At 63.3% G+C, this 57,671-nt stretch carries 45 protein-coding genes and 2 pseudogenes (2 of these 47 running past the window's edge); 23 read left to right on the top strand and 24 right to left on the bottom strand.

What is annotated here, in order from left to right; translation table 11 throughout:
- A protein-coding gene (locus AC1DX6_RS17790) for a type VI secretion system Vgr family protein (protein ID WP_477315591.1) crosses the window boundary here: on the bottom strand, window positions 1-1,212 show its 5' portion. Its footprint begins 1,119 nt before the window's first position; 1,212 of the gene's 2,331 nt are visible here — the first part of the coding sequence; the start codon lies at window positions 1,210-1,212; the stop codon falls past the left edge of the window.
- A 252-nt stretch (window positions 1,213-1,464) separates the two neighbouring features.
- On the opposite strand from AC1DX6_RS17790, the gene tagH reads away from it, so the two are divergent.
- From tagH to AC1DX6_RS17750, 8 genes are all read left to right on the top strand, one after another.
- Window positions 1,465-2,505 (top strand): type VI secretion system-associated FHA domain protein TagH, encoded by a 1,041-nt coding sequence (gene tagH, locus AC1DX6_RS17785; protein ID WP_477315589.1) that lies wholly within the window; start codon window positions 1,465-1,467, stop codon window positions 2,503-2,505.
- Window positions 2,506-2,776: 271 nt separating this feature from the next.
- Window positions 2,777-4,330: a type VI secretion system protein TssL, long form gene (tssL, locus tag AC1DX6_RS17780; protein ID WP_477315587.1), complete on the top strand. Its 1,554-nt coding sequence runs from the start codon at window positions 2,777-2,779 to the stop codon at window positions 4,328-4,330.
- 22 nt (window positions 4,331-4,352) lie between these two features.
- Window positions 4,353-7,874 (top strand): type VI secretion system membrane subunit TssM, encoded by a 3,522-nt coding sequence (gene tssM / locus AC1DX6_RS17775; RefSeq protein ID WP_477315585.1) that lies wholly within the window; start codon window positions 4,353-4,355, stop codon window positions 7,872-7,874.
- Window positions 7,875-8,040: 166 nt separating this feature from the next.
- Window positions 8,041-8,805, top strand: coding sequence for a PP2C family protein-serine/threonine phosphatase (locus tag AC1DX6_RS17770; RefSeq protein ID WP_477315583.1), 765 nt, complete (start codon window positions 8,041-8,043; stop codon window positions 8,803-8,805).
- Entirely contained in the window at window positions 8,802-11,225 is a 2,424-nt protein-coding gene (locus tag AC1DX6_RS17765; protein ID WP_477315581.1) for a serine/threonine-protein kinase, read from the top strand. The genes AC1DX6_RS17770 and AC1DX6_RS17765 overlap by 4 nt, the downstream gene beginning before the upstream one ends.
- A 107-nt stretch (window positions 11,226-11,332) precedes the next feature.
- Entirely contained in the window at window positions 11,333-11,743 is a 411-nt protein-coding gene (locus AC1DX6_RS17760) for a DUF1036 domain-containing protein (RefSeq protein ID WP_477316456.1), read from the top strand.
- On the top strand, window positions 11,740-14,082 hold the full coding sequence (locus AC1DX6_RS17755; protein ID WP_477315579.1) for a M23 family metallopeptidase: 2,343 nt from the start codon (window positions 11,740-11,742) through the stop codon (window positions 14,080-14,082). Before AC1DX6_RS17760 ends, AC1DX6_RS17755 begins: the two co-directional genes overlap by 4 nt.
- 213 nt (window positions 14,083-14,295) lie before the next feature.
- The gene (locus AC1DX6_RS17750; RefSeq protein ID WP_477315577.1) at window positions 14,296-15,921 is read left to right on the top strand and encodes a caspase family protein; all 1,626 of its coding nucleotides are present in this window, start codon (window positions 14,296-14,298) and stop codon (window positions 15,919-15,921) included.
- Window positions 15,922-16,043: 122 nt separating this feature from the next.
- Here AC1DX6_RS17750 and AC1DX6_RS17745 read toward each other — a convergent pair whose 3' ends face one another.
- Entirely contained in the window at window positions 16,044-16,580 is a 537-nt protein-coding gene (locus tag AC1DX6_RS17745) for an OmpA family protein (RefSeq protein WP_477315575.1), read from the bottom strand.
- Between the two features lie 183 nt (window positions 16,581-16,763).
- Between AC1DX6_RS17745 and AC1DX6_RS17740 the strand changes: the two genes are divergently transcribed.
- On the top strand, window positions 16,764-17,318 hold the full coding sequence (locus AC1DX6_RS17740; RefSeq protein WP_477315573.1) for a DUF6931 family protein: 555 nt from the start codon (window positions 16,764-16,766) through the stop codon (window positions 17,316-17,318).
- Window positions 17,319-17,352: 34 nt separating this feature from the next.
- Here the strand turns inward: AC1DX6_RS17740 and AC1DX6_RS17735 are convergent, their stop codons facing one another.
- On the bottom strand, window positions 17,353-18,600 hold the full coding sequence (locus AC1DX6_RS17735) for a caspase family protein (RefSeq protein ID WP_477315571.1): 1,248 nt from the start codon (window positions 18,598-18,600) through the stop codon (window positions 17,353-17,355).
- A gap of 19 nt (window positions 18,601-18,619) precedes the next feature.
- On the bottom strand, window positions 18,620-19,744 hold the full coding sequence (locus AC1DX6_RS17730) for an OmpA family protein (protein ID WP_477315569.1): 1,125 nt from the start codon (window positions 19,742-19,744) through the stop codon (window positions 18,620-18,622).
- 389 nt (window positions 19,745-20,133) lie between these two features.
- Here AC1DX6_RS17730 and AC1DX6_RS17725 point away from each other — a divergent pair, with 389 nt between their 5' ends.
- The 3 genes and pseudogenes from AC1DX6_RS17725 to AC1DX6_RS17715 form a co-directional block, all read left to right on the top strand.
- The gene (locus tag AC1DX6_RS17725; RefSeq protein ID WP_477315567.1) at window positions 20,134-20,781 is read left to right on the top strand and encodes a response regulator transcription factor; all 648 of its coding nucleotides are present in this window, start codon (window positions 20,134-20,136) and stop codon (window positions 20,779-20,781) included.
- Between the two features lie 335 nt (window positions 20,782-21,116).
- Window positions 21,117-24,698 (top strand): DUF5801 repeats-in-toxin domain-containing protein, encoded by a 3,582-nt coding sequence (locus AC1DX6_RS17720; RefSeq protein ID WP_477315565.1) that lies wholly within the window; start codon window positions 21,117-21,119, stop codon window positions 24,696-24,698.
- Between the two features lie 85 nt (window positions 24,699-24,783).
- Window positions 24,784-26,490: pseudogene (locus AC1DX6_RS17715) on the top strand (type I secretion system permease/ATPase); the annotation flags it as partial.
- Here AC1DX6_RS17715 and AC1DX6_RS17710 read toward each other — a convergent pair.
- Window positions 26,484-26,594 (bottom strand): annotated as a pseudogene (locus AC1DX6_RS17710) (uroporphyrinogen decarboxylase); the annotation flags it as partial. The pseudogenes AC1DX6_RS17715 and AC1DX6_RS17710 sit on opposite strands and share 7 nt — an antisense overlap.
- Before the next feature lie 33 nt (window positions 26,595-26,627).
- Here AC1DX6_RS17710 and AC1DX6_RS17705 point away from each other — a divergent pair.
- A complete protein-coding gene (locus tag AC1DX6_RS17705) occupies window positions 26,628-27,959 on the top strand; it encodes an HlyD family type I secretion periplasmic adaptor subunit (RefSeq protein ID WP_477315563.1) in 1,332 nt (443 codons plus the stop codon).
- A gap of 54 nt (window positions 27,960-28,013) precedes the next feature.
- Here the strand turns inward: AC1DX6_RS17705 and AC1DX6_RS17700 are convergent, their stop codons facing one another.
- Window positions 28,014-28,847 carry an amidohydrolase family protein gene (locus AC1DX6_RS17700; RefSeq protein WP_477315561.1) on the bottom strand — a complete coding sequence of 278 codons (834 nt, stop codon included), beginning with the start codon at window positions 28,845-28,847 and terminating at the stop codon, window positions 28,014-28,016.
- A gap of 210 nt (window positions 28,848-29,057) precedes the next feature.
- On the opposite strand from AC1DX6_RS17700, the gene AC1DX6_RS17695 reads away from it, so the two are divergent.
- Complete coding sequence (locus tag AC1DX6_RS17695) at window positions 29,058-29,603, top strand: cupin domain-containing protein (protein ID WP_477315559.1); 546 nt, start codon at window positions 29,058-29,060, stop codon at window positions 29,601-29,603.
- Complete coding sequence (locus AC1DX6_RS17690) at window positions 29,597-30,637, top strand: glycosyltransferase family 2 protein (RefSeq protein ID WP_477315557.1); 1,041 nt, start codon at window positions 29,597-29,599, stop codon at window positions 30,635-30,637. Before AC1DX6_RS17695 ends, AC1DX6_RS17690 begins: the two co-directional genes overlap by 7 nt.
- Window positions 30,638-30,686: 49 nt before the next feature.
- Here AC1DX6_RS17690 and AC1DX6_RS17685 read toward each other — a convergent pair whose 3' ends face one another.
- The 7 genes from AC1DX6_RS17685 to AC1DX6_RS17655 all read right to left on the bottom strand — a co-directional run bounded on the left by AC1DX6_RS17685 (window position 30,687) and on the right by AC1DX6_RS17655 (window position 38,338).
- On the bottom strand, window positions 30,687-31,352 hold the full coding sequence (locus AC1DX6_RS17685) for a ThuA domain-containing protein (RefSeq protein WP_477315555.1): 666 nt from the start codon (window positions 31,350-31,352) through the stop codon (window positions 30,687-30,689).
- A gap of 10 nt (window positions 31,353-31,362) precedes the next feature.
- Window positions 31,363-32,460 (bottom strand): Gfo/Idh/MocA family protein, encoded by a 1,098-nt coding sequence (locus AC1DX6_RS17680; protein WP_477315553.1) that lies wholly within the window; start codon window positions 32,458-32,460, stop codon window positions 31,363-31,365.
- Between the two features lie 99 nt (window positions 32,461-32,559).
- Window positions 32,560-33,546, bottom strand: a complete 987-nt coding sequence (locus AC1DX6_RS17675) for an ABC transporter ATP-binding protein (protein ID WP_477315551.1) — start codon at window positions 33,544-33,546, stop codon at window positions 32,560-32,562.
- Entirely contained in the window at window positions 33,543-34,565 is a 1,023-nt protein-coding gene (locus AC1DX6_RS17670; RefSeq protein ID WP_477315549.1) for an ABC transporter ATP-binding protein, read from the bottom strand. Before AC1DX6_RS17670 ends, AC1DX6_RS17675 begins: the two co-directional genes overlap by 4 nt.
- On the bottom strand, window positions 34,555-35,529 hold the full coding sequence (locus tag AC1DX6_RS17665; RefSeq protein ID WP_477315547.1) for an ABC transporter permease: 975 nt from the start codon (window positions 35,527-35,529) through the stop codon (window positions 34,555-34,557). The genes AC1DX6_RS17670 and AC1DX6_RS17665 overlap by 11 nt, the downstream gene beginning before the upstream one ends.
- Window positions 35,529-36,557, bottom strand: coding sequence for an ABC transporter permease (locus AC1DX6_RS17660; protein ID WP_477315545.1), 1,029 nt, complete (start codon window positions 36,555-36,557; stop codon window positions 35,529-35,531). The genes AC1DX6_RS17665 and AC1DX6_RS17660 overlap by 1 nt, the downstream gene beginning before the upstream one ends.
- A 107-nt stretch (window positions 36,558-36,664) precedes the next feature.
- On the bottom strand, window positions 36,665-38,338 hold the full coding sequence (locus AC1DX6_RS17655; protein WP_477315543.1) for an ABC transporter substrate-binding protein: 1,674 nt from the start codon (window positions 38,336-38,338) through the stop codon (window positions 36,665-36,667).
- Between the two features lie 306 nt (window positions 38,339-38,644).
- Here AC1DX6_RS17655 and AC1DX6_RS17650 point away from each other — a divergent pair, with 306 nt between their 5' ends.
- Together AC1DX6_RS17650 and AC1DX6_RS17645 are read left to right on the top strand one after the other, a co-directional pair.
- On the top strand, window positions 38,645-39,370 hold the full coding sequence (locus AC1DX6_RS17650; protein WP_477315541.1) for a LuxR family transcriptional regulator: 726 nt from the start codon (window positions 38,645-38,647) through the stop codon (window positions 39,368-39,370).
- Between the two features lie 149 nt (window positions 39,371-39,519).
- Window positions 39,520-40,419, top strand: a complete 900-nt coding sequence (locus tag AC1DX6_RS17645) for a proline iminopeptidase-family hydrolase (RefSeq protein WP_477315539.1) — start codon at window positions 39,520-39,522, stop codon at window positions 40,417-40,419.
- A gap of 17 nt (window positions 40,420-40,436) precedes the next feature.
- On the opposite strand, the gene AC1DX6_RS17640 is transcribed toward AC1DX6_RS17645, so the two are convergent.
- The 4 genes from AC1DX6_RS17640 to AC1DX6_RS17625 are packed head-to-tail and all read right to left on the bottom strand — an operon-like array spanning window position 40,437 to window position 44,370.
- The gene (locus tag AC1DX6_RS17640; RefSeq protein WP_477315537.1) at window positions 40,437-41,618 is read right to left on the bottom strand and encodes a hypothetical protein; all 1,182 of its coding nucleotides are present in this window, start codon (window positions 41,616-41,618) and stop codon (window positions 40,437-40,439) included.
- Between the two features lie 32 nt (window positions 41,619-41,650).
- A complete protein-coding gene (locus tag AC1DX6_RS17635; RefSeq protein WP_477315535.1) occupies window positions 41,651-42,661 on the bottom strand; it encodes a succinylglutamate desuccinylase/aspartoacylase family protein in 1,011 nt (336 codons plus the stop codon).
- A 2-nt stretch (window positions 42,662-42,663) separates the two neighbouring features.
- Complete coding sequence (locus AC1DX6_RS17630; RefSeq protein ID WP_477315533.1) at window positions 42,664-43,008, bottom strand: RidA family protein; 345 nt, start codon at window positions 43,006-43,008, stop codon at window positions 42,664-42,666.
- Window positions 43,009-43,047: 39 nt separating this feature from the next.
- Window positions 43,048-44,370, bottom strand: a complete 1,323-nt coding sequence (locus tag AC1DX6_RS17625; protein WP_477315531.1) for an alanine racemase — start codon at window positions 44,368-44,370, stop codon at window positions 43,048-43,050.
- Window positions 44,371-44,439: 69 nt separating this feature from the next.
- Here AC1DX6_RS17625 and AC1DX6_RS17620 point away from each other — a divergent pair, with 69 nt between their 5' ends.
- Window positions 44,440-45,381: an amidohydrolase family protein gene (locus AC1DX6_RS17620; protein ID WP_477315529.1), complete on the top strand. Its 942-nt coding sequence runs from the start codon at window positions 44,440-44,442 to the stop codon at window positions 45,379-45,381.
- On the opposite strand, the gene AC1DX6_RS17615 is transcribed toward AC1DX6_RS17620, so the two are convergent.
- From AC1DX6_RS17615 to AC1DX6_RS17600, 4 genes are read right to left on the bottom strand one after another with little or no spacing between them, the layout of a single operon-like run.
- A complete protein-coding gene (locus AC1DX6_RS17615; RefSeq protein WP_477315527.1) occupies window positions 45,355-46,326 on the bottom strand; it encodes an ABC transporter permease in 972 nt (323 codons plus the stop codon). The genes AC1DX6_RS17620 and AC1DX6_RS17615 overlap by 27 nt on opposite strands.
- Complete coding sequence (locus AC1DX6_RS17610; RefSeq protein ID WP_477315525.1) at window positions 46,323-47,288, bottom strand: ABC transporter permease; 966 nt, start codon at window positions 47,286-47,288, stop codon at window positions 46,323-46,325. The genes AC1DX6_RS17615 and AC1DX6_RS17610 overlap by 4 nt, the downstream gene beginning before the upstream one ends.
- On the bottom strand, window positions 47,285-48,784 hold the full coding sequence (locus tag AC1DX6_RS17605) for a sugar ABC transporter ATP-binding protein (protein WP_477315523.1): 1,500 nt from the start codon (window positions 48,782-48,784) through the stop codon (window positions 47,285-47,287). Before AC1DX6_RS17605 ends, AC1DX6_RS17610 begins: the two co-directional genes overlap by 4 nt.
- Window positions 48,785-48,811: 27 nt before the next feature.
- Entirely contained in the window at window positions 48,812-49,864 is a 1,053-nt protein-coding gene (locus tag AC1DX6_RS17600; protein ID WP_477315521.1) for a substrate-binding domain-containing protein, read from the bottom strand.
- A gap of 240 nt (window positions 49,865-50,104) precedes the next feature.
- On the opposite strand from AC1DX6_RS17600, the gene AC1DX6_RS17595 reads away from it, so the two are divergent.
- Both AC1DX6_RS17595 and AC1DX6_RS17590 read left to right on the top strand, forming a co-directional pair.
- Window positions 50,105-50,896, top strand: a complete 792-nt coding sequence (locus AC1DX6_RS17595) for an IclR family transcriptional regulator (protein WP_477315519.1) — start codon at window positions 50,105-50,107, stop codon at window positions 50,894-50,896.
- A 220-nt stretch (window positions 50,897-51,116) separates the two neighbouring features.
- On the top strand, window positions 51,117-52,139 hold the full coding sequence (locus tag AC1DX6_RS17590) for a LacI family DNA-binding transcriptional regulator (RefSeq protein ID WP_477315517.1): 1,023 nt from the start codon (window positions 51,117-51,119) through the stop codon (window positions 52,137-52,139).
- 149 nt (window positions 52,140-52,288) lie between these two features.
- Here the strand turns inward: AC1DX6_RS17590 and AC1DX6_RS17585 are convergent, their stop codons facing one another.
- From AC1DX6_RS17585 to AC1DX6_RS17575, 3 genes are all read right to left on the bottom strand, one after another.
- Window positions 52,289-53,245, bottom strand: a complete 957-nt coding sequence (locus AC1DX6_RS17585; RefSeq protein WP_477315515.1) for an alpha/beta hydrolase — start codon at window positions 53,243-53,245, stop codon at window positions 52,289-52,291.
- Window positions 53,246-53,255: 10 nt separating this feature from the next.
- Entirely contained in the window at window positions 53,256-54,404 is a 1,149-nt protein-coding gene (locus AC1DX6_RS17580) for a Gfo/Idh/MocA family protein (protein ID WP_477315513.1), read from the bottom strand.
- 268 nt (window positions 54,405-54,672) lie between these two features.
- Complete coding sequence (locus AC1DX6_RS17575; protein WP_477315511.1) at window positions 54,673-55,434, bottom strand: DeoR/GlpR family DNA-binding transcription regulator; 762 nt, start codon at window positions 55,432-55,434, stop codon at window positions 54,673-54,675.
- A gap of 161 nt (window positions 55,435-55,595) precedes the next feature.
- On the opposite strand from AC1DX6_RS17575, the gene AC1DX6_RS17570 reads away from it, so the two are divergent.
- The 3 genes from AC1DX6_RS17570 to AC1DX6_RS17560 all read left to right on the top strand — a co-directional run.
- Window positions 55,596-56,396, top strand: coding sequence for an aldolase (locus AC1DX6_RS17570; protein ID WP_477315509.1), 801 nt, complete (start codon window positions 55,596-55,598; stop codon window positions 56,394-56,396).
- Window positions 56,397-56,399: 3 nt separating this feature from the next.
- Complete coding sequence (locus AC1DX6_RS17565; protein ID WP_477315507.1) at window positions 56,400-57,350, top strand: PfkB family carbohydrate kinase; 951 nt, start codon at window positions 56,400-56,402, stop codon at window positions 57,348-57,350.
- Window positions 57,351-57,441: 91 nt separating this feature from the next.
- Window positions 57,442-57,671: the beginning of an ABC transporter ATP-binding protein gene (locus AC1DX6_RS17560; RefSeq protein ID WP_477315505.1), read on the top strand. Its footprint extends 916 nt past the window's final position; the window shows 230 of its 1,146 coding nt (coding positions 1-230); the start codon lies at window positions 57,442-57,444; its stop codon lies off the right edge, out of view.

Below are 57,671 nucleotides of genomic sequence, written 5' to 3'. Positions count from 1 at the left end.
GCTGTTCTGGTCCTTCTTGCCCAGCCGGTCCCAATGGAACTGCACCTTCACCCGGGCATATTTGTCGGTGAATATTTCTTCGCCGGAAGGACCGACCACGGTTGCCGTCTGCGGCCCGCGCATGATCGGCCGTGGCGTGATGCGTGGTGGACGATAGGGCAGAGCGGTGGGCGCCACGCCGAGGATCACCTTGAAATTCTCGCCGTCGGTGTCGACGCCGGCCCGGTATCCCGGATCGAACAGCCTGTATTCGGCGCTGACCACCAGATATTCCTGGTTCTGGTCTTTGCGAGGAAAGCCTTCGAGTTTGAAGGTGCAGCCGGAGAACAGGCCGCGCACGGTTCCAACAGCGGCGATGCGCTTGTGCACCGCCTGAAGTTCCTCGCGCCGTATCCCTGCCAAAGTATCGCCGCGACCGACCTCCAGATGGGCGCCAGGCTGGCGGTAATTCTCGCCGGCGGCCAGCTTGTGGCTGAACGCCTGGGAGGATTTGGCCATCAAATCGGCAGCCGGCTTCTTGAAATCATAGTCGGTGTGGGCATAGGCACCCGGCCGCACCGAGCTGCCCGGAATCCATTCGGTGATGTATTCGACATCGCGGCGCGAGCCCTGCCCTTCGAAGTGATAGGGCACTTTTTCATAGCCCGGCGCCGGCTTCAGCTTGCTCATCGCATCGGCCAGGACCAGCGTGTGTTCGCCGTCGCCATGCTCGAAGAAATACAGGATGCCCTCGTGCTCGAGCAGCCGCTGCACGAAATCCAGGTCGGTCTCGTCGTACTGGACGCAATATTCGCGCGGAGGATACGATCCCTGGAGGCGCTTTTCGAACTTGGCGACGCTGTATTTGGAGAAGATCGCCTCGACGATCTCGACGACGCTCTTGTCCTGAAATATGCGGCAATCGGTGGTGTTGCCGAGGAACCATAGCCACGGCCGGACGACCGCCTCGTAGTGGGCCTGGCGATCCTCGATGCGGGTCAGGCGAAAATCCGAGATGAGGCCGCTGAACCAGCGTTTCGGATCGGATTCACCCTCGATCGAAACCGCGCCGCCCAGCATCTTCAGCGGATCGATATCCGAATTGGTGCTGACAAATCCCACCGTGTAGGCAAAACAGCGGCTGATCTCATCGCGCCCGATGAGATTGGTGAAGGTTAAAAGCTCGGCGCCAACCGGTGTCTGCACTACCGCGGCGCGTTGTTCACTCGGCATGGGTCGTGCCCCTCCTGGACGCGGCCGCTAGTGTGGCGGATTTGAAGCTCCTGTTGTGTTAACGACATCACGTTCAGGAACTTTTCGCATTCGCCATACCAGGCGATGTTGAGCCTACCACATGTTCTCCCTGCGGCCAAAGCGGACGCGCGGTGACGGAACCCTTTGATCGGTTTAAACGCGGCTGTCCCCCTGCGCGCGCAAGCTGCTAGAATGGCGCAGTACCGATCAGCGATTGCCAGGCGATTCCGGATGTTCATCAGTCTGCAGATCAACAATGTCGATGTCCTGCCCGCGGGCCTGCCGCTCGGCTACAGATCGCGTGATCGCAGCTTCGAAATCGGGCGCGAGAATTGCGACTGGAGCTTGCCCGACCCGGACAAGTTCATTTCCGGCCGGCATTGCGAGGTTCGCTACGAAGGCAACGCGTTCTGGCTGCACGACGTCTCGCGCAATGGCACCTTCGTCAATGGATCGAGCCAGCGCCTCGCCGGCCCGCACCGGCTTGTTCAAGGCGATCGGCTGCGGATCGGCCGCTACATCGTTTCCGTGTCGATCGATGCCGAGAATGCAGCGTTCAACACGGTGGGCCATGCGCGAGGCAGCCACGGCTCAACGCAACGGCACACCGGGGTCGGACAAGCTCCGGAGCGCGCCATGCCGCCGCCATCGCCAGCGCCTTTTGCTTCGGCCTCCGGCCAGGCAAACGAAGCGGATGAAATCCTGCGCAAGATCGCTACCGGGGCCGGCATCCCGCCGGAAGTGCTGCTGCATCGTCCGTCGCATGAAGTGGCCGGCGAAATCGGCTCGATCCTGCGCATCGTCGTCGACGAGCTGGTTTTGCTGCTGAAGGCGCGAGCCGCGGCAAAAGTGTTGGTCAAAAGCAGCGATCGAACGATGATCAATGCCGCCGACAACAATCCGTTGAAATTTGTGCCGGGGACTGACGAAATCCTCGACATCATGTTCGCGCGGCGCAGGGCCGGCTATCTCGATGCCAGGCACAGCATCGAGGACGCCTTCCACGACCTCAAGACCCATGAATTCGCCACCTTTGCCGCCATGCAAGCGGCGCTGTCACGGCTGCTCGACGACCTGTCGCCCGAAGCGATCGCCAAAAAACTTCCGCCATCGTCCTTTGCCTCGAAAAAGCCGCGCGCCTGGGATGCCTTTGTCGCGACATGGCGGGCAAAGGAGGAAGCCCACGAAAACGGCATGCTGGACATATTCCTGGCCTATTTCAGCGAGGCCTATGCCAAGGCCGCCAAACAGAAACAGACCGGGAAGAGCTAAGGTCGGTTTGAAGGCGCGGGCCGGATGCGGCGACAGCGCAAGCCGTCCTTCGGGCGCGCAACCGACGCTGCTTTGTCAGCCGGCGCAGAAAAACCACCTTGCCACGCGCATCCGGTTTCAATCGGCAACTTCTGAGATTACGATCACATACGACAGTTCGCCAAGCGGGTACGGTTGATTGACCTGGGGGTCTGCGGCAAATGTCATGGTACGGCGAGACAGCGTTTTGTAGCCAGCGTTGCTGCGCGTGCGCGTCGACGGAAGCTCGACGATGAGCTCAAAGGACGATCCTTTCGGCCCGGCGGGCAAAACCATCATTCGCGCGAATCCCGGCCGCAAGCAAAAAACGGCCCTCGCCCGCGACAGGCCGACGCCCGACAGCACGATACTGGCATCGGCAAAGACCCGGGATTCAACTGTTTTCGATCCCACTGCCGGCCAGCAGACACCACCGGACGGGGCAAGCGGAACGGTGATCTATCAAGGCGTGCCGTTTGTGGAAGACGCTGCCGCGCAGGCCGGCTCTGCCGCTCCCGGCCATGCCGGCCCGCCGCTTCGAGATCTAGCCGAGACGGCACGAAAAACCCCTCAGGATGCCCTCCTCAACGCCAGCGACAGCGTCGACTATGGCGCGGCAAACCCGATCATTGCTGCCGCCGCGCCGCTGCTGATGCTGCTTGGTCATCTCCGGCTGATGGCTGTCGAGAGACAGGCCGAGCCGCTGGCGGAGCGCGCCGCCGAGCTGATTGAGGAATTCGACCGCAAGATCGCAAAAACCGACATGGCCGAAGAGGATGCGCGCATCGCCAAGTTTGTGCTTTGCGAAACCGCTGACGATATCATCGCAAACCTGCCCGGCTCCAACCCCGGCGTGTGGGCGCGGCACGGCATGCTGTCGCAGTTCTTTCAGCTCAAACCGACCGGCGCGGGCTTCTTCCAGGCGCTGAACACCGTGCTGGCTGCGCCTGAAACCCACTGCGACCTGATCGAACTGATGCATGTCTGCCTGTCGCTGGGGTTCGAAGGCCAGTATCGCGGCTCGGCGCGCGAAGACGGCGGTCTCGAACGCGTCCGTCGCGACGTCCACGAGACGCTCGCCTACTTCAGGACGGGCAGTGGCGAAGAGATCTCGCCACATTGGCAAGGCCTGTCGATGACGGCAGCGCAAGCCTCGAGGCGGGTTCCGCTTTGGGCTATCGCGGCCGCGACGGCAGCCGTTTTGACGGCGGCGTTTTTCGCGCTGCGGGTTTTCATCACCAATGAAGGCGATGCGCTTGCCGGCGAATTGCTGGCCCTCAATCCGGCGACACCGATCACCATCGAACGCGCCAGCTTCGTTCCGCTCACCGAGGAGGTAAAGGTCGCGGCACCGACGATTGCCCAGGTCGATCGCATCCGCGCCGCGCTGGCCAAGGAGATCGAAACCGGCGGCGTCAGTGTCGGCACCAAGGGCGATTTCATCGTCGTGGAAATCAGCAATGTCCTGCTGTTCCAGTCCGGAAAAGCCGACGTGAAGCCCGAGTTCGAACCGGTTGCGGCTCGCATCGCGGCGGCTCTCGACACGGAGCGGGGGCCGATCAAGATCGTTGGCCACACGGACAATGTCAAACCGCGCAAGTCGAGCGAATTCAAATCGAATTTCGACCTTTCCGTCGCCCGCGCCAAGTCGGTCGAAAAGATGATGGCACCGCATTTCAGCAATCCATCGCGCACAGGCGTGGACGGCAAGGGCGAGGACGAACCGATTGCCGATAACGCAACGCCGGAGGGCCGGACCAAGAACCGTCGTGTCGATGTGATGATCCCGCGGGAGGAGACGCTGTGACCGGGATCGGCTGGAAGCGCCCATGATCTGGCTTTTGCGGATCTTCAGCACGCTCGCACTGGCCGGCTTTGCCGCCGCGGTCTGGTACGCCGGCCCGTTGATCCGCTTCGCCGGCTCGCGACCACTGGAGCCGGTCTGGCTGCGCGCGACGATCATCGGCGGCGTCGTCGTATCAGTGGTGGTCTGGTACGGGCTCCGCTTCTGGCAAAGGCGCAAGGCGCAGAAGGCGCTGGAGGCCGCCATTGCCAGCGCCAACGACGACGGCAGCGATGCAAAGGTGCTCGAGGCTGGCATGAGCGAGGCTGTCGCGACGCTCAAGCGGTCGAGCGGCAAGCGCAATTTTCTCTACGACATTCCCTGGTACATCATCATCGGCCCGCCGGGCGCCGGCAAGACCACGGCCCTGGTCAATTCCGGCCTGAAGTTTCCACTCGCCGGATCGGGCCAGGCGCAGCCGGTCGCGGGCGTCGGTGGCACGCGCAATTGCGACTGGTGGTTCACCGACGAAGCCGTGCTGATCGACACGGCCGGGCGCTATACGACGCAGGATTCCGATGTGCAGACCGACAAGAAGAGCTGGCTGGCATTTCTGTCGCTGCTCAAGAGGCATCGGGCCAGGCAGCCGATCAACGGCGTTATCCTGGCCATCAGCCTTGCCGATCTGATGGCCCCCGACGATCAGGCGCCTGATGCCCATGTCGTCGAAATCCGCAGCCGTCTGCATGAAATCCACGAGGTCCTGAAGATCCAGTTCCCCGTCTATGTGCTGTTCACCAAGGCCGACCTGGTCTCCGGCTTCATGGAGTATTTCGGCGGTTTCGATGACGCGCGCCGACGCATGGTGTGGGGCGCGACATTCCAGACCGCGGATCGCGGCTTGAACATGATCGGCGAGGCCCCGGCCGAATTCGACGCCCTGGTAAAACGCCTGACCGAGGGCATGACCGACCGCCTGCAGCAAGAGACCGATCCGGTCGCGCGCATTGCCATCTTCGGCTTTGCGGCACAGCTCGGCGCGCTCAAGGGGCGCGTCGTGCATTTCCTCAACAGCGTCTTCGAGCCGAGCCGCAAACAGCTGAATGCCACGCCACGCGGCCTGTATTTTTCGTCCGGCACCCAGGAGGGCACACCGATCGACCAGCTGCTGGGCAGCATTGGCCGCAGTTTCGGCAGCAGCGCGCAGCCGCATCTTTCCGGCACCGGCAAGAGCTTCTTTCTCCATGATTTGCTGAGCCGCGTCATTTTCGCCGAGTCGGGATGGGTTTCGTATGACAGGGCGGCCGACAGGCGGGCCGCGCTCGCCCGCTATGCCAGTCTGGCGGTGATCGCGGCGGTCGCGGCTGCCGGGCTTGGCGCTTTGGGCCTAAGCTACGCCAGCAACCGATCGCTGATCGCCGCCACCAACCAGGCTGTCAGCCAATATCGCGACACTGCCGCGCCGCTGCTCAAAAGCACGACCGTGTCCGACGCGGACCTCGAAACCATCATCGGCGCGCTGGATGCGCTGCGCAGTCTGCCGGCTGGCTACGAGAGCAAAGACCAGCCGACGCCGGCCAAGGCGACGTTCGGTCTCAGCCAGCGCGAAAGGCTGCTTTCGGCGTCGGAAACGGCCTACCGGCAGGCCCTGGAGCGCATGTTCCGCTCGCGCCTGCTGTTTCAGCTCGAACGAACGATCGACGCCAAGATGGCTGATCCGATGGCCCTCTACGAGCCGCTGAAAATCTACCTCATGCTTGGCGGCAAGGCGCCGAAAGTGGACGACGAGCTGGTCGTCACCTGGTTGAAGCGGGACTGGGAGCAGAACCGATATCCCGGAGCGAGCAACCGCGACGGGCGCGTGCAATTGGAGAAGCACCTGCGCGCCATGCTCGTCCTTGACGACGCCTATGATCCGCTGTTCGAACTGAACCGCTCGCTTGTCGAATCCGCCCAGCGCTCGCTCGGACGCATGACGCTTGCCGATCGCGCAACCGCGCTCATCCAGTCGGCGACCTACGCCGCGGCGCTGGGCGATTTTTCGGTGTCCCAGCGCGCCGGCCCGGAAGCCTCGCTGCTGTTCGAGCGCAACGATGGCAACGATCTGTCTAGCCTTCGCGTCCCCGGGCTCTACACCTATGCCGGCTTCGACTTCTATCTCGCTCAGCTCGCCAAAATTGCGCAGGCGCTTGTCGACGACCAATGGGTGGTCGGCAGCGGTGGCGAACAAGGCGGCTTCGACCAGGAATTGCTCAAGCTTGGTCCCGAGCTGCTTGATCGCTACGGCAAGGGATTTGCTTCGCAGTGGAACGAGGTTCTCGACAGATTGAAGTTCAAGGCGATGGTGGCCGACAAGCCGCAATATCTGGCGCTGTCCGCGGCCGGGTCGCCAACCTCACCGATCATGCAGCTGTTCGAAGCGATCGCCCGCGAAACGGCTTTGACCCGTGAACGCGACCCCGGCAGCGCCGAGAGCGGCGCCAAGGAGATCGCGGACCGCGCCAAGGGCCTCGCCCGCATCGGCATCGAACTTGCGGCGCGCAAATCACAGGCGCGCGCGGGTGCCGCATTCGTCAACGCACCGGGCCAGGATCCCGGTGCGAACATCGAAGCGCAGTTCCGGTCGTTCCAGGCCTTGGTGACCGGCGCTCCCGGCCAACGCCCGATCGACGCCTTGACCCAGAATTTCCGCGAAATCTATCAAAGCGTAAGACTGGCGGCCGATGTTCCGGCCCAGACGGACCAGGCCAACGCCAATCTGCAGCTGCAGATATCGACCCTTCGCGCCAACGCCTCGCGTCTGCCGAAGGCGCTCGCCAGGATGGTCAGCGCCGCGGCGGACGATTTTGAGGGCACTGCCGCTGAAACCTCGGTCGCGCATCTCAATGAGATGCTCGACGAAGCGGTCGCCCGCCCGTGTGAAGAGGCTATCGCCGGCCGCTTTCCGTTTGCCCCGGCCGCCACCGATGACGTGCCGATGGCGGATTTTGCCAGACTGTTCGCCCCAGGCGGCGTGCTGGACAGATTTTTCGCGCAGAATCTCGCCTCCCTGGTCGACATGAGCGCTCAGGATTGGGAGTGGAAACAGGACACGAAATTCGGCCGCAACCTGGCGAAATCGACCCTGAAGGACTTCCAGCTTGCGGCGCAAATCCGCGCTGCTTTCTTTCCGCTGGGCGGCCCGGTTCCGTCGATCAATTTCACCTTCACGCCGCTGTCGTTGCATGGCGATGCCGACACGGCGCGGCTCAATATCGACGGTCAGATCTTGCAAGCCACCCAGGCCGGCAACACGCCGGGCCTGGTGACCTGGCCGGGCACTTCCGGATCGGCCAGCCTGAGCCTGACGCCGGAACTTCCCGGCCGCGAGTCGGCACTCAAATTCGACGGGCCATGGGCGCTGAAACGGCTGCTGGACAAGGGGGTGAACACCGCCAATGGCGACAGTCTCGAGGCGCGTTTCGTCATTGGCGGACGCGACGTGGCTTACACGATCCAGACGGGGGCCGGCAGCAATCCACTTATGCTGCCGGCGCTGTCCGGGTTCAGCTGTCCGAAGGCTTTCTGATGGAGATCGTCTGGAAAATGAGCCGATCGACCTTGAGCAATACCATCCCGCCCGGCGCTGCAGCCGGCTTAGATTTCGATATTCTAATGGGTAAGCGTGTGGCAGACTGCCCATGCGCGCTCAACAACGCGTTGCGGAGGAGCGCTTGGAAAGCGCTGACAGGCAAGTGAACGATGCTGCCTTTGAAAGCTACGGCGTGAGCCACAAGGGCTGCGTGCGTCACCACAATGAAGACAGTTATCTGGTCGAGCCGCAAATCGGTCTCTGGGTCGTCGCCGACGGCATGGGCGGCCATGAGGCCGGAGAGGTGGCTTCGGCAAGCATCGTCGAGCATCTGGCAACGATCGGCATCGCCAGTTCGGCACCGGACCTTCGGGCGCGCTTTGAAGATCGGCTGAGCCGGGCTCATGACGAGATCCGCCAGATCTCCCGGTCTCGCGGTGTAACCATAGGCTCTACCGTCGCCGCTTTGCTGGCCATGGACGGCAGGTTTGCCTGCCTGTGGTCAGGCGACAGCCGCGTCTATCTGATCCGCAACAGCGAGATCTCGCAGATTTCGCGCGACCACACCGAGGTCCAGGAGCTTCTCGACAGTGGCATGATCAGCGAGGCCGAAGCTGAAAACTGGCCGCGCCGCAACGTCATTACGCGGGCGATCGGCGTCAGCGACGAAATCGCCATCGACTTCCAGCAAGGAGAGACCCTGGCGGGAGACGTTTTTGTGCTGGCCACCGATGGTCTGACCGCCCATGTCAGCGATGCGGAGATCGCGACGGCGGTGGTCGCGTCGGCACCGCAGGCGGCATGCGAGAGCCTCCTGGCGATGGTCCTCGACCGCGGCGGCACCGACAACGTCACCATCGTGCTGGTCAAGATCAGAGACAAAGGGAATGGTTCGGACCTGTCCAGGGCGGGAGGCCGCAGCCAATGAGCGCCGACGACAAGACGCGGCTATTGCCCAATCTGGCAGACACGACCGTCGGCACCCAGCTCAGCGGCATCTACGAACTCGACGAACGCATCGCTTCGGGTGGGATGGGCGAGGTCTATCGCGGCCACAACATCCAGACCGGCGATCACGTTGCGATCAAGATCGTGCTGCCGGAATTCGCCCGCGACCAGACGATATTGTCCCTGTTTCGCAAGGAAGCGTCGATCCTCAACCATTTGTCGCATGACGCGGTCGTGCGCTACCACGTCTTCACCATCGATACCGGGATCGGGCGGCCCTATCTGGCGATGGAATTCGTCGACGGCGAGTCCCTCTACGATGTCATGCGTCGCGGCGCGATGGCGACGGAAGACGTCCGCAAACTGTGCCACCGGCTCGCTTCGGGTTTGAGCGCCGTGCATGAGGCAGGCGCGATCCATCGCGACCTTTCGCCGGACAACATCATCCTGCCGGGCGGCCGGGTCGATCGCGCCAAGATCATCGATTTCGGCATCGCACGCTCGGCGACCATCGGTGGCGAGACGCTGATCGGCGGAAAATTCGCCGGAAAATACAACTACGTCTCGCCGGAGCAGCTCGGGCTCTATGGCGGCGATGTCGGCGAACAGTCCGATATTTACAGCCTGGGGCTGGTGCTGGCGGCCGCGCTGCGCGGCAAGCCGATCGACATGGCCGGGTCCCAGTTCGAGATCGTCGAAAAGCGGCGAACAGTGCCGGACCTGTCCGACATCGATGCCGATTTTCGGCCGATCATCGAAGCGATGCTGCAATCGGCCCCGCAGGACCGGCCCGCAAGCATGGCCGACATTGCGGCGATGACACGCGGCAACACTTCGGTGGAAACCGATCGCACGACCGCCGTGAGAGCACGTGACGAGCGAACAGGCGGAATACAGACCGGGCGCCCCGTTTCCAGCACGCCATCGACCACGCCGCCGCCTCCCGCCGTTCCGCTGTCGAGCGCTGCAATTCCTGAAGGCAGCGAGCCGCGTTTCGTTCCGCACATTCGCCCGGCACATCTGTCGCAGCCGAAGCCGGCGCCGGTTGCTCCGGCTCGGGCGATCCCGGCAAAGAAGCCTGCATCAACGGGGAAGCTGACGATTGCGGCGCTGGCGGCAATTGTCGTTGCCGTCGGCGTGGGTCTCTATGCATCCGGATTCGTGGATTTTGGGGGCGGCTCGTCCATCAACACTCCCGCCAAGACACCGCCGCTGCAACCCGACCTGTCAAAGAAGCCAGCCGCGGTGGACAAGCCGGATGCCCCGGAACCACCAGCGCAGCCGCAAGCAGAGACCCCTGCGGCACCGCCAGAACCGCAGGCCAATGCCGCCCCCGCTCAAGAGCCGGAGCCGTCGCCGCCTGTCGCAGCCCCGCCGCCGACCGCGATCGTTCCGCAGCAGAAGCCCGACACACTGAACAGCACTGAGCAGAAGCCGGCTGAGCCGGTCGACAAGGCTGTCGAGCTGCAACCACCGGCCGAGCCGGTCCCGGCGCCGCCGGCAGCCCAGCCAGACGTCGTCAAGAGCCCAGAGCCCGAGCCGCCGGCCAGCCTACCAGCCGAGCCCCAGGCGGCCGCCCCCGAACCGATTGCGCCGGCACCGACTGCGCAAACACCCGAACCCACCGCACATGCACCCGAGCCAAGCCAGCCCAATGCCGGCAATGCACAAAGCCAGCCGGCTGACGTGCCGGCGCAAAAACCGGCCGGTACGGCCGTCGTCTTGAAATTGCCCAAGCCGGAAACCCCGCCGGCGCCTCCCGTCGACGACAACGCGCAACGGGTCGCCTGGGTTCGCGACTTCAGCGGCGGCGACTGTTTTTATGCGACGGTCACGTCAGCCACCGACACGGCCGTGGCGATCGAAGGCATCGGCACGACAGTCCCGCCTTTCCAGCAAATGCTGGGCGGCTTCCAGGCAAGATTCCATGTCGAGCCCGACGTCAGTGTGCGGCTCATCGAGCCAAGCCAGTGCGAAGTCACCAACTTCCTGCGTTTCCTAGGCGCCAGTGCGGCCGACAAGCCGCAGCTTGTGCTCGACCAGACGTCGGTGCCGAACGGCTCGCCAATCAGCGGCACGCTGGTGACGCATGGCGGGCTGGTTTCCAGTGTGCTGCTGATCGACCACAAGGGCATGGCATTCAACCTCGACGACCGTGTCATCGCAGAGTCCGACAAGGCTACCTTCAGCATCCCGATCGGTCTCGGCGCCGCCGACAAGGCCGCCGGCAAGGCCGTACCGCAGCTCATCATGGTGATCACCGGCCCTGAGGAAATTCAGGCGGCATCGTTCTCGACGCCGGTGCCGGCCTGGGTGCTGCTGCCAAAAATTCTCGATGAGATCGGAACGAAGGGATCCGGATATTCCGCGACCGCCAAGTATTTTCGGCTCGGCGGGTAGCATGGACGCCGATGGAAACCCGCCGCCCGCGCTCGACATGCCCGCCCGCAGTCCCGCCCAAAAAGCTGCGTGACGCGGTTCGAGCCCTGCTTGTGCTGATGGCGCGCATGAAGCTTGCCGTGATCCTGGGCGCGGCATGGCTGGCGCTGCTGTCAACCGGCCAGGCCCACGCCGAATTCACCGTCTGCAATCAGACGCTCGACGTCGTCAACCTCGCCGTCGGCCAGAAGGTCGACAATGCCGACCAGACCGACGGCTGGTGGACCATCGGCGCCAATCAATGCGTCAACGTCATCCGCGAGGAACTGACGAACCGCTACATCTACATCTATGCGACGGACGTTTTTGGTCACGCGATCCTGAGCGGGGCGACCGACATGTGCATCGAGCGGCGACGCTTCTCGATACGCGGCATCGAAGAGTGCTGGCAGCGCGGCCATATCGCGGCGCGATTTGTCGAAGTCGATACGCTCGATCAGGCGCGGTGGACCTTTTTCCTGACCGGAAGCAGTCCGTGACGCACAGTATCGACACCAGCTTCAAGCAAAAACGGCAGGCGCGCGCCGCGCTTCGCCGGCGCAGGCTTTGGCTCGGGCTGGCCGCCGGCCTTGGCGTGATCATCCTGTGTTCGATTGCCGCCGGCTTCTACTACACCGCCGACTATTGGTCGTTCGGCGATGAGGACGAGGAACTGCACGCGGTCGAAGGATCGGACGATGTACCGGCCGACGCTTCGGTCTATGTGCCCGCCATCATCGACCTGGCAGGAGACCCGATGTGGATCACGCTGGCGCCGGAGGCTGGCGCGGCGACGAAGGGCAAAGTGGTCCCGCGCCCGGCGGAACTCGACCAGGCCGGCGTTTCGCCGCAGATCGAAATTCTGTCCGACGTGATGCTGAGCGCCAGCGAAAAATTCATGACCACGATACCGTCGACGCAGGAGGATTTCGCCTTCTTCCAGGCGCAGCGAAAGACCGCCGCCGCCCCGCCCGAACCGCCATCCGGCGATCTGCAAAACGACCTTCAGCCATCGCCCACCGCAGACGAGGAGCCAGCCGCGTCGGCCCCCCAGGCGACCGCCGACGACCCCGAAGCCGGCTGGGGTGAAACAATCGATGCCGGCGAGGCCGCCCTGCCCGCATTCCAGAAGACGCAGGTCGAAAACAACACGAGCGTCGCCACCGTCACCAACGAGTATCAACGTTTCGAGGCGACCGAAGACACGTTCGTGAAGATCCTCAACGATCGCAGCCTGGATAGCGTCGCGCTGGATGCGCATTTCTCCGCGGACGATGCCAAACTGGCTGGCGAAGCCCTGAAGGCGCTGTTCAATCGGGACAGCCTGGAGCCGGGTTATGTCGTCGCCATGCGCGGTTTCAGGCCGACCCGCGAGACGACGACGATGTCGCTGATGCAGGTTTCGATCTACGCCAAGAACGTCTTTGTCGGCACGCTGACGCGCAACGCCGCGGGGGCGTTCGTCTCCGGCGTCGACCCGTGGGTCCGCGAAGACCTGTTCAACTATTCGGGCGCCGAGGCCGAAGGCACGCACAAGAGGCAATACCGCCTGCTCGATGCCATCTACTCGACGGCTGCCCGCAACAATGTTCCGACCGGCGTGATCGGCGAAGCGATCATGTATCTGTCGAGAGGCGAGGATCTGGATGCCTTTGCCAGCGAGGACCAGCGTTTGGTGCTGATCTATTCGCAGACGCCGCGCGGCAAGGACGAGACATCGGGACGGGTGCTTTATGTCGGCGTCCAGGGCAGCGAAAAAAGTCTCGACTGTTTCGTCTTCCAGCAGAGCGACGGCCAGTTCGCTTGCGTCAGCGGCGACGACCAGGTTCGCTCGCTGACGGTCGCCAACGGCATGGTCACGCCGGTCAACGGCGTCATGACGTCGACCTTCGGCCCGCGCAAGCATCCGATCCTCGGTGTGGTTCGCATCCATAAGGGCGTCGATTGGGCAGCACCAGTGGGGACGCCGATCGCCGCCGCCTTCGATGGCGAAATCATCTTTCAGGGCGACGGCGGCGGCTACGGCAATGTGGTGAAGATCGCGCATGCCGGCGGCCGCGAGACGCGCTATGCGCATATGTCGAAATTCGCCATCGCCAGCGGTGTCGGCACCAAGGTGAAGGCCGGTGACATCATCGGCTATATCGGCACCACAGGCCTTTCGACCGGACCGCATCTGCATTTCGAACTCTATCAGAACGGCCAGGCCATCGATCCGCTGGGCACGGTGACGGTGACCGCGGTCGCAACGGACGATGTCGCCGTCGAAACGCTGACCGACCGGATCGTTCATGTCGAAAGCGGCGGCAGTGCGCGGGCCAAGAACCCGCTGTCTTCGGCGACCGGCGCCGGCCAGTTCATCTCAAAGACCTGGATCAGGATGATGAACACCTACCGTCCTGAATTGGCGCGGACACTTTCGACCGCCGACCTTTTGGCCCTGCGCTATGACGCCACGATCTCGCGCGAGATGGTGCGCAACCTGGCGCGCGAGGGCGAGGCCTATCTCAGGGCGCGCGGCCACCAGATCACAGCCGGCCGGCTCTATCTCTGCCACTTCCTCGGCATGGAAGGCGCCCATCAGGTGCTGGCGGCGCCGGGTTCGGCGCAATTGAGCGCCGTGCTCGGCTCGGCCGTCATCCAGGCCAACCCGTTCCTCACCGGCAAGACCGCCAGCTATGTCGTGGACTGGGCCGAACGGAAAATGGGTCAGAAGGTCAGGGCCACCGACGCAAGCCCGCAGACGACAACCACGGAGATCCGCCAGACGTCGCCGGAGTTCGAAAAATACAAGCAGGCTGTCACGGCTCTCATAGGCTCGATTCAGGATACGCTGTGAGCCTGTCCCGCGCGTTTCACTGGCAGACCATTTGGTCTTCCTGCTGCCAAGTGGTATTATACAAAACTTTTTTCGGGCCCTTTGTGAACCAAAACTGTGGTCGAGATCACATACGCCCAAGAGCCATTTTGGCAGAAGCGACTTGTGTCGCTGATGAAATTTAGCATGAGCAGACATCAATAGCGCGCCCCCGGATGGGTGGAGGACTGGTCGATGAAAGCGTACGTCGTCTTTCTGAGCGGATTCATCCTGTTTATCATGGCCGCGCTTGGCGCCCAGGCTGCCACGCCCGACACCAAGCGCGTCGCACTGGTCATCGGCAACAGCAAATACGTTCATGCCGTTGCCTTGCCCAATCCCGCTAATGATGCGCACCTCATCGCTTCGACGCTGCGCAACGCCGGCTTCCAGGTGATCGAGGGCGTCGACCAGGACAATGCAGGTATGCACAGCCTGATCAGCCAGTTTACCGAGCAATCCTACGACGCCGACCTCGCCGTGATCTTTTATGCCGGCCACGGCATGCAGGTCGATGGCAAGAATTTCCTGATACCGGTCGACGCCGAACTGACATCGCCCGCCTATCTCAAGACCCGCACCGTCCAGATCGACGATTTCATGGCGGCGTTGCCGCCCGAACCGGCCGTTGGCGTCATCATCCTCGACGCCTGCCGCGACAATCCGCTGGCCAGGACGCTGGCCGCCTCGCTGCCGAAAAGCCGCTCGATGGGCTCGGGGCTGGCGCCGATCGAAGCAAAATCGGACGGCGTTGGCACCGGCGGCATCCTGATTGCCTATGCAACGGATCCGGGCGCCATCGCTTTCGACGGCAACGGCGTCGACAGCCCCTACTCGACGGCGCTCGCCAGGCACCTGACCGAACCCGGCGTTGAAATCCAGAGCGCGCTGACGCGCGTGCGCGGCGAAGTGACCGAGACCACGCAAGGTCGGCAGCGGCCCTGGCACAACGCCTCGCTGGGGCGCGAGGTCTTCCTTGGAAAACCCGCCACGGAAGCGGCGCCTGCCGAAAAGCCTGTCGCCGACGCATCGATGGATACCACGACGACAGTTGCGCCCGTAGCCGCAACCAATGATCCTCCGTCCTGGGAAGTCGAGCAGCGCCTCTGGGATGAGGCTTCCAAGCGCAATTCCGTGCCGTTCTACGAAGCCTATCTCGACCAGTTCCCGAACGGCCGCTTCGCCACCGTGGCGCGGCTCAACATCGATGCGTTGAAGGACCCGAAGGCCGAAAACCGGCAGGTCGCTGCAATCGATACGGACGAGGCCAACGCCAGTTCCGGCTCTGCCGTGCGCACTTCGGTCAGTGTTTCGGACGAGGTGAAGCAAACGCCCGGCACCGAGTTGACGGAAGCTGCGATCGGTCTCGATCGCCAGGGCCGCATCGATCTGCAGTTGCGCATCGAAGCGTTGGGCAACGAACTGGGCCGCATCGACGGAAATATCGGTCCGCAGACCCGCCAGGCGATCGGTGTCTGGCAAGAGAAGAACGGCCTGCCGCAGACCACCTATCTGACGCGTGAGCAGCTGGCGTTCCTGGTGATCCAGACAGATCCGATGATGGATCAGGTCCGCGCCAGACACGCTGCCGACCAGGCCCGTGCGGCGGCGCCGAAAAAGCAGGTTGTGCAGAGGGTCCGCACACAAAAGCCGGTGGCGCAGAAGCCTCGCAAGAAACAGCTGGTTGTCCAGAAAAAGCGTAACCGTGAGACCGTGGTGCGCGAGGATGAGCCACCACCGCCGCAGGACAACAACGATTTCCTGACCAAGGCGCTGATCTTCGGCACCGGCGTGGCGGTGGGCGGCGTGCTCAAGAACTGACGGCCGGTGTTCCAGCCGCACGGCCTCGAACCGAAGAACCGATTTCGAAAACAAAGAGCCCCATCCCGATTCTAACGGGATGGGGCTCTATCTCACTGTTTGGGCACCGAAAACCGATACGGCTATTGCGCCTTTATCCGCATTTCCACCCGGCGGTTGACCGGGTCGTAGGGGTTGGGGCTGCGCGGATTCTTTTCGCCCAGGCCAATCGCGTTGATGCGGGCTGGCTCGACGCCGCTGGCTGTCAGGAAGGCTGCCACTGACTTCGCTCGTCGTTGCGACAGGCCCTCATTGTAGTTCACCGTGCCGGTGGCGTCGGTGTAGCCTTCGACGACGAAGTCGAGGCTGCTCAGCCGGCTATCCTTCAGGGCCTTGGCGAACTCGCCCAGTTCAGCGCGCGCCGTCGTGTCGAGCTCGGCCGAATCCAGCCCGAAATTGATCAGCATATCGAGGCTGGTTTTTTCGGGCGGCGTTTCCTTTGCCTTGGTCTTGCTCTTGCACTCGTCCTCGGTGCCGACGCAAATTCCACGCGACTTGCCGAGGTCGGCTGCACCGGCAAAAAACTTCACGATGTCTTCTGATTTCTGAAGCGGATCGGCGAAAGCGTGGCTCGACAAGAGCACGACCGCCAACGCAAAGGCTGAACTGCCATACCTCATAACGGTTACTCCTCTTTTGAGCATCCGGTTTCGTTGGTCCTAGACTATACCAAATTTCCAAGCCGCTGTCTGTGAACAACCTCATGGAGGCCGCAGCGGCCGCTGCTACCCAGAGCAAAGGACAGAGACTTGACCCGCGCCGCGCCGGGGGCTTGAGTGCTCGGTGAGGAAAAAATAACAGCGATGGCCAACGGGCTCCAATTCAAAACCGCGCGCGATCTGTTCGCTGCGAACGCCGCTGCCGCCCGCGACATGACGGCCGTTCCCACCGACCAGCCTTCGCTCGAATTTTGCCGCCTGCTCCTGGCGGGACGGACACCCGAAGAGGCGATCACCTTCTGCGCCTACCTTTTGCCTGACCGGGCCGCGATCTGGTGGGGCCACGAATGCCTGGGCCACCTGACCGAACTGCTCGAAGAGCAGGACCGCGCGCTGCTGGCGCTTGTCCAGGACTGGGTCGGCGATCCGCACAATCCAGGCCGCCACGCGGCAGTGGACGAAGCGGCGGCGGCACAGCAGAGGACGCCGGCGGTGTGGATTGCCCTGGCGGTAAAATGGCATCTCAATGGTTCGGAGGTGAGCCGCGCGAATGGGTCGCGGCCACTTTCCGCCGCCCATGCCGTCAATGCCGGGATCTTGACCGGATTGGCGCGGGTGGCGATCGAGGACCGTTCCTCCGTGCTGTCAGCCTTTGTCGAGATGGGTATCCAGCTGGCCGAGATCGAGGCGCTGCGCTAGAGCCGGATGCACCCAGAACGCGGCAAGATCTGTATCACTTGCAGCCGCCTTGCGCCCATCTGCCCAGCGCCACCTTGAAGCGCGTGCCCAGCGGGTGCTGCAGCCGCAACACCGAGACGTCATTGGTGACGTAGGTCTTGGCCTGGTCGCACAGCCGCTCCTCGGTCCATTGATGGCAGTTGCTGCATTGATTGTCCCAGACGGACTTTTCGAGGCCTTCGACCGGACTGAAATGCGGTTTTCCTTGGATCAGCTGGGCGATGCTCTTGCCGTCGATCGCCGGGTCGCCAAAGTTGACCGGAACGTCGAAAAGGACCGGCGCGTCCGAGCCCAGCTTGGGGATTTCCTGGCGCAGCTGTTCCAGCGCTGCCTGCGCGTTGGCGTCGGAGGCAGACGGCGTGGCCGCGCTGGCGCCATTGCTGCGCGCGGGCGAACCCGTCTCGGCCGCCGCCACGGTGGAATCGCCGACGATCAGCGGCGCATTGAGATCGACCTTGTGCAGCACGACATCGGTTGTCAGCGAGACGTTGATCCATGGCCTTTGCTTGCCGGCGGTGGCCTTGAACACGTCTGATGTAACCCGGTTCATCGCCTCGGTGATCGAAAGATTGGCGTCGCCGATATGGGCCAGCAAGGCTGCCGAGAACGGCGAATGCTCGCCCGATCCGTCATAGGCCACCTGGTTGGGGCTGGCGGCGAAGGCGACGAGCGTGCCGGCGCCACCGTTTTCGATCGGGATTTCGGCCAGGCCGCTGCTCGCCGCGCTGCCGGTCTCCTTGGCCAGCACCTCGGCGAGAGGATTGTCACGGCACGCATCGAGGAACACCAGCCGGATGCTGGTTTCACGCGACATCTGCCGCAAGATGAAATCCACCTGCACGGCCTCGAAGTCGAGCGAGGTTTCGTCCTCCAGCGCGGCATCCACGGGCAGCAGATAGTTGTTTCCGGCGACCTGCAAGCCATGGCCGGCGTAGAAGAAAAGCGCGATATCGGCGCCGCGCACCTGCTTTGCAAATTGCGCGATCTTCTCCTGCGTCTGCGATTTGGTGAGATCGAAGCCGGAGATGATCTCAAAGTCCAGGGACTTCAGGCGATCGGCCATCGCCTGCGCGTCGTTCACCGGATTGGGCAGCGCCGGCGCATTCAGGTAGTGGGCATCGCCGAGCACCAGGGCGATGCGGCGTTCGGCATTGGCTGCGCTCAAGCTCAAAACCAGCAGCAGCACGGCCAGACCGATGCCGCGCATGAGGCCGCTGCAATTGGCAATCAGATTGAAACGCACCGTTACGACAAATCCCTGTTCAGTTGACGAGCGGCGTGGCGGAAAACTCGATGCGCCGGTTCAGCGCCTTGTTCTTTGGCGTGTCGTTGGCCGCCACCGGCCGTTCCTCGCCGTAGCCGGTGGCGGCGATCTGCGTCGACGGAATGCCGGCCGCGATGATCGCGTCGGCCACCGCCTTGGCGCGCCGCTCCGAAAGGGTTTTGTTTGCCGCAGGCGAGCCGTCGGAATCGGTATGGCCCGACACTTCGACTTTCAATTTCGGGCATTTGCCGACGACGTCGACCACCTCGGCCAGCAACGGCCGGCTCTTTTCGTCGAGCCGCGCGCTTGCCGGACGGAAATAGATGGCTCCGGTGCGCGAAAGCACCGCAAACCGGTTCATGCATTCGTCTTCGCTGAAGGTCGTTTTCGCGGCATCGGTGGCAACCGGTCCAACCTCGGTTGCCGCGCCGGCTGCCGCCGCGACGGCTGGCGGCGGCGCCTGTTTTGCGCCATCAGCGGTGAAGACGAAGTCGAAGGATACCGAAGCGGTCGGCACGATGCTGCTGACATTGGCGGCCTGCTGCAACTTTTCCACGTTGGGAAGCAGGCCAAAATCCTCGACATGCACCGCGACCGGGGCGTCCGAAGCGATCGACACCATCGAGTCGGTGATCATGGTGACGACGGCAGTGGCGACAAGGTCCTTGTCGACGCCGTGCAGGTTGAGTCGAAATGGAATCTGCGCCGTCATCCGCCGCTTCGTCGCCAGATCGGCGAAGGCGGCAGGATCGACTTTCGCGGTCACTTCGGCTGTGGGGAATTTGAAGGTCTCGAAGAACAGGAACCGCATGCGGACATTGCGCAGATCAATGCCGGTGTCGACCGAGTTGAGGTCAAAGATGACCTTGGCGGCGCCGTCCGCTGTCAGCGTGCCGGAGAGGTTCCTGATCTTGTTGGTCTCGACAATGGTGTTCTTCTTCACCGATTGGTAGGTGAGCGTCGAGTTTGCCGGATCGAGCGTCCAGTTCGGTTTTGCATTCGCCACGTCCGGTGCGAGTAGCAACAGCCCGAATACAGTGGCGACCACAGCAAGGGCGCTGACGATGCGCCAGCCCTTCAAAGTCGACCTTTCCTGCCGAAAAAATCCGCCGACCTCGAACATGCATGCCCCCCGCCTTAGGACAACAGACCTCAGTTCCGGTCACGGCGGTCGAACGCAGTGACACCAGCGAGCATAGAACATATGTTTTTGCTTTACGAGTAGCGCCGCCCGCCTGCCGGGGGAGAAGATCGCTCAAAAACTTGTCATCACTGGCGGATGAAAGGTGTCTAAATTCAGAGGCACGCTACGCAATCACGAACGTCTCGGTTGGTGCCCATCGAACGCATGGCCGTACTAGGCTCGGTGATGCCTGTGCAGAGAACACCCACGGGTTTCCTTCATAGCCATGACTATATTAGCGATTCCTTGACAAATGCTCAAAGCTCTGGTTTCCTGACATTGGGGCATATTTAGTTAAGTTCGTTGCGTTTTTTACGAACGGGGTTCCCATGTCGACTTTGGTTGTCGCGGACCCGCGAGGGGTGTATCTCGCCGGTCTGGAGTGGGTTCTGCGGAAGGCCGGACACAGTGTCGTCGCAGAGTGCCATAGCGCTATTGACGTTCTCCCGAATGTGGAGCGCCTGCAACCGGATATTGTCATCATAGGCCTGGACATTGCGGACCGGCAGACGGCCAGTCTTTCTTTTCGACTGAGGGCAAGCGACAGCGCGCTGGGCATCATTTTCATCCTGCAACCAAACGGCAAGTTCGACGTCAAGGAGATACGGGAACTCGACGCCGACGGCTTGCTGTTGGACGGCGTCAGCCACGGCTGCCTCGTCGAATGCGTAAATGCAGTCGGCGCCGGTCGAAAGTGGATCGATCACAATATCCTTGAGCAGCTGGTGATGCCGAGTGCGCTGCATCACTCCGTGCACACGCTTACAGGGCGTGAGACGGAAGTCGCCGGCCTCGTCTCGCGTGGGTTGCGCAACAAGAGCATTGCCAAACAGCTGCATGTGTCCGAAGGCACCGTGAAAATGCACTTGCATCACGTCTATGAAAAGCTCCACCTGGGCAGCAGGGCGGAACTGGCCTGGGCAACTTTCGGTAAAGCTGCCGATCATCTGGGGCCAGGTCACAAAAGCGGGCTTTGATCCCAACCTTCGGCTGGCCGGCAAGGCAAGCTGACAGGATACCGGCAACAGGCCGGAACCCCACGGTATACCGATCGATCCGCCATACCAGCGCGGTTGCCCGCAAGCGCCTGACGCGGCTCGATCTATCGAAGGATGTATATCGTTCGATCAGGTAGGGGCATTCACCATAACACTATCAAACCGCGAATGGACGCGCCCTCTTCGGCGGCAGCACAATGGAGGATTGAAGGCCGCATTCAATGCGCCAGCGGATGCGCTCGGGGTAAGGGGCATCCGGCATCAAGGGGGGGAATCCCCTTTTCTTGATGTGCTCAAAAAAGGGGAGAATCTCCATGGCACTCGACATCGTGACTCAAGACATCATCGTCGACGAGACCACCGGTCTTCAGAACGATGATATTGACCCATCCGATCCGCTGTACAGCAGCGACCCCACACTGCAATATCTCCTAAGTCGCGACGGTCCGGGTGGGCTGTCTCCGGAGGTCGCCTTCCAGGCCAACTTCGTGGTGGCCTCGGCGAGTGCAGGGGAAACCATCAGCTCGGTCGTTCTCGCCAAGGACTCCTCCGGAACCCCATTTTCCACCACCGTCGGCGTGAACAGCGGCCTTAAGACGGTTGATGGCAATTATGTCTGGCTGTTCCAGGACCCAACGCATGCAAACGTCGTGATCGGCGTCATCGGTACCTCCAACCCGGCCGTCGCGCCCGCTGCGAACGGGCCGCTCGCCTTCTCGCTTGGACTGGTCAGCACCAGCGCCACCAATGCGGACCTGTACACGGTCCAGTATGTGCCGTTGTTCCATCCGATCGCGACCAACCCGGACGACCAGATCGATCTGACCGACAAGGTGTTCGCCTCGGTCTCGGGAACCTCCGTGCTCAATTTCAGCCAGCTTGGTGACGCCCCTCCTGGACACAACAATTGGTATATCCTCGACGCTGACACTGCGAGCACGCAGAAGATTCTTGTCACGGCCCACGACAATGGCGTGCAAGCCGAAGTCAACGTCAGCACGCAAGGCTTGGGTGTCTCATCTCAAGACGTGCGCTTTGGCCGTGAGCTTCAGATCGACCTGATCAACGGCGGTACCCAGAGCGCGGGTAAGACCTTTACCGCAGCCGGGCCTGTCTATGACACCCACATCGAGACCGTCTCTGGTGCGGGTTTCTCGATCTCGCAGTCCACGCCGACCAACACCAAAGCTGACATTGAGGTCCACGCCTATAACGAAGCCGGCGACGATGAGGGCGCTGCGTTCCCCGGTGATGCCATCGGTACGGCAATCAATATCACCGGAGTGACTTTCAAACTGAACGGTGTCGATACAACAGCCGCGGCCCTGGGCATCACGGTTGATTTCAGCGGCACAGGACTGATCCTGCACAATGTCGGCGAGGGCGTGACGGTCAATTTTACGACCGCAATAGGAACCTTTGACCGCTTCACCATCAAGAATATCGACACCGAGAAAGACTATTTCGATGTCAAGGAAGTGCACTTTGCCGGCAACGTAGCCAACGCCTACACCGAACAGGTCGGCTCCTTCATCAACTTCGATGATGACGGGCCCAGCATTTCGACGACCGGCACGGAGCCGACGCTGATCGTCGACGAGACGGTTTTTGCGACTGACGACACCGAGAGCTTCGCGGCCAACTTCAGCTCGGCCTTCGGCGCCGACGGCGCCGGCACGGTGACCTACGCGCTGGACTTCAAAGCCGGTGCGACTGGGCTGGTCGATACGGCAACCGGCCAGGCGGTGGTGCTCAGCCTCGAGACCGGCAAGGTCGTTGGCAGGGCAGGTGTCGGCGGCGCGATCGTGTTCACGGTCTCGACCGATGCTTCGGGCAATGTGACGCTCGACCAGCAGCGGGCGGTCGTCCATCCGACCTCCGATCCCGACGAGAGCACGACCCTAGCCGCGGACGACTTGATCCAGCTCACCGCGACCGTCACCGACAAGGACGGTGACCACCAACCGGCCACCCTCGACATCGGCCAGAACCTGATCTTCAAGGACGACGGCCCGAGTATCGAGGCAAACGGCACGGTGCCGACGGTTGTGGTCGATGAGTCCGACTTCACCGCGAACGGTGGCCCGACAGATTTCTCGAGCGTCTTCACCCCAAAAAGTGGCGGTGCCGACGGTACGGCGGCAGTCGCCATCACCTACGCACTGGCCGCGTCCGGCGCGTCAGGTCTCACCGACACCCTTACCGGTCAGTCGGTCGTTCTGTCGACAGTCGGTGGAATGGTTTACGGCAAGAACGGCGACGGCGACACGGTGTTCACGATCAGCGTGGACACCAGCGGCAACGTGACGCTTGACCAGTCACGCGCCGTGGTTCACCCGACGAATGATCCAAACGAGTCGGTGTTCATGTCGAACGCAAACCTCGTCACGCTGACGGCGATCATTACCGACCGCGACGGGGATACGGATAGCGCCTCAGTAGGCATCGGCACAGCGTTCGAGTTCAAGGACGACGGGCCGACGATCACGCAGGCGTTCGACGCCGATCCAGTTGCTCCGGGTGTCCAAAGCCCTGAGACTCTTACCAACGCGGTCGGTTCGACGGCTGGCGGACTCTTCGGATACAACATCGGCCACGATGTCTTCGCGACCTATGACGCCACGCACTCGGACTTCGTCGACAAGGACAATGTTCTGCCCGGCATCCAGCTCGAGCTCACCGGTCATATGTCTGGTCTTGTATCGGGTCAGGATACTCAGTTCATCACCAAGAGCGCGACGCTCCAGTCGGAAAGCGCCACCCAGGCGACGTTCAACTGGAGCGCCACCTACGACAGCGACCCGGACACGGCTGGCGAGCAGGCGGGGTCGGTGGGCGGTACCCTGGTCTTCAACAAGGCCACCGGCACTTATAGCCTGACCTTGAACGACGCGGCCGAGGGCTTCACCAAAGACATCCTGCACACCAGTGAACTTATATCCAAGGAGCCCACCAGTAACACGGGGCACCCGTTGATCGTGGTGGAGAAGCTCTTCGACGCGACTACCACGCCGGAAACGACCGACCGGGACTTCTTCGTGCAGTTCACCGCGAACACGGCAACCTCGGCCATCGCGTTAGGTCTTGGTGATGACGACGGCGCTCCCGTTGCCGGTGACAAGGTTTGGAACCCCGGCCAGTTCGTCACCAACAATCACGAGGACTGGGTTTCTGCAACCCAGTCCACGAACGGGGTCGCTGGTGACACCATCCAGAAGGGCGAGGCACTGACGCTACGGTTCTTCGACACCTCACCGGGTATCTTGACCGACAACGGTGCCAATCACGTCCCGACCCAGACTGCTGCCGACATGGCCATCAAGTTCGACGGTATCGGCAACGAGGACTTGATGGTCATCGTCAACCTCGTGTCTGCTACTAACCCGGCCCTCACGACGACGAAGGCGATCTACATCTCGAACGCCGACATTTTCAAGACGGGGCAGGTACCTCTCGCATACGCCGCAGACTTCCCGCTTGATAACAACGACGGCCTCGTCGTCATTGAGCGGAACGACTACAACGGTGCCGGTGAGAACTGGGTGCTCCAAGGTGTCCAGATCATGCAGTCCGGTAACGGTCTGGTCGGGGCAGGTAGTGCGCCGGCCGGTACCAACGCCGCTCTCGGCGGTGCTACAGCGATCGACCTGAATAGCGCGACCGGCGCGAACGGTGGCAGCCTGTCCGCCCCGTTGGTGGTCTGGGACAACGACGTCGCCAAGGTGAACGGGGTGGATACAGCCGTCGCCGACAACGACGTCATCAAGATCGTCGACATCGGCTTCACCTCGACGCAGACCACGACACCGGACGCGCACCTCGACTTCGGCGTCCAGTTGCACGACGCGGACGGCGACACGACCGCCATCCAGCACATTCTCGTGGACGTCGTCTGACACTTGACAAACGGGGGCAGCCAACGCTGCCCCCGTACCGCGGTCTCTTGCCCGAGATGTCATCCCGCACACCAGAGACACAATGATGAAAACCAAGCAACAGCCCACTGCCCTGCAAGTGGTGATGAAAGAGGCCAGGCGCGCCATCCGGCCGCTTGTCTGGTTCAGCGGCGGTATCAACATGCTGATGCTGACCGGGGCTCTTTATATGCTCCAGGTCTACCACCGCGTACTCGGCAGCCATAGTCTGGAGACGCTGGTGATGCTGTCGCTGATGGCGGCGGGGGCACTCGCGACAATGGCGGGGTTGGAGGTGGTGCGGGGGCGTCTTCTGGCTAAAGTCGGAGCGTGGATGAGCGCGCGGTTGGCACCGGTTCTGCTGACCGCATCGGTGGAATACGCCGCTTGTGCCCCCGGTCAGCTTAACGCGCGACCACTGCGCGACCTCGACCAAGTACGAAATTTCTTCACCAGCCCGAGCATCTTCCCGATCCTCGACGCGCCCTGGGCACCGATCTTCTTTGCCACCATTTTCCTCATGCACCCCTGGCTGGGCTGGCTGGCACTCTGCGGCGGGCTCGTGCTGTTCGCACTCGCTTTGCTGAACGAGTACATCACCCGCAAACCGTTGACGGAGGCCACAAGCGCACAGTCGCGGGCCTACGTGCAGGCTGAGGCGGCGATCCGCAACGCCGAGGTCGTGCAGGCGATGGGCATGTTGAAGCCCCTGCTGGAGGCCTGGAAGGCCCAGCAGGACGAGGCAAACAAAGGACAAGTTCTTGCCGCCAACCGGGGCGGCGTCATCACGGCCATCGCACGTTGCCACCGCCTGGCCCTCCAGATGGCCATCCTCGGCCTCGGCGCCTATCTGGTATTGCAGAACGAGGCCTCACCCGGCATCATGATCTCCGCCTCAATCCTGATGGGGCGCGCGTTGGCACCGGTCGAGCAAGCGATCGCCACGTGGAAGGCGACGGTCGGGGCACGCGCCGCTTACAAGCGTCTTACAGCGGTCGCCGGTCAATACCCAGAGGTCAAGCCGGTGCTGCCGTTGCCTCGTCCGAAAGGTAAGTTCGAGGCCGAAAACATCACGCTCGGCCGACAGGGCGGTGAGCCAATCCTGAAGGGGATCAGTTTCCAACTCAGCCCCGGCGAATCGATGGCACTGATCGGCCCAAGCGGGGCCGGCAAGACCAGCCTGGCGCGAGTACTGGCCGGCGCCTGGCGTCCATCTGGTGGTCGCGCGCTGCTCGACGGCATGAATGTCGCCGAATGGGCGGCGGAGGACCGGGGCCGGTACGTCGGCTACCTGCCGCAGGACATCGAGCTCTTCGCCGGCACAGTCTCAGATAACATCGCCCGCTTTGCGACTGTCAACCCAACGGTCTTCAAGCACGTGGTCAGGGCCGCGCAGTTGGCGGGCGTCCACGAACTGATCAAGGGACTGCCGAAAGGCTACGCCACCGAGATCGGCGAGGCGGGCGCAATTCTGTCAGGCGGGCAACGCCAGCGTATCGGGTTGGCACGGGCGCTCTACGGCGACCCCGCAATCCTTATCCTTGACGAACCCAACTCCAACCTCGACCACGAGGGCGAGGAGGCATTGATCGCCGCCCTCGGCGTGGTCAAGGCGACGAAAACAACCGTTATCCTGATTGCGCACCGACCGAACATGATGGAGAAGGTAGACAAGATATTGGTCCTCAACCGGGGCCAACAAGAGCTCTACGGTCCACGTGACTACGTCTTCAATGAACTCGCCGCGCGCATCCGCAAGGTAAATCAAATACCAGCGAGTCCGATGCCAGAAATCTCCGCCGCCGTGATCGGCGTCAGCAACGGTCCACTTCCCTCTTCGAAGCGTGCGTCGCGTCCAAGCGCATTGGGCACGACCATAGTGGCGAACCAGGCATGACGATGAGAACAGACATGAACGTCGTGCCGTTGCCACTCCCGCCACCCTCCCTGCTGGAACCGGTACCTCTGCGTCTGACCGGCGTGACGTGTACCGGCTTCGCGATCATGTTCCTGTTCTTCGGCGTGGCCGGGGGCTGGGCGGCGCTGGCGCCTCTAGACAGCGCCGCAGTGGCGCCGGGCGTTATCAAGGTCGCCGGCGACCGCAAGCTCATCCAGCACCTCGAGGGTGGCATCATCGCGGAGTTGAACGCCGCCAACGGCGATATCGTCAAGGCGGGCAAGATCCTGATCCGACTCGACGACACACAGCCAAAGGCGCAGCTCGACCTGATCCAGAACCGGATAGCAACGCGTGAGGCGCTCGCCGCGCGTCTGAGGGCTGAGCGTGACGGCAAGGCCGAGATCGAGTTCGATCCGGCGCTGCTCGTAAGCCCCGCCAGCGCAGCAAAGGACGCGGTGGCCGCACAGCGTGACGTGTTCGCGGCGAAACACCACAACTTGGCGGACGAGCGGGAGATTCTCGGCCAACGCCGTCACCAAAGCGAAGACGAGATAGCGGGACTGCAGCAGCTTATCGTCACCGAGGACAAGCAGATCGAGGCAATCGAGAGTGAAAACAAGGACCTGGAGACCCTGCTGGCGAAGGGGCTGACCACCCGCGAGCGGAACCTGTTGCTCAGGCGACAACAGCGGGAAATCGAGGGGGAGCGCGCTACCAACGTAGCGGCAATCGCTCGTGCTAGAAGCGCAATGGCCGAGATCGACATGCAAATCCTGAACCTCAACACAGTGCGGCTGAACGAGGCCGTCGAGGATTTGAGCAAGGTCGAGGCGGAGTTGTTCGACCTCGGACAGCAGGAGCGTTCCGCCAAGGACGTGCTTGCCCGTACCAATGTCGTTGCCCCGGTTGACGGCATCGTCATGGACCTGAAGGTCCATACGGCTGGCGGTGTCGTGAAACCCGGTGAAACCTTGATGACGGTCGTGCCGCTCGGACAACAACTCGTGGTCGAGGCCATGGTCAAGCCGGAGGACGTCGAGACCATCGCCCCTGGACAGCCCGCGCGCGTCAGCTTCCCCGCCTTCGCCCGCTACAACCTGCCGCCGCTCGACGGCGTCGTGGAGATCGTGTCGGCCGACCGCATGACGGAGGAGCGCAGCGGGGCGCCGTATTTCGCCGCGACAGTGCTGATCGACAACAGCGAGCTCACCAAGCTGGAAGGCCGCAAGCTGCTGCCCGGCATGTCGAGCGAGACGATGATCCGGACGGGTGCTCGCACCGTGCTTTCCTACCTCGCCGAGCCGATCACGCAGAACTTCCGCCGAGCGATGCGGGAGAAATAGCCGCAGGCCGCCCATCGGTACGCGCTACCGACGGGCGAGCGCTGTTCGATCACCTTACAAACTCCACATCCGCTTGGCATTGGCGGAGAGCAGCTTCGTCCTTTCGTCGGTGCTTGTTCCGCCAAGCAGCGCATGCGTGGTCGCGACCCAGGTCGCAAGGCCGCCGCCAAGCGTGCAGACCGGCCAGTCGCTGCCCCAGACGACGCGGTCCCAGCCGAAGCAGCCGATGGTGTGTTCGACATAGGGGCGCAGCGTCTCGACAGTCCAGGATTCGGCGGCATAGGCGACCACGCCGGAAATCTTGCCGATGACATTGGGGCGCCCCGCGATCTCAGCCATATGCTCGCGCCATGGATGCTCGCTGGCGCCTTTGATGTCGGGTACGCCGCAATGGTCGAGCACGAACTGAACATCCGGCGCGAGATCCACGAGCGCAATTGCGATCGGGATCTGATGCGGCAGGACGACGAGGTCGAAGGTCAGGCCGGTGCCGGCAAGCCGCTTGATGTTTTCGCGAAACAACGCGGCTTGCGAAAGCTCGTCCGGCATGACGTGGAGCACGCGGCGAAACCCCTTGACGAAGGGATCGGTCCGCTGGCGCTCAAGATAGGCGGCAAAGCCGGGCTCCTCCGGACGGCAGGAGGCAAACGCGCCGCGCAGCAAACTGCCTTCTTTAAGCGACTGTGCCTTCACATAGCTGGTTTCGGCCTGGATGTCGGCCGGGTCGACATCGACCTCCATGTGCAAGGCAGCCTCGATGCCGGCACGGCGGGCCTGGGTCGCGTATTCGTCGTGCGAGTGGTCGCGGTTGAGCGCCGGCACGCCGGCGAGCCAGGGATAGCGCAGTGCTGTGAGGTCGATCAGGTGCAGATGGGTGTCGACGATCATGACGCGCTTTCCTCCTTGGCGATTTCAAGCCATCGCACGGAGAAATTCTTCGTTCAAACGGGAATTCACTTCGAGCAACCAATTTCGGAAGCGGAACTGGGGGCACGGTCGCAGGCGGCCGTCCCAACAGCCCTAAGTCTTGCCGTTGAAAGATGTCCAGAGAAGCGCAAGAGTGCCCGTCGCAATTCAATCGGCTGATGGGGTGAGTCTATGGTGCAGAATATTCTCGAAAAGACGTTGGCTGGAGCGAAGAAGGATCAGGAGACGGTTCGATCCGGCGAGCCGATCGACAAGGCCCCCGACGGCGTGACGTTTCACGACATGACCGCTCACCTCGACGACCGGGGAAGCGTCACCGAAATCTACGACACCCGCTGGAATTGGCACCCCGATCCGCTGGTCTTTTGTTACATGTTTACCATTCGACCAAGAACGGTGAAGGGTTGGGCGCTGCACAAGCTACACGAAGATCGATACTTCGTTGTCGATGGCGAAATGGAGGTCGTCCTGTATGACCCAAGGCCCGAGTCGAGCACCTGCGGACAGGTATTTCGGATTGTTCTGTCTTCGGCCCGGCCTCGCTTGATGAATATTCCCAGATTCGTCTGGCATGCGGACCACAACATCGGCACGAGGGACGTTAGAGCAATCAATTTCCCTACAATGCAGTATGACCACGCCAATCCCGACAAATACCGGCTGCCGCTGGATACCGATTTGATCCCAGTCGACTTTGGCGGCCTCAAGGGATGGTAGACGCTCCGCCGCTCTTCAGCGTCCTGATGCCAACCCACAATCGTCCCGACTCTCTTGCCTATGCCATCCAGTCGGTGCTGGCGCAGACGGAGCAATCGTTCGAGCTTCTTGTCGTTGGCGATGGCGCTGGCCCCGAGACCGCGGCGGTCGTGAGCAGCTTTTCCGACCCGCGAATTCGTTGGTTCAATTTCCCCAAGGCGCCTCACTTTGGCTATGCCAATCGAAATCTGGCGCTCCGAGCGTCACGAGGGGAATTGATGGCCTTCGCCTCGGACGATGACCTGATGATGCCGGATCATCTTGCACTCATGCGCGGCCAATTCGTCGACCCGTCAGTGGCGCTTGTCTACGGCCAAGTGCTCTGGGTCTCGACCGACGGCATCTGCGGTCCCGATCTGACGAACCTGTTCTTTCCCGACGAGCAGCGCAATTTCATGGCGAGAGGAAATACCCTGGCGGCAGGAGGCGTCGCCTATCGCGCCAGCGCTCTTGCGGAGCGGACGGTGTGGCCAGAAGATGTGAACGGGGCGGGAGACTGGGAGATCTGGCGTCGTATCGTGCTCACAAAGGGCGTCGCCGCCGTGCGATACCTTCGCCTTCCCGTATGCCTGCATTTCTCCGCCAAACGGAAGAACGCCAGAGACTCCGGATTCCCAAGGCTGACAGGGTTCATCAAAGCGTGTGAGACGTCGATCTGGTATCCGGCGCCACTACGGGTCGCCATTCCGACAGGACACCTGGAACAAAAGGTCTTCTGGGACATCATGTCCGTCGATCCCGATGGCTGGACCGCGCTCATTCGGGAAGCAGCAACCGACGCCGTCAACCGGCTTGCGCTCGACCGTCTCGAAACCCTGATCACACCCGAGCCGCCGCCTGCTGCCGCTGACGACGACCAGGTGCGGGCGCTTGCGGTGGAAGTGCAGGGGCTTTCCACAGAACGAGATGCTTTGAAAATGGAACTGGAGGCGTTCAAGCGCTCGAAGAGCTGGCGTTGGACTGCCCCGTTGCGGCAACTGAGAAGGTACCTGTAGTATTGCGCGAGAGCATGGCGAAGGGCGTGCGTACTCCGTCCCCACTGCCTCAGACTGACGACTGTCCCGGCACCCGGCTGGCCCAAAGGGCGCCGCGCTCGAAGATCGTGCGCATCTGCGGCACATCGAACTCATCGGCGGTGTGGCCGAGTGCACTGTAAAAAACGCGACCCTTGCCGTAGCGCCGCTTCCAGACCACAGGCATGACGACACCATCGATGAAGTCGAGGTGTTCGCCGGTAAAAGTGGTCGTCGCCAGCACCTCGTTGGTCGGGTCGACATGCATGTAATACTGCTCCGAACGGTAGGCGAAATTGCCGATGCCCTGGACGATCGGATCGTCTGGCATGGTGATGTCGACGTGATAGTCGATGATGTTGCCGGGGTGCGCCACCCACTGGCCGCCGGTCATGAACTGGTATTCCGTCTCGTTGCGAAAGCTATCGCACATCGAGCCGTGAAAACCGGCGAGGCCGGTCCCGCCTTTGACGGCACTGGTGAGGCTTTCCAGCTGCGCCTTTTCGATCGTCGTCATGGTGATCACCGGAACGATGAGATCGAATTCAGAAAGTTGCGGATCAGCGAGTGCCGAGGTGCCCTGCTCTATCCGCACGTCGAAGCCGTGCCCGTTCAGGATCTCCTTGACGACGCCGGCGCTGCGGGCCGGGGTGTGACCTTCCCAGCCGCCCCAGAAAATCAGTGCTGTCTTGGCCATGATGTCGTTCCTATTCCAGAATGCCGAAAGGCAGGTCGGCGCGCATCGGCGCCGGCCTGCCGCAGCCATGTTTGAGGTCGATGCGCTGCCCGCTCTCCGCCGAACGGATGATCTGTTCCATGATCTCCAGGACATGCAGGGAAAGCTCAAGGCTGGCGCGGTGCTCCCTGCCCGACACGATCGCCTGCGCCATGTCGGCCAGGCCGAGGACGCGGTAGTTGCCGTCGCCATAGGCATGGATCTGATCGGCCAGCGTCCAGTCGCCCTTGCGCAGACTGGTCCTGATGTCGCCCTGGAACTGGTTCGGATCGGAGACGATCATCGAGCCCGACGTGCCGTAGAGCTCGATGTGATTGTGTTCATGCTTCCAGACGTCGAAGCTCGTGGTGATCGAAACCGCCGCCCCGTTCTCGAACGCCAGCAGGCCGGAAATGTGGGTCGGCACCTCGACATCGATGGTCTGGCCCTGGCGGGGTCCAGAGCCGATGGTGCGGGTGGCGTAGGATGACTTCGCCTGCCCGGTCACCGATTTCACCGGCCCGAGAAGATTGACCAGGCAGGTCAGGTAATAGGGACCCATGTCGAGCATCGGCCCGCCGCCGGGCTGATAGTAGAAATCCGGGTTCGGATGCCAGAGTTCGTGCCCAGCCACCTGCATGAAGGCCGAGCCGGCGACGATCGTGCCAATGGTCTCTTCGTCGACCAGCCGGCGTGCCGTCTGGTGCGAGCCGCCAAGAAAAGTATCGGGGGCACAGCCGACGCGCACGCCCTTTTCGCGCGCGGCCGCAACCAGCCGCTCCGCGTCAGCGAGCGTCGTTGCCAGCGGCTTTTCCGAATAGACATGCTTGCCTTGCGCCACAGCCTGCAGGCCGACCGGCACGTGATGCTGCGGCGTCGTCAAATTGAGAACGATCTCGACGCGCGGATCGGCAAGCAGCGCCTCGACGGTCATCGCCACCAGGCCGTAGGCCTGCGCCTTGGCTTCGGCAGCCGCCGGGTTGATGTCGGCGACGCCGACAATGTCGAGCACCGGAAATTTCGGCGATGCCTTCAGATAGGCGTCCGAAATGTTGCCACAGCCAATGATGCCGATACCAATTTTTCGCAAGGTCTTCTCCCAGCTGCGCCGCGACATTGATAGGGAAGCCAAACTGATTTGTCTCCCCTTTCCCGCCAGCGATGGCTCGGACAGGCGTTCATCCACACCCTACCCGTTCAGCGGATGATGGCAGGCAACCAGGCGCCCGTCGCCGATGCTGCGCAGCAGCGGACGCTCGCTGCGGCAAACCGAGGTGGCGGCCGGGCAACGGGTGTGGAAGCGGCAACCGGAGGGTGGGTTCATCGGGCTCGGCAGATCGCCTTTCAGCACCATACGCGCGCCCCGCGTCCGATCGACGCTTGGTATCGGCACAGCGGAACGCAGTGCCGCGGTGTAGTGGTGGGCGGGAGCTGAAAAGACCGGATCGGTCGGCCCGCTCTCGACGATCGATCCCAGATACATGACCGCCACGCGCGTCGAGATCTGCCGCACCACCGAGAGATCGTGGGCGATGAAGACATAGGTCAGGTTGAACTCCTCGCGCAGATCGGCGAGCAGGTTGACGATCTGCGCCTGGATCGACACGTCGAGCGCCGAGACCGGCTCGTCGGCCACGATCAGCCGTGGCCTGAGCGCCAGCGCGCGGGCAATGCCGATACGCTGCCGCTGGCCGCCCGAGAATTCGTGCGGATAGCGCGACGCGTGCTCGGGGGAGAGATCGACCCGGCGCAGCAGTTCGGCGACGCGGTCCGCCATTTCGGATGCCGAGAGGCGCTCATGGATGCGGAACGGATCGGCCAGGAGATCGCCGACCCGCCGGCGTGGGTTGAGCGAGGCGCTGGGATCCTGAAACACCATCTGCATCTGCCGCCGCAGCGGGCGCAGCTGCCGCTGCGACGCCTCGGAAATATCGCGGCCCTCGAATTCGAGCGAGCCCGAGGTAATGTCGGTCAGGCGCACCAGGCAGCGGCCAAGGGTGGACTTGCCGCAACCGGACTCGCCGACAATGCCAAGGGTTTCGCCCGACCAGATATCGAGTGAAATCTGATCGACCGCCTGCACCGTTCGGCGCTGCGCCGGGAAAATCGAACGGCCGACATGATAATGCTTCGACAGGTCGCCGGCGCGAAGCAGCGGGCGCAGCACGGCGCTCATGATTGCGCCTCCAGGTCTGCGACCTTGCGGGTATTGAACTTTTTGCGCTGCGCCTCCGGCAACACGCATGCGGCACGATGACGGGCTCCGCTCATCGGCGGCGGCTGGACCAGGCAGGCATCGTGGCGAAAGCTGCAGCGCGGTTCGAAGGCGCAGCCTTGCGGCAGATTGGCGAGCGACGGCGGAACGCCCGGAATGGCGGCGAGCCGGGCCGGGCGCGCGCCATCCATCGGCGGGATCGAGCCGAACAGTCCCCATGTATAGGGATGCAGCGGCGTGCGGAAGACGCTGTTCTTGCCACCCTCTTCGACGAAGCGGCCACCATACATGACCAGCACCCGGTCGGCGACTTCGGCAACGACGCCAAGATCATGCGTGACAAGGATCACCGCCGAGCCGAACTCGTCACGCAGCCGCCCGATCAGTTCGAGAATCTGCGCCTGCACGGTCACATCGAGCGCCGTGGTCGGTTCGTCGGCGACGAGCAGCGCGGGATTGCACGACAGCGCCATGGCGATCACCGCACGCTGGCGCATGCCGCCGGAAAGCTGGTGCGGATAGCCGTCGACGACGCGATCGGGATTGGCGATGCCGACCGCATCGAGCAATTGCACCGCCCTCGCCCGCGCCGCTCGCACTGAGACCTTTTCATGCGCGCGCACCTGCTCGCCGATCTGGTTGCCGATCGTATGCACCGGGGTCAGCGCCGACATCGGATCCTGGAAGATCATGGCGATCTGGCGGCCGCGAATGGCATCGAGCGCCCGCCGCCTGAGCCCGACAAGCTCCTGTCCCATGAAGCGGATCGAGCCGGAGACGACCGCCTTGGGGCTGTCGATCAGGCCCATGATGGCCAGAAGCGTCTGGCTTTTGCCGGAGCCGGATTCGCCGACGACGCCGACGATCTCACGCTGCTCGACAGTGAACGAAACACCGCCCACCGCCCGCACCAAACCCTCGTCGCTGCGGAAGGAAACGGTGAGGTTTTCGACGACCAGAAGAGGAGCATCAGCGGACATCGCGCGCCCTCGGATCGATGAAGACGAAGACGATGTCGACGACGAAGTTTGCCATCACGACGAAGAAGGCGGCGTAGATCACCGTGGCCAGGATCATAGGCAGATCAAGCGTCTGCAGCGCCTCATAGGTCAGTTTGCCGACGCCTTGCAGCCCGAAGACCACTTCGGTCAGCAGCGCGCCGCCACCGACCAGGGCGCCGAAATCGAGGCCGAACATGGTGACGAAGGCGACCAGCGAGGTCCTCAGGCCATGGTGCAGCAGCACCCGCCGCTCGCCGATGCCCTTGGCGCGGGCGGTGCGGATGAAATCCTCCTGCATCATCTCGATCAGGCTTGCCCGCAGCACCCGGCCGTAGAGGCCGACATAGAGGGTCGCCAGCGTGAACCACGGAATGATCAGTGCCTTGAACCAGCCCCAGGGATCCTCGGTCAGCGGGATGTAACCGAGCGGCGGAACCCAGGAAAACAGCCATGTATCGTGCCAGCGGCTCTGGGTCAGAAGGTTGGCGACCTCGCCCAGCCAGAACACCGGAATGGAGACACCGACCAGGCTCAGGATCATCAGCGCCCGATCGATGAAGGTGCCGCGCGTCGCGCCGGCAATCACGCCGACGATCAGCCCACCAAGCACCCACAGCACCGCGGCACCACCGACCAGCGATAGCGTGACGGGAATGGCGCTGATCACTGTGGGAACCACCTGCTGGCCGCGATTGACGAAGGAGGTGAGGTCGCGGCTAATGAAAAGCCGGTTCATCATCAGCCCGTATTGCACCGGCAAGGGCCGGTCGAGACCGAAATCGTGGCGGACCTGGATCAGGGTTTCCTGGGAGGCATTGCGGCCGGCAATGCGCGCCGAAGGATCGGCACCTGGCGTGGCAAAGAAGATCAGGAAGGCAACAATGCTGATGCCGAACATGACCAGCACCATCTGGCCGAGCCGGAAGCTGAACGCCGCGAGCATCAGACGCCCCTCGGCGAGGATTTCGGATCGAGCGCGTCGCGCACCCCGTCGCCCAGAATGTTAAGCGCCAGCACGGTGATGACGATGGCAAGCCCAGGCGCCAGCGCCACGATCGGCCTGGAATAGAGCAGGCCCTGGCCGTCCTGGATGATCGTGCCCCAGCTGGCATCCGGCGGCTGCACGCCGATCGACAGGAACGACAGCGAGGATTCGGTCATCATGTTGAGCGCCAGGATCAGCGGCACGAAGACGATGATGCGGGTCACCACATTGGGCATGATGTCGCGCAACAGGATGCGCCAGGGCGACGCGCCAAGCCCGATCGCCGCGGTGACGAATTCGGCATGCATCAAGGTCAGCACATGGCCGCGGATCGGCCGCGCCACATAGGGCACATAGACGATGCCGATGATGAACACCGGCAGCCACAGGCTGCCGGAGCGGATTTCGAACGGGCCGATCCAGATGCTCTGCGCGATCAGCACGATCGACAGCGAGATCGCGAGCAGGAAGATCGGGAAGGCCCACAGCACGTCGAGAATACGCGACAGGCCGATGTCGACAAGGCCGCCGAAGAAGCCGGAGATAACGCCGAGAAATGTCGCCAGGACGAGACACAGCACAGCCGCGGCGCCCGAGATCAGCAGCGAATCCCGTCCGCCGTAAAGCAGCCGCGCCGCAACATCACGGCCCTGGTTGTCGGCACCGAGCAGATAGGGGCCCATGCGCCAGGTTGGGCCTATCGGCGTCATGCCGAGGCCGAGCCCTTCGGTGGAGGGCTGCAACACCGGCTGGCTCACGCCATCGATGACGATCTCGCCGTTGAGATTGGTGACGAACGGATCGGTGTGGGAGACGTATTGCGCATAAAGCGGCGCCGCCAGCGAGGCGATGACGATGACGACAAGCACGGCGAAGGCGGCTGTCGCCGAACGATCGTCTTTCAGCTTGCGCCAGGCCGTGCGCCAGGGGCCCTGCGGGGCGCGGCGGACCGGAATGGCGGGCTGGTCCGCTATGACATTGACCATGAACAGGATTGCCTAAGAAAAATCTCGACCGGAAAGATGCGCCGAACCGGCGCAAAAAGAAATGCGACGGAGCGCCGATGGCGCTCCGTCGCATTGCATCTCGGAGATCACTCGACCCAGGACTGGCTGACGATCCAGTAGAATTGCGGACTGAAGGTGAAGTTCTTCACCCGGGACGAAATGACATCGACGCGCTTGGGCGTGAACAGCACGGCGACCGGCGCCTTGTCCGTTACCGCCTTGTCGATGGCGGTCCACAGTGCCGCGCCCTTGGCCGGGTCGGCGATGGTCCCCGTCTCAGCCTCGGCCATCGATGCGTCGATCGCCTTGTCGCAGAAGCCCGAAATGTTGACCGACGCATCCGAGCCCGGCGTGAACGAGGCGCAGCTGAACAGCACGTCGAGGAAATCGGATGGCGCCGGGTAATCCTGGAACCATTGCGAGATCGAAATCTGCACCTTGTTGTTGGTGTTCTGGATGTAGGTGAACTGGATGTTCTGCGAGATCGGCTTGACCGATGTCTTGTAGCCAAGCTGGGTGAGCACGTCCTGCAGGTAGACGCCGATCGCCTTGGAGACGGTGGTGTCCTCGGTGATGATCGTCACCTCCTGGCCGGCGGTTCCCGAGTCAGCGACCAGCTGCTTGGCCTTTTCCATATCCGGCGCCGACCACTTTTCGCCGGGGTTGGCGCTGTACGGGCAATAGGACGCATAGGACGGGAAATCCGGCGGCAGGATCTGGCAAGCCGGCTGCGCCAGATTGCTGCCGCCAAACAGCTTGACGATGGCGGCGCGGTCGATGGCGAAGTTCACCGCCTGGCGGACGCGGATGTCGTTGAACGGCGCCAGATTGTTGTTCATCGGCGCATACCACATCGCCGTCAGCGGATGCACCGAGACCTGCTTGGCGTATTTGGTGCCGAGCTCGGCCAGACGATCGGCCGGCGGCGGGTCGAACATCCAGTCGGCCTGGCCGTTCTCGACCGCCGTCACCGCGGCTTCGTCGGTGAGGCCGAATTCATAGTCGATCTCGTCGGGATAGCCGGCCGGCTGCGCCTCCTTGCTCCATTCCTTGAAGTGCGGGTTGCGCACGATCTTCATCAGCTTGTTGGGATCGTAGCTGGCGATCATGTAGGGCCCTGTGCCAGGGATCGGGTCGGTGCCGGCATCCTTGAGCGGCGCGCTGGCCGGCAGGATCGAAGCGTGCGGAATGGCGATCTTCTGCAGGAACTCGGCATCCGGCTGGGTGAGGTTGAAGGTGATCGTGCCGGCGGCATCGTCCACCGACAGGCCACCATCGAGGGTGCAGGTGGCGGGTGTCTTCAGGCACACATCGGCACCGACGATGCCGTTGTAGAGAGTGCCGGTCGTCGGCCCGCTGATCTTGAAGATGCGCTGGAACGACGCCACCACATCCTTGCTGGTGAGATCCGAGCCGTCGGCGAACTTGATGCCCTTGCGCAGCTTGAAGATGTAGGTCTTGCCGCCATTTTCGACCTTCGGCAGGCTTTCAGCCAAGTCTGCGACGACCTCGAAGCCGGTCTTGTCGCCGACCTTCTTGTAGGTCACCAGGCCATCATAGAGAACATAGTTGAGCTGGAAATATTGCAGCGTGTAGTTGATGTGCGGATCGGCGGTGCCGGCCGCGGCGTTGGCCAGCAGCCGCAACGTGCCGCCGGCCTTGCCCTCCGCAGCGAGCGCGCTGTTCGTCGGCGACAGGATCGTCATGCCGAGCAGAGCCAGGCCGGGTATCAACGCTGCAAGTGCCTTTTGCGGTCGCATGGTTCGTGTTCCCTCATGGAAAGCGTGTCGATTTTGCCACGCTGAACGCGGTCGATCGACCACGGCGCGGCGGATACGAAAGGGTCCCGGCTGGCGGACGGCGTCCGTCTATTAGCCCAATCGCGGAAGACTACGGCCAGCCAAGCCGGACAGGATAGCTATTAAGATAGATAGGGTCGCCGACCCCATTCACGCCTATTTGTTGGGCAATCACCCAGCATGGCTATTTGACAAGCAATGACCAGTTGGTAAGTTCGCCGGATGCAGGTTTTTTCAGGGGATTTAGAGAGCCTGTTCCGGACAGGGATGAGCGTCGACGCTGCCATGGCGGCGGCGACCGGTGTGCTGGAGTCCATCGGCTTCACCTCGTTCATCTACGACTATACGCCGGTGCCCGTCAGCCATAAGGGCGATTTGATCACGCCCTCGCTGATGGCGCTGCGCAACGTGCCGCGCGACATGCAGGATCTCTGGTGCAAGGGCGGGTATTATCAGCTCGACCCGGTGCAGGAAGCCGCGCTGGCCGTGTCGCGGCCGTTCCTGTGGTCGCACAAAGGCGTCCAGAGCAGCGTCATGCAGCGCGTGCTGCAGTCGAGGCACGCTCCGGTGGTCAGCTATCTGCTCGACACCAGGATGACCTGCGGCATTACCGTGCCCATTCGTCTTGCCGGCGGCGACCTTGCCACCTTCACCGCCATCCGTGCCGATCCCGAGGCCGGCTTCGAGGCCGAAGCCAGGCACTTCATCGCCGAAATCGGCGATCTCGGCCATCTCCTGCACGATTCCGTCTATGCCGGTTTCGACGAGGGCACCCGCACCTGCCAATATGTCCATCTAACGGCGCGCGAGCGCCAGTGCCTGCGCCTCGCCGCGGCCGGACTGACGGCAAAGCAGGTGGCGCGCGAGATCGGCCGCACGGTGCCGACTGCAACGCTGCACCTCAATGCGGCGACGCGCAAACTTGGCGCCAAAAACCGCTTCCACGCCATCGCACTGGCCGCCCACTACCGGCTGCTCGAACCGGAGCATTGAGGCCGGAGGCTCCTGATCACCGCCAGGGCAAACCTATAAATAGTGCTAGCTGTAATTGCGCGAGGTCACTGAGTACCGTCTGCCGCAAAACAAGGCTTGGGAGGCTCCGTCATTTGGTTCCTGCCGCGCCATGATGCGGAGTTCGGACAATGACGGCAGCTACGACCACCGAAGGATTCAGCGACTACAAGGGCTACCGGACATGGTACCGGGTGACCGGGAATCTCGCCTCGGACAGACTGCCGCTGGTCGTCGCCCATGGCGGCCCCGGCTGCACCCACGATTATGTCGATTCCTTCAAGGAGCTCGCCGGAACCGGACGGGCCGTCATCCACTACGACCAGATCGGCAACGGCAAATCGACCCATCTGCCCGACAAGGGCGGTGATTTCTGGACCGTCGAGTTTTTCCTCGGCGAGCTCGACGCACTGCTCGCCCATCTCGGCATTGCCGACCGCTACGCCCTGCTCGGCCAATCCTGGGGCGGCATGCTGTCGGCCGAGCACGCGGTGCGGCGGCCCGACGGCCTCAAGGCGTTGATCCTGGCCAATTCGCTGGCGTCCATGCCGCTCTGGATCGAAGGCGCGTTGCAGCTGCGCGCCGAATTGCCGGCGGATGTGCGGGCAGCACTCGACCGGCACGAGGCCGACGGAACCACCGATCACCCGGACTATGTCGCCGCAACCAAGGCTTTTTACGATCGCCATGTCTGTCGCGTCGTTCCCAATCCGCCCGAAGTCGTCAGGACATTTGCGGCGATCGAAGCGGATCCGACGGTCTATCACACCATGAACGGACCCAACGAATTCCATGTCATCGGCACCATGCGCAACTGGACCATCGTCGAGCGCCTGCCTCTGATCGAGACGCCGACGCTGGCGTTCCGCGGATTTTACGACGAAGCGACCGAGGCCTGCGTGCAGCCGTTTCTCGATCGCATTCCCGACGTCGAAGGCATCGTCTTCCCGAATTCCAGCCACATGCCGCATGTCGAGGAAAAAGACGACTGCCTCGCCGCCGTCGGTCGCTTTCTGGCCAAACACGACTGACGTTTCGCGCCTTCTGCTCAGCCAGAGAGCGCTGCGCCCACCCAGTCGAGCCGCGCCGCCGGGACAAGGCCGTAATTGTAGAAATTGATGCCGTCGACAGCCGGCGCCAGCGCCGGCTTGACCTTGGCGGCGAGCACTTCGAGGCCGGCCATTTCCGGATAGAACAGCCGGTAGCCGGTGCCGAGGAATTTTTCCGCGCCGAGTGCCGCACGGCCGGCGGCCATCAGGCTGGCGACATCGCCGGCCTGCATGTCGTAGGCACACAGGATCGCCCCGTCGCAGACCTTGCCGAGCGCTTCGAGATCGCAGCCGCCGAGCCAGCCGTCTTTCAGATCGATGACGACGACACGCGTCGTGGGATCCGCCACCTCGCGCAATTCGGCGACAAGGCTGGTCACCGGCTCGAACCGCCAGAGCAAATAGGCATGGAGCTCTGGCCATGGCGCAAAGACGTCGAGGCCGCTGGCGGGAAAATCGGGAAAGCGCCGTTGCGGCACCGCACGCTCACAGGTCTCGACGATCCATTGCCTGGTGAGCTTGCGTGCCGCCTCGCCGTCGACGCCGGCTTTTGCGGCGCGGGCGACGCAGGACGAACAGAAGCACAGCGACAAAAGAAAATCGTCTTCCGGCGTCAGCCCGACACCGTCCTTCTCGTGATGATATTCGTGGGCGAAGCCCATGAAGGACGGGCTTTCAAGTTCGATCCTGTCCGGCCGGTAGCTGTGCGAAATATCGGCGACCAGCGCGCGGACATAGGCACGGGCATCGGGATGCGACGGGCAGAGATTGTAGTAATTGGCATCGCCAAAGGCGTTGCGGGTGACGGCCTGCGGATGCAGCATGCCGAGGCGGGTGTTGTGCAGGCAGACTGTCCAGCACGAAACGCCGAGCCCGCCGGCGTCGCGCCGGCGGACAAGGTTGCCAAGCACGTCGCCGCCCTCCGTGATCACGTCAGCCACCTTGGGCTGGATGGCGAGGCTTCCCCAGCGCGCCGCGGTCGGCTTGAAGTAGATGGTGCCGTCCTCCGGGAAATAGGCCTTGCGGCGCGGGCTGCGCGGCTGCAGGAAGCGCCCGGCATGATAGGACGTCGCCAGGCTGATCATGTTGAGCCCGGCGCGCTCGACAAGATCGCGCTCGACCGTCTCCAGGCCGAGATCCCTGACATCCCAGGGGTAGGTCCACATGGACAGTTGTTGCATGGAATATCCTCAGTCCTGATCCTGGTATGGCTTCAGCCGTCGACCGGCTCGGCGACCTGCATCAGGCAGTCTCCCGCCTCGCACATGGTGTGCAGCCGGCGTGACAGCACGATGCCGCTTTCGGCGAAGTGCAGCGCTTCCTCGGCAACATCGAGCTGTTCGAGATCGTGATACCAGCCAGCCAATTGTCCTGAAGTCACACTGTCGCCCAGCCTGACGGCGGGTTCGAACCAGCCGCGGCGGGTGGCATAGAGGCCCTGGCTGTGCCGGGACAGCGACAGCAGCCGTGTCGGCGCCGAAGGCTTTTCGCCTGCGCCAAGAACCGGCGCGTCGACAACGCCCAACGCAAACATCAGACCGTCGAGCGCGCGGGCGGTGATCGCCATAGAATCGACCGTAGCGGTACCACCGCCGCCGAATTCGCCGCTGACGCCGATGGCTCCCGCCCGGCGCGCTGCACCCATCGAGGTCGGCGAAGCCTGGCCGTTATCGGCGACGAAGCCGTAGGGCATGCCGAGCGTGCGCATCAGCTCGACGCCACGCCGATGGCGCTCGGGATCGGCATTGCGCTCGACCAGTGCAGTCGGCAAATGTTCCATCGACGTGCCGCCTGAATGGACGTCGAAGACGACATCGTGGCGCGGGAACAATTCCGTCTCCAGGAAATTGGCGAGACGGCTTGTCGGCATGCCCGAGGGGTCGCCGGGAAAGGCGCGGTTGAGATTGCCGCCATCGAGCGGCGAACAGCGCTTGGCGACCATCACCGCCGGGGCGTTGACCATCGGCATTATGGTGACGCGGCCCTTGATCCGCTTCGGATCGAGCCGGCGCACCAGTCTGGCCAGCGACAGCTCGCCCTCATATTCGTCGCCGTGATTGCCGGCCATTAGAAGCAGCGACGGGCCGTCGCCATTGCGGATGAGGCAGATCGGCACCTTGACCTGGAAATAGGGCGAGCGGTCGATCGAGAACGGAATGCTGAGATGGCTAAGCGTCTTGCCGTCGCGGTCGAAGTCGAGCGTGTGGGCGAGGCCGGTGTGCATGGCTAGACCGCCGCGACCGCGGTGATTTCGATGCGCAGATCGGGATCGGCGAGACGCGCCTCGACACAGGCGCGCGCCGGCAGGCGCTGCGGGTCGATCCAGGCATCGTAGATGCTGTTCATGGCCTCGAAATCGCCGATCTGCGGCAGGAAGATGTTGACCGCCACCAGCTTCGACTTGCTGCTGCCGGCCTCGACCAGCAGCGCCTCGACCTTGGCCAGCACGTCGCTGGTCTGGCTCTCGATCCCGGCCTTGCGGTCATTGGCCACCTGACCGGCTATGTGGACGAGGCCGCCATAGACGACAGCCTGCGACATGCGCGAGCCGGACTGAAAATACTTGATCATATCGGATCCTTTCGAGGTTCTCTTTTTTGGGGGATCTGGTCAGCCGAACCAGGTGGGGAAAGCGTGGCGGACATGGCCGGTGGCGTCGACGCCGAAGATCACGCGATAGCGGTCGAGGCAGGTGCAGGGATGCGAGATGCCGAATTCGACGACGTCGCCGACGGCGATGTCGTCGCTCGGCGCAATCGACAGGAAGGCGTGCTGGTCATTGAGTTTTATCACCTCGGCGCGCGCCGCCGGCATGGGCAGCGGCTTGCCGGCACGGAAGACGGTGAGCAGCGTTGGAAAGCCCTGGTCGAACGACACGTCGCGCATGCCCATGCCGCAGATGACGAGGCCGGGCTCCGGCCGCGACAGCACTTCGGCCCACAGCCGCAGAGCGGGTCGAAACGAATGCCGCGCCGAAGCGCTGATGCCGCCAATGGCAAAACCCCTGCGGGCATCGAGGGCGCCGAGCGAGCGGTCATAGGTGCCATGGTCGTGGAAGAAGATGGCGCCGCTGCGCAGCACCAGCGTCGCATTGCCGTCGCCGAAAACCACGGGCGAAAGTGCTGCAACCACTTTGTCGAAGAAGACCGAGCCGCCGGCGGTGACGATCAGCGGCGCGTGGCCGACGCGGGCGCGCAGCCGCAGGAACATGTCGGCGGTCATTGCCAGCAGGCCGGATATCACCTCGTCGGTGCGGCCGGGGTCGGGTTGCGCAGCGGCTCCCTCATAGGTCGCGACGCCGGCGATCTTGAGCCGCCCGCCGGCAGCCGTGATCGCATCGGCGATGGCCTCGGCTTGCGCCGTGGTGCGGGCGCCTGCCCTGCCCGCGCCGAGTTCGACAAGCACGCGCAAAGGCTGCAGCGCCGCGTTGGCGCGCCAGGCCTCGGCAAGCGCGTTCACGGCATCGACCGAGTCGGCAAAGACATAGAGCTCGGCTTTTGGCCAGGCACCGGCAAGCACGGCGAGCCGGCTTGCGCCGCCTGACCCGCCAACCTCATTGGCGATGATCAGCCGCGTCAGGCCGGCCTTGAGCATCACTGTCGCCTGCCTGATGTCGGCGACGGTGGTGCCCCATGCTCCGGCCTCGACCAGCGACCGGGCAAGGTCGGGCGCCATCGGCGTCTTGGCATGTGGAGCAATCGCAACATTGTGTTCGCGCGCATAGCGCAGGAACAGGTCGCGGTTGGCGGCGAAGGCCGCCTCGTCGAGGGTCAGCACCGGCAGCGCCATGCGTCCATCGGCAGGATGCCAGTGCTCGGCTGCGACAAGGCTGCTGTCCAGCCCGGAGGTGCCGGGCGGCACGCCGCGGATGCGGTCGTCGAGCCGAAAATTTTCGCGCACGACAAGCGGTGGGACCGGTGAGTTTTCAGTCATCCGATGCTAACCCTTCAATGTCGCAGAACGAAGCCGGGATCGATGCCGGCCGCAGTATGAGAGAGACGCGTGCCAGAACCTTACGCCGGACCGATCATCGACGCCCATCATCATCTTTGGGATCTCAGCCTGGGACGGCATCCCTGGCTCGCCGCCACGGCCGGCGAGCGCGGCGGCTTGGGCGAGCTTGGTCCGTTGCGGCAAAACTATCTTCCGCAGAACTATTTGCGAGACGCCGGCAAGCACAATGTCGTCGCCACGGTGCATGTCGAAGCCGGCTGGGCGAGCGACGACTGCGTCGGTGAAACGCGCTGGCTGGAAACACTCGACAAATCGCGCGGCGTCGCCGCCCGCTATGTCGTTCACGTGCCGCTTGCCGACCGCCAGGCGCCGGCCTTGATCGAGGCGCAAGCGGCGTTCGAGCGTGTCGTCGGCGTGCGCGACATATTGAGCTGGGATCCCGACCCGGCCCGTCGCTTTGCCGCCCGCGACGGCATCATGGACGATCCGGCCTGGCGGGCCGGGCTTGCCTTGCTTGGCCAGCATCGGCTGGCCTTCGACCTGATGGTGTTTCCGCGCCAGCTCGCCAGCGCGGCGCGGCTTGCGGCCGCCTTCCCCGATCAGCAGTTCGTTCTCAACCATTGCGGCAGCCCGATCGACCGCGACGCCGAAGGCATGCAGGCATGGCGCCACGGGCTGCTTCTGTTGTCGGAGTGCGACAACGTTGCCATCAAGATCTCGGATCTGGTTGCCTACGATCATGACTGGACGCTCGACAGTCTGAGGCCGGTTGTCCTGCACTGCATCGACTGTTTCGGCACCGGGCGCGCCATGTTCGGCAGCGACTTTCCGGTCGCCGGCCTGCACGCCTCGTTCGACGAGGTATACGACAGCTTCAAGACCATCACAGCGGACCTTTCCGCGGACGAGCAGACGGCGCTGTTCTTCGCCAATGCAAGGCGCATCTACCGGCTCGACGATGTGTCATCGGCGCGCCTGCTCCCGGCCTGAGAGCAGCAGCAGGCCGAGGATCAGCGAACCGAACAGGATGCTGCGCCAGCCGGGCGAGGCGTTGACGACGGTGATCAGCGCGGTGATGGTGACCAGCAGGATGGCGCCCGGAATGGTGCCGGCATAGGTGCCGAGCCCGCCGAGGATCGAGGTGCCGCCAAGCACCACGGCGGCAATCGAGGCGAGCAGATAGGGATCGCCGATGCCGACATAGCCCTGCCCGTTCATGCCCAGCACCAGCACGCCCGCGAGGCCCGAAAAGAAGCCGCTGATGCCATAGACCGCGAGCGTCGTGGACGTGACCGGAACCCCGGATAGCGCCGCGGCGAGCGGATTGGCGCCCATGGCAAAAATCCGGGCGCCGAGCGATGTCGCATGCATCGTCGTCAGCACGATGACGGAGACGACCACCCACAACAGCACGCCGGCCGGAATCCCGGCCGGCCGCGCATTGCCGAGCCAGTGGACCAGCGGGTTCTCGGCGGTGACGGCGCTGCCGCCGGCGATGATGATCAGCAGGCCTTGCAGGAACGTCGCCATGGCCAATGTCATGATCATCGGGTGGACGCGCAGCAGCGCGACGCCGAGCCCGTTGACCAGGCCGATTGCCGTCGTCAGCACAAGAACGGCAAGTATGGCGGTGAGGCCGGTCGGATCCGCCTGCCACGACAACAGCGGCAGGCTGACGGCGCTGACGGTGACGATGGCCGCAACCGAAAGGTCGATGCCGCCGGCGATCACGACGAAGGTCTGGCCTGCCGCCACCAGGCCGATGACGGCGCCGAGTTCGACCAGGTAGCGCAAATGGCCAAAGGCGCCGAAGCCGCGCGCAACGAAACTCGCGACGATCCAGACCGCGGCAACGAGGGCAGTTGTCAGGAACGGCCGGCTGCGCAGGATCGTCAAGGCGCGTTTGCCGCCTGCGCTCTCATTCCATGCCGTCATGGCTGCACCTTGCGGAATTGCGGGATGGCGACCGCGCCGATGATGATCAGGCCCTGGGCGACATATTGGGCGACCGGCGTGAAGCCGAGGAAGAACATGACGCTGATCATCAGGCTGAGCAGCAGGCTGCCGGCAAGCGCGCCGCGCATCGTGCCCTGGCCGCCGAGGAAGCCGATGCCGCCAAGCACGGCTGCAGCGATGGAGTTCAGCGTGAAGGCGGCGCCAATGACCGGGTCGCCCGAACCGGTCTGGGCGGCGACGAACAGGCCGGCGCCGGTGGAGAGCAGGCCGCTGATCGCGTAGGCGGCGATGCGCGCGCCATCGACCGGCACACCGGAGCGATAGGCGCCGACCGGATTTTCGCCGGCGGCATAGAGGCTCAAGCCAAGCGGCGTGGCGAGATAGAGCTTCCACAGCAAGACGATGAGCACCAGCAGCACGAATGCTGCCGGCGTGTTGCCGGCCAGCAGGTCGGACAGCCACGCCGGGATGGCGCCGCCGGGCCGTGGCAGGATGAGCAGCGCGGCGCCGCCGATGATGAAGGAACCGGCGAGCGTCACCACGATCGCCGGCAGGCGAAGCCGCACCACGATGAAGCCGGAGGCGGCGCCAATGCCGACGCCGCTCAGCGCCACCGCGGCAGTGCCGCCGGCGACACCCAGCGGCCCGGCCATCGTCGTCGCGGCGATCACCGCGCCGAGGCTGACAGTGGCGCCGATGGCCAGGCTGATGCCGCCGGTGAGCATCAGGATCGCCTGCGCCATGGCGACCAGCGCCAGCGGAAACCAGCTCTGGGTGAATTTGGCGAAACCGGAGGCGGTGAACAGGCCAGGAAACAGGACGCCATAGGCGACGAGGAACACCAGGACGACGGCAAACAGGCTGCGCACGCCGACATTGCGGCGCGCTTGTACCGGCCAGTAGAGCGCGCCGGTCTTTCTTGCAGAAAGAGATGTGTTCATGCCGCAACCTTCCGCTGTTCGGCGCCCATCGCGGCAGAAACGATGGCTTCCTCGCTCAGCGCTCCGCGTTCGAGCATGGCGACGATGCGACCTTCGCGGACCACGGCGACGCGGTCGCAAAGGTGGACCAGTTCGGGCGTGTCGGAACTGAGCAGAACCACGGCCTTGCCGGCGGCGGCGAAGCTGCGCAGCATCATATAGATCTCACGCTTTGTTTCGACGTCGACGCCGCGCGTCGGATCGTTGAGGAGAAGCACCAGCGGGTCGTGCGGCATCCATTTGGCCAGCGCCACTTTCTGCTGGTTGCCACCCGACAGCGCCTGCGCCGCCCGGCCAAGGTCGCCCTTGATGCCAAGCTGGGCGGCAAGGCCCGTTGCCGTCTCGCGCTCGGCGCGGCGGCTGCGCAGCTTCAGCGCCGGCAGCCTGGCGAAGGCGGGCAGCATCATGTTGGTGATGATGGGATGGATCAGATGCAGGCCTTCACGCTTGCGGTCGGCCGGCACATAAGCGAGCCCCAGTGCGTTGGCTTTCGGCACGCCGCCCGGCAGGCCGGAGGCGCCGTTGACAGTCGCCGATGCCGTCCGGGCCGGGATGGCGCCGTAGAGGCCGAGCAGCAGATCTTCCTGGCCCTGCCCGACCAGGCCGCCGATGCCGAGCACTTCGCCCGTCCTGATGTCGAGATCGACGTCATGCATCAGGCCGGCTGCAAATTTGCGAACGCAGATGGCGTCGGCAGGTGAAGTCGAGGGCTGCCATTGCGGAAAGAGGTCACCGGGGTCGCGGCCGACCATCAGCCGCACCAGCCCGGCGGCGTCGGTTCCTTCCAGGCTGCGGTCGGCCGTGCAGGTGCCGTCCTTCAGCACGGTGACGTGCTGGCACAGTGCCATGACTTCGTTCAGCCGGTGCGAGATGTAGAGAATGGCGATGCCTTCGCTGCGCAAACGCTGCAGCAGATCCGTGAGGATTTTCGTTTCGGTTGCCGACAGCGACGATGTCGGTTCGTCGAGGATGAGCACGCGCGGCCGGCGGTAGAGCGCCTTGGCGATCTCAACCATCTGCCGGCGGCCGAGCGACAGATGCCCGACCGGCGTCGACAGCGGCTCGTGCAGCCCGACAAGATCGCACGCGGCCCTGGCCCGCGCGGCGATTTCGCGGTAGTCGACCAGGCCGAACCACTTGGGATAGGCGCCGAGGCCGATGTTTTCGGCGATGGAGAGACTGGCCGTCAGGCTGAGTTCCTGCTGGACGACGGCGATGCCGGCCTGCCGCGCAACGGCCGGGGTCATGCGTGAGACCGCGCGTCCATCGACCTCGATCGTCCCGCCATCCGGACGCAAAGCGCCGGACAGCAGGTTGATCAACGTGGATTTTCCGGCGCCGTTCTCGCCGAGCAGCGCATGCACGCGGCCCGGCTGGAGAGCGATGGAAACGTCGCGCAGGACGGGGTTGCCGAAGAACGACTTCGACACCCCCCGCGCTGCGAGCAGCGGAGCCATGGTTGTCAATGCTACAACCCTTCTGGCTTATTTCTGGGCCAGCAGCTTCTTGAACAGCTCTTCATCGTAGGGCGAAAAGATGTAGCCGTCAGCCGGGAAATCCTTGGCCCGGGCGAGGTATTCGTCGATGTTGGAATTGTCGATCACCGGCAGCGGGATCTTGACGAAAGCCGGCACATCCTTGCCTTCGAGCGCCTGGACGGCGGTGTAAGTGGCGAAGGCGCCGAGCCAGTTCGGCTGCATGGTCGCCCAGCTCTTCAGGCCCTTTTCCTTCCACAGTTCGAGGAACTGACGGGCGTTTTCGCCGGTTATCGGCACCTGTTCGCGGCCCTGCTTGTCGAGGGCGAGCACGGCACCGGCCGACAGCGCGCCGCCGAGCGACAGGATGCCGTTGATGTCGGGATTGGCGAAGAGCAGGCTGGTGACGGCTTCCTGGGCCGGCGCGACATTGTAGGGCGTGTTGGTCTCGGCAAGCACCGTCACATCGGGATGGGCCTTGAGCGCGGCGTCGGCGCCTTTGCGCCGGTCATCGCTGACCGAAACGCCGGCCGGGCCGTTGAGGATGAGGATCTTGCCCTTGCCGCCGATGGCGTCGATCAGGAACTTGGCCGCCTGGTCGCCCCACTGGGAGGAGTCGGTGTTGACCTTGGCGGTGACCTGATCGGTGTCAACGAGGCTGTCGAAGTTGATGATGGCGATGCCCTTGGCGCAGGCGTCGGCCAGCACGCGGGCCGGCGCGGTCGACGAACCGGCGATCAGGATGATGGCGTCGACATCGGAGTCGATCATCGACTGGATCTGCTGGATCTGGACGTTGGCGTCGCCCTGGGCGTCGGTGACGACGAGCTTGTCGACCAGCCCCTGCTTCTTCAGGGTCTCGACTTCTGCTTCGATCGTGCCCTGCGTCTGCTTCATCCAGGTCGGCACGGAATAGATATTGGCCCAGCCGATCGTGTACGGCGCCTTGCGGTCGCCCTTGATGCAGTTGGCGGCGGCGTTGGCCTGCGAGGCGGCGGCGAGGCCCAGGACGAGACCGAGGCAAAGGGCGCTGGCGGATGCGAAAAACGATGATTTCATCATGATTGTTCCCTTCTGAAGTTATGCCCGGACACGGCTGGTCGAGACGAAGAAACCCACCGGTTTCCGAGCTCGGAAACCGCCTGTTTTTCGTCGGGACTTTCTGCGTCAGGCTCGTTAGTTTGTCTGGTATTTCAGACAACATGTCTGTATATCGGACAAATGGGATGCTAGTCCGAGCCTTGACATCTTTCAAGCGTCTTGAGACGAGGGCTGAAATGATTTTGTGCGGATGCGGCTGAGATGAGCGATGGCGTGATCGAAACCGAAGCCGGCGCCGAGCCGCGCAATGGCGAACGCCGCCGCGGCATCGACCGCGTCATCATGCTGCTCGAGGCGCTGCTGCGGCATCGCGCGCCGATGCGGGTCGGCGACATGGCCAAGATGATCGGCGCGCCGCGTTCGACCACCTACGAGATCGTCAACAGCCTGCTCGAGGCCGAGATGCTCGAAAATGTCGGCTCGGAAGGCTACGTCTATTTCGGACGGGCGATGCATCTGTTCGGCTGGGCGTATTCGCATCACAACGCCCACTACCGGCGCATCCTCGAGACCCTGGACAGGCTGGCCGCCGAGACCGGCGAGACCGTCCAGTTGTGCGGACTGCGCGGCAACAAATATGTCGTCCTCGATTGCCGGGACTCGCCCGGCCCGTTCCGCATTTCCAGCGATGTCGGGGTCGAGGTGCCGATCCCGTGGACGGCGTCGGGACGGCTGCTGCTCGGCCATATGAGCGAGCAGGAGCTGAGGGATTTCATTCCGCCTGGCGACTACAAGCTTCCCGACGGCCGCCTCATTGCGCCGGCCGATTTCTTTGCCGATGTCGCCACGGCGCACCGGCAAGGGTTCAGCGAAACCGCCGCGCTGGCCGACCGTTTTACATGGTGCATGGCGGCACCCATCCATGACGGCCATGGCGCCATCAACAAGACGCTGTGTTTCGTGTTGCCTGTCGACACGCCCGAAGCGCGGCGGACCGAGTTGCTGGCGCTGCTGCGCGAGCGCGCCCGCGGGCTGTCGCTGGCGGGAAGCTAGTCCAATCGGCGAAGCCTTTTGCGCAGGCGCACGTTTTCATACGCTGCCCTTGTGAACATGGCTTGAGCTTTTTCGCGTCAAATAATAAATTTACGCATGGAAACTATGGAAATTCTCTGTAAACTTTCGCCTTGCAGTTGCGCGACGGCGCACCGTATGTAGGTGCCTGGGGCAGCGCCAAGGCGACCAGGCACTGGATGTCCGTGCCGCGAGGGTTTGAATGCCGATAACGCACAAGACGATGGAGGATTTCGCCCGCTCCTGCGGCGTCTCCAGGCCGACTTTGTCGAAATATTTCGACGATCCAACCAGCGTCAAGCCGGCAACGCGAAAGCGGATCGAGGAAGCACTGCGCTCCTCCGACTACCAGCCCAATCTGTTTGCCCGCAACCTGAACCGCAAGCGGACGCGCAGCATCGGCATCATGGTGCCGACGGTTGCCGATCCCTTTTATTCGGAGATGGTCAGCCGCATCGAACTCAGGCTGCGCGACGAAGGCTACTGGCCGATCGTCATCTCCTCGCACGGCTCGCGCGAACTCGAAGTGGAAGCGACGCGAACCATCCTGTCGCTGAAGGTCTCAGGCGCGCTGATTGCGCCGCTCGGCCTGCGCTCGGACTACCGCACGCTGGAGAAGCTGACGCAATCCATACCCGTCGTCTATTTCGACACCTATCTCGAAGGCGGCACGCCGTTCGTCGGCAACAACAATGCCCAGAGCGTCTCGACCATCGTCGACTATCTCTGCCGGTCCGGCGACGCTCCGGTCTATTTCGACATACCGCACGTCAACCACAATTCGCCGGAACGACTGAACAGCTATGTCGCCTCGATGAAGCGGCTCGGACATGAACCGGTCGTCATCGGCAACATCGACGACTACACTTGGGATTTCGAACGGATCGGCTACGAGCAGATGGAAAAGATGCTCGGCAATGGCGGCCTGCCGGGCAAGACCATCCTGTGCAACAATGATCGTCTCGCCTTCGGCGTGATGGCGGCCGCCTACGCGCAAGGCCTCAAGGTCGGCCGCAAGGGCGATTGCGACCTGCGCGTCGCCGCCCATGACGATCATCCGCTGAGCCGCTACACCTGTCCCGGCCTGACCACCATGGCGCAGGATTTTGCCGCCATGGCCGGGCGCAGCGTCGAGACGCTGCTGGCCTTGCTGAACGAGGATGGGGCAGTTGTTGCGCCGAAGGTCAATCTCGACGCGACATTGGTCATGCGTCAGTCGGCCTAGGCCCGGCCTGTCGATATTCAGGTGATGCCGGCCTGCGAATAGCTGATACCTGCGCTTCCGGTACTCACGGACCCAAAAGTCCGCTCCGTTCCGGTTCTCGGCACCCACCATTCTCGACTCGGCCTGACCTGAATCTCAACAGACCTCGTTCAACCTGCATCGAAGCCGCGCCACGCGGCAACCGCGGCGCCGACCGCCTCTCGCGACGCGGGACCATGACGGCCCATCGAGACGAAGCCGTGGATCTGGCTGGACCAGCGCTTGAGCACCACCGGCACGCCGTCATCTTGCAGACGCTTTGCGTAGGCTTCGCCTTCGTCGGCGAGAATGTCGTGACCGGCGATGGCGACGAAGGCCGGTGCTGCGCCGGCAAGGCTGGCAGCCTTCAGCGGCGACACGCGCCAGTCGTCGATATCGCCGGCATGGCTAACATAGTGATCGCGGAACCAGGCCATGGTTGCCGCGGTCAGGCCAAAGCCTTCGGCAAAGCGACGGTAGCTGTCGGCCCCCTGCGCGGCATCGGTGTTCGGATAGAACAGCAGTTGGGCGATCGGCGGATTCTTGTCCCCGCACGCCATCAAACAAAGCACCGTGGCGAGATTGCCGCCGGCGCTGTCGCCGCCGACGGCGATCCGTTTTGCGTCGATGCCGAGAGCGTCGGCCTCGCTCTGCATGAAGGCAAACGCCGCGCGGCAATCCTCGACGGCACCGGGATACTTGTGCTCCGGCGCCAGCCGGTAGTCGGGACAGACGACGACGCAGGCCGCCATGTTGGCGAACCAGCGGCAGATCTCGTCATGCGAGTCGAGATTGCCAATCACCCAGCCGCCGCCATGCAGATAGAGCAGCGCCGGGGCACCGGCTGCCGCCGCGCCCTGGCCGCGATAGATCCTGAGCGGCAACGGACCGCCGGGTCCGGCGATGGTGCGCTCGCTCAGCGCGGCGACCGGTTCGCGCTCGCCCTGCAGTGTTGGCAAGCCCGCGAGATAGGCGCGGCGCGCTTCGTCAGGCGTGCCGGTCTCGAACGGGCGCGCGGGCGTTTGCCGGCTGAGATCGAGCACAAGCCGGGCTTGCGGGTCGAGCAAGGGCGAAGGCGGTGTTGTCATGGACGGCATCTCAGGCAAGCAGGCTCTTCGCCTCGTCCTCGCCAAGCAGCGGCGGCTGGTCGACGGTGCCGTTGACGGCGACCGAGCCGCGGCTTTCTCCCGAAGCGAGGATCGCTTCCATGATCTCCAGCACATGCAGCGCAAGCTCGCCAGACGCACGCGGCCTTCTTCCCGTCGCCAGCGCACGCGCCAGATCGGCGACGCCGAGCATGCGGTAGTTGGCCCGGTCTGGCGCGGCGTAGGGCCAGTTGCGCGCGCCGTAGAGTTCGCTCTCGCTGGCAAAGTCGGCCCAGTCGGCGCCGCGCTCCGAAAGCGAAACGGTGCCGCCGAACGTGTCGGGATCGGGCAGCCTGAGCGAACCTTCCGTGCCGTGCAGTTCGATCGGATGATTGGAATGCTTAAAGACGTCCCAGGAGGCGCCGAAGGTAACGGTGGCGCCCGAGCGGAACTCCAGCAGCGACAGGATGTTGGTCGGCGTGCCGACCTTGAAACTTTTGTTCTTGTAGGGACCTTCAGCTGTTATCAGCCGCTCCTCCTGACCGCGCGTCGCCATCGCCATGACGCGCGCCACCGGCCCGAGCAGATTGACCAGCATGGTCAGATAATAGGGACCCATGTCGAAGACCGGGCCGCCGCCGGGCTGGTAGTAGAATTGCGGATTGGGATGCCAGTGCTCCATGCCGCGCCCCATCATGAACGCAGTGCCGGTCACCGCGCGGCCGATGGCGCCCTCGTCCATCAGGCGGCGCGCCCGCCGGCCGGCGGCGCCAAGAAACGTGTCCGGCGCCGAGCCCAGCAGCAGGCCGCGCTGCGCCGCTTCGGTGACAAGACGACGGCCGTCTGCGGCCGAGGTCGCCAGCGGCTTTTCGGTGAACACATGCTTGCCTGCCGAAAGGGCTGAAAACGAGACGTCGAAATGCGCCGACGGGATGGTCAGGTTCAGCACAAGGTCGATCTCGGGATCGGCCAGCAGCGCATCGACGCTGGCCGCCCGGATGCCGTATTCGCGGCCGCGCAGTGCTGCCAACTCGGTGGAAATGTCGGCGCAGGCACGCAGTTCGACCTCGCCGAAGAGTGCTGCATTGCGCAGATAGGTCATCGAGATATTGCCGCATCCGACAACGCCGATCCCGAGCTTCGTCTTTGATTTTGCTTGCATTTTCAGTCTCACCTCGCAACGCCATCATACACTGGCTGTCCCGTTGCACCAGCAGCCGGTCCCGTTCGAAAACCGCTATACCGTATTTTAAATGTTGACGCGCGTAAAATTTTTATAGAACATGTGGGAATGCTGGTGAGGCATTGGGAGGCTGCCAGCCCTGGGAGGAGAAAATGACTGATACGAAAGAACGGCCGACCGCCGGCTCGAAGCCCGTGGGTCATGCGCGCATTGGATCTTTCCGTCGCGGTCAGGGACCGAGACGGGTTCAGGCGTAGATCACCTTGGCGCCGGTCTTCTCGAGCTCTCTTCGTATTGGACCGGGCAGGCCATCGTCGGTGATCACCACGTCGACGGCCGACAGCGAAAATGCCTTGGAGGTCCCGCTGACGCCCCATTTGCTCGAATCGGCAAGGAGGACAACGCGCCGGGCCATGCGAACGAGGATTCGCTTCGTTCGCGCCATGTCTTCGTTCACGTCGACCACATCCAGTGACGAGTCTATCGCATGCGCTCCAACAAAGACCTGATGCGCGACCAAGCCGCCGAGAGCCGTATCGGCATCGGTGATCAGCGTGCTCACCGTGTCGGGATAGACCCGGCCGCCGATCATATGAACATCGAGCCCCGGACGATGCATAAGATGCTGCACGATATTCATGGCCGTGGCCGCGACCACGACATTGCTGAGCGGCGGTAGCTGCATGGCAAGCTGCATCAACGTCGAGCCGCCGTCGAAGATGACCGATTGGTTGTCCTCAAACAGGTCAACCGCCGCCCGGGCGATGCGCTTCTTTGCCTCGAGGTTCGTTTGCATCCGCCGGGCGAACGCGGCCGTGGTCGAATCGGTGGTCCGGGTCACCGCCCCTCCACGGGTCTTGGTCAGTAGTCCCTTGCGGTCCAGTATTTCGAGGTCGGAACGCACCGTGACTTCCGACACGCCAAACTCGTCTGACAGGTCCTTGATGCGAACCTGTCCGCTGCGCTGCACCTCACCCAGGATCGATTGGCGTCTCTGCTCCGACAACATTGCCCTGCCCTTGCCTCCCTGCGCCAAGCAACCGCGCTGGCCTCGGCTCACCTTACCAAAAATACGCGAATTCGAAAGATTTCGAAAGATTGTTTTTTGTGTTTCTTTCGGAAACACTGGATTCAGGTTTTGAAATCAAACGATAAGGGAATTTTGCACTCATGAGCCTGGGAACCAAAGTGCGTCTTGCGCGCCTCTTCTCGCATCCATCGGGGAACCTTTTTGGCGGCGCGGTCGACCATTTCGTCGGCTATGGCGACGTGCGCAAAGGCGGCCTTGCCGACCTGCCGGGTGCGCTTGCACGCGTCATGGCGGGCAAGCCCGACTATGTCAGCATCCAGCCTGGCGCCGCGCGCCATCTGTGGCCGCAATATGCGGGCAAAGCTTCCCTGGTGATTCAGGCGGGCTGCTTCACTGCGGACGATCGCATCAGCGAGTTGATCGCAACGCCCGAGGATGCGGTGCGTGCCGGGGCCGATGCGTTGGCGGTGGCCATTCCGGTGCGCGGCGCGACCGAGGGCAAATACATACGCTGGCTGACCGATTCGGTGAATGCGGCGGCCCGCTACGGCATGCCCGTGGTGGCGCATATCTACCCTCGCGATTTCACCGACGGCGCAAAGATCGTCTTCACTCCCGACGAGATCGCCTATGCGGCGCGCATCGGCTACGAGTCCGGCGTCGACGTGATCAAGATCGGCTACACGGGCGATTTCGAGTCGTTCCGAGAGACCGTCCGGACCTGCCCGGTGCCGGTTGTGATCGCGGGTGGTCCGAAGACCGATACGCTGCTCGGCGCGCTTCAGCAGACAGCGGACGCCATCCGTGCCGGCGCACGCGGTGCCGTGGTCGGCCGCAATCTTTGGGGGCATGGCGATCCGCAGAAGGCAGCGCTTGCCTTCCGGGGCGTCATCCATGACGGCCTTTCGGCGCAAGACGCGCTGGCGAAGGCGGGTGCCTGAACGATGCCCACCGTCCCTTCAATCCTCGGCTTCGGCGCCATTGCGATAGACGACATCGTCTATGTCGATCAGCCGTTGTCGGCGGGCAAGGGGAAGGTTCTGCAAAGTGCCCGCGCTTTCGGGGGAAATGTCGCGACGGCGCTGGCCACTGTTGCGCGGCTCGGTGGAAGCGCCGGGTTCGTCGGATGGCTGGGCAGTGCCGCGGACGACGCCGTGCTGCGCGATCTCGTTGCGAGCGGTGTTGAAACCGCATTCGCGCCGCGCCATCCCGACGCGCGGCCGGTGCGCTCGCGGATCACCGTCGGCTCGGACGGGGAACGGTTCATCGCCTATGACGACGATGCGATGCTGGGCACCGCGCCGGACTTTGCGGACGATATCCTCAGCCGCGCGACCGTCCTGATCGTCGATAGCTACGCGATCCGGTCGCTGGATGTCGTGGCTCGGGCTCGCGATCGCGGCCTTGCGATCCTCGGCGATATCGAATGGAGCAGCGGCGCAGCCACGGAGCGGCTGATCGCGCTCTGCGACCATCTCATTCTTCCCCTCGGCTTTGCGCGGGCTGCCACAGGGTGCCGATCGCCGGCCGAGATGCTCGATGCATTGTGGTTGCCGTCGCGGTCCGCCGTGGTTCTGACCGATGGCGGCAAGGGCGTCTATTATCGCGGACGCGACGAGACAGGGCTTTGGCACCTGCCCCCGCACCGGGTTGTCGTCGTCGACTCGACCGGCGCCGGTGACTGCTTTCATGGCGCCTATGCCCATGCGTTGACGCGCGGAGCCGACACCGCAGGCCGGGTGGCATTCGCGGCTGCGGCGGCGGCCCTTTCGATAACCGGGCGTGGCGGGCGCGAGGCGCTTCCGACCGCCGACCAGGTCACGGAACTCCTGGCATCGACGAACGCGCCGTCAGCAGTCGAACTGAGATATGCGCACGTCGATGCTGGAGCATAGCTTGAAACTATCCGAGGAAACATTTCGCAAGTGAACATAAGCCGAGAAAGAATCATAAAAATCCGCGGCTTGGACTTGTGGAGGGAGGAATATGGCAGAAGTCATTCTTGAGAATATCTGCAAGACCTATGGGAACAATTTTCGCGCAATCGACCAATTGAACCTGTCGGTCAAGGACGGCGAGTTCTTGATTCTCGTCGGACCGTCCGGCTGCGGCAAATCCACCGCGTTGCGAATGATCGCGGGATTGGAGGACGTCAGCAGCGGCAGCCTTCGGATCGGCGGTACCGACGTCGTCGACATGCCGCCCAAGGACCGCGA

Source organism: Mesorhizobium sp. P2_C4, from assembly GCF_056404575.1.
The sequence above is the reverse complement of the archived record's forward strand: the minus strand, read 5'-3'. Positions and strand labels throughout refer to the sequence as shown.

Bases quoted from the DNA above. Each gene is read 5' to 3' on its own strand.
- tagH (WP_477315589.1), top strand. From the start codon at position 1,465: ATGTTCATCAGTCTGCAGATCAACAATGTCGATGTCCTGCCCGCGGGC.
- tssL (WP_477315587.1), top strand. From the start codon at position 2,777: ATGAGCTCAAAGGACGATCCTTTCGGCCCGGCGGGCAAAACCATCATT.
- tssM (WP_477315585.1), top strand. From the start codon at position 4,353: ATGATCTGGCTTTTGCGGATCTTCAGCACGCTCGCACTGGCCGGCTTT.
- AC1DX6_RS17765 (WP_477315581.1), top strand. From the start codon at position 8,802: ATGAGCGCCGACGACAAGACGCGGCTATTGCCCAATCTGGCAGACACG.
- AC1DX6_RS17760 (WP_477316456.1), top strand. From the start codon at position 11,333: ATGAAGCTTGCCGTGATCCTGGGCGCGGCATGGCTGGCGCTGCTGTCA.
- AC1DX6_RS17750 (WP_477315577.1), top strand. From the start codon at position 14,296: ATGAAAGCGTACGTCGTCTTTCTGAGCGGATTCATCCTGTTTATCATG.
- AC1DX6_RS17745 (WP_477315575.1), bottom strand. From the start codon at position 16,580: ATGAGGTATGGCAGTTCAGCCTTTGCGTTGGCGGTCGTGCTCTTGTCG.
- AC1DX6_RS17740 (WP_477315573.1), top strand. From the start codon at position 16,764: ATGGCCAACGGGCTCCAATTCAAAACCGCGCGCGATCTGTTCGCTGCG.
- AC1DX6_RS17730 (WP_477315569.1), bottom strand. From the start codon at position 19,744: ATGTTCGAGGTCGGCGGATTTTTTCGGCAGGAAAGGTCGACTTTGAAG.
- AC1DX6_RS17725 (WP_477315567.1), top strand. From the start codon at position 20,134: ATGTCGACTTTGGTTGTCGCGGACCCGCGAGGGGTGTATCTCGCCGGT.
- AC1DX6_RS17720 (WP_477315565.1), top strand. From the start codon at position 21,117: ATGGCACTCGACATCGTGACTCAAGACATCATCGTCGACGAGACCACC.
- AC1DX6_RS17705 (WP_477315563.1), top strand. From the start codon at position 26,628: ATGAACGTCGTGCCGTTGCCACTCCCGCCACCCTCCCTGCTGGAACCG.
- AC1DX6_RS17700 (WP_477315561.1), bottom strand. From the start codon at position 28,847: ATGATCGTCGACACCCATCTGCACCTGATCGACCTCACAGCACTGCGC.
- AC1DX6_RS17695 (WP_477315559.1), top strand. From the start codon at position 29,058: ATGGTGCAGAATATTCTCGAAAAGACGTTGGCTGGAGCGAAGAAGGAT.
- AC1DX6_RS17690 (WP_477315557.1), top strand. From the start codon at position 29,597: ATGGTAGACGCTCCGCCGCTCTTCAGCGTCCTGATGCCAACCCACAAT.
- AC1DX6_RS17685 (WP_477315555.1), bottom strand. From the start codon at position 31,352: ATGGCCAAGACAGCACTGATTTTCTGGGGCGGCTGGGAAGGTCACACC.
- AC1DX6_RS17675 (WP_477315551.1), bottom strand. From the start codon at position 33,546: ATGAGCGCCGTGCTGCGCCCGCTGCTTCGCGCCGGCGACCTGTCGAAG.
- AC1DX6_RS17670 (WP_477315549.1), bottom strand. From the start codon at position 34,565: ATGTCCGCTGATGCTCCTCTTCTGGTCGTCGAAAACCTCACCGTTTCC.
- AC1DX6_RS17665 (WP_477315547.1), bottom strand. From the start codon at position 35,529: ATGCTCGCGGCGTTCAGCTTCCGGCTCGGCCAGATGGTGCTGGTCATG.
- AC1DX6_RS17660 (WP_477315545.1), bottom strand. From the start codon at position 36,557: ATGGTCAATGTCATAGCGGACCAGCCCGCCATTCCGGTCCGCCGCGCC.
- AC1DX6_RS17655 (WP_477315543.1), bottom strand. From the start codon at position 38,338: ATGCGACCGCAAAAGGCACTTGCAGCGTTGATACCCGGCCTGGCTCTG.
- AC1DX6_RS17650 (WP_477315541.1), top strand. From the start codon at position 38,645: ATGAGCGTCGACGCTGCCATGGCGGCGGCGACCGGTGTGCTGGAGTCC.
- AC1DX6_RS17645 (WP_477315539.1), top strand. From the start codon at position 39,520: ATGACGGCAGCTACGACCACCGAAGGATTCAGCGACTACAAGGGCTAC.
- AC1DX6_RS17640 (WP_477315537.1), bottom strand. From the start codon at position 41,618: ATGCAACAACTGTCCATGTGGACCTACCCCTGGGATGTCAGGGATCTC.
- AC1DX6_RS17635 (WP_477315535.1), bottom strand. From the start codon at position 42,661: ATGCACACCGGCCTCGCCCACACGCTCGACTTCGACCGCGACGGCAAG.
- AC1DX6_RS17630 (WP_477315533.1), bottom strand. From the start codon at position 43,008: ATGATCAAGTATTTTCAGTCCGGCTCGCGCATGTCGCAGGCTGTCGTC.
- AC1DX6_RS17625 (WP_477315531.1), bottom strand. From the start codon at position 44,370: ATGACTGAAAACTCACCGGTCCCACCGCTTGTCGTGCGCGAAAATTTT.
- AC1DX6_RS17615 (WP_477315527.1), bottom strand. From the start codon at position 46,326: ATGACGGCATGGAATGAGAGCGCAGGCGGCAAACGCGCCTTGACGATC.
- AC1DX6_RS17610 (WP_477315525.1), bottom strand. From the start codon at position 47,288: ATGAACACATCTCTTTCTGCAAGAAAGACCGGCGCGCTCTACTGGCCG.
- AC1DX6_RS17605 (WP_477315523.1), bottom strand. From the start codon at position 48,784: ATGGCTCCGCTGCTCGCAGCGCGGGGGGTGTCGAAGTCGTTCTTCGGC.
- AC1DX6_RS17600 (WP_477315521.1), bottom strand. From the start codon at position 49,864: ATGATGAAATCATCGTTTTTCGCATCCGCCAGCGCCCTTTGCCTCGGT.
- AC1DX6_RS17595 (WP_477315519.1), top strand. From the start codon at position 50,105: ATGAGCGATGGCGTGATCGAAACCGAAGCCGGCGCCGAGCCGCGCAAT.
- AC1DX6_RS17590 (WP_477315517.1), top strand. From the start codon at position 51,117: ATGCCGATAACGCACAAGACGATGGAGGATTTCGCCCGCTCCTGCGGC.
- AC1DX6_RS17585 (WP_477315515.1), bottom strand. From the start codon at position 53,245: ATGACAACACCGCCTTCGCCCTTGCTCGACCCGCAAGCCCGGCTTGTG.
- AC1DX6_RS17580 (WP_477315513.1), bottom strand. From the start codon at position 54,404: ATGCAAGCAAAATCAAAGACGAAGCTCGGGATCGGCGTTGTCGGATGC.
- AC1DX6_RS17575 (WP_477315511.1), bottom strand. From the start codon at position 55,434: ATGTTGTCGGAGCAGAGACGCCAATCGATCCTGGGTGAGGTGCAGCGC.
- AC1DX6_RS17570 (WP_477315509.1), top strand. From the start codon at position 55,596: ATGAGCCTGGGAACCAAAGTGCGTCTTGCGCGCCTCTTCTCGCATCCA.
- AC1DX6_RS17565 (WP_477315507.1), top strand. From the start codon at position 56,400: ATGCCCACCGTCCCTTCAATCCTCGGCTTCGGCGCCATTGCGATAGAC.